The organism is Saccharopolyspora spinosa NRRL 18395, from assembly GCF_000194155.1.
GTDB lineage: Bacteria > Actinomycetota > Actinomycetes > Mycobacteriales > Pseudonocardiaceae > Saccharopolyspora > Saccharopolyspora spinosa.
The window spans coordinates 559,587-616,336 of sequence record NZ_GL877879.1 but is presented as its reverse complement, the minus strand read 5'-3'; the positions used below and the strand labels follow the sequence as shown (position 1 = coordinate 616,336).

52 protein-coding genes and 1 pseudogene (1 of these 53 only partly in view) are annotated in these 56,750 nt (G+C 69.3%); 25 read left to right on the top strand and 28 right to left on the bottom strand.

Annotated features, from left to right (window positions below; all coding sequences use genetic code 11):
* Positions 1-64 precede the first annotated feature (64 nt).
* From SSPN_RS0122020 to SSPN_RS0122005, 4 genes are read right to left on the bottom strand one after another with little or no spacing between them, the layout of a single operon-like run.
* Positions 65-694, bottom strand: a complete 630-nt coding sequence (locus SSPN_RS0122020) for a GTP-binding protein (RefSeq protein WP_010308912.1) — start codon at positions 692-694, stop codon at positions 65-67.
* Positions 675-1,262: a DUF742 domain-containing protein gene (locus SSPN_RS0122015; RefSeq protein ID WP_010308909.1), complete on the bottom strand. Its 588-nt coding sequence runs from the start codon at positions 1,260-1,262 to the stop codon at positions 675-677. Before SSPN_RS0122015 ends, SSPN_RS0122020 begins: the two co-directional genes overlap by 20 nt.
* Positions 1,263-1,269: 7 nt before the next feature.
* Positions 1,270-1,710 (bottom strand): roadblock/LC7 domain-containing protein, encoded by a 441-nt coding sequence (locus tag SSPN_RS0122010; RefSeq protein ID WP_029535608.1) that lies wholly within the window; start codon positions 1,708-1,710, stop codon positions 1,270-1,272.
* Positions 1,711-1,764: 54 nt separating this feature from the next.
* Positions 1,765-4,755: a sensor histidine kinase gene (locus SSPN_RS0122005; RefSeq protein WP_010308899.1), complete on the bottom strand. Its 2,991-nt coding sequence runs from the start codon at positions 4,753-4,755 to the stop codon at positions 1,765-1,767.
* A gap of 710 nt (positions 4,756-5,465) precedes the next feature.
* Between SSPN_RS0122005 and SSPN_RS0122000 the strand changes: the two genes are divergently transcribed.
* The 3 genes from SSPN_RS0122000 (at position 5,466) to SSPN_RS0121990 (ending at position 8,231) form a co-directional block, all read left to right on the top strand.
* The gene (locus SSPN_RS0122000) at positions 5,466-5,885 is read left to right on the top strand and encodes a DUF485 domain-containing protein (RefSeq protein ID WP_010308896.1); all 420 of its coding nucleotides are present in this window, start codon (positions 5,466-5,468) and stop codon (positions 5,883-5,885) included.
* Entirely contained in the window at positions 5,882-7,474 is a 1,593-nt protein-coding gene (locus tag SSPN_RS0121995; RefSeq protein WP_010308893.1) for a solute symporter family protein, read from the top strand. Before SSPN_RS0122000 ends, SSPN_RS0121995 begins: the two co-directional genes overlap by 4 nt.
* Positions 7,475-7,868: 394 nt before the next feature.
* Complete coding sequence (locus tag SSPN_RS0121990; protein ID WP_010308892.1) at positions 7,869-8,231, top strand: hypothetical protein; 363 nt, start codon at positions 7,869-7,871, stop codon at positions 8,229-8,231.
* Positions 8,232-8,264: 33 nt separating this feature from the next.
* Here SSPN_RS0121990 and SSPN_RS0121985 read toward each other — a convergent pair whose 3' ends face one another.
* Together SSPN_RS0121985 and SSPN_RS0121980 are read right to left on the bottom strand one after the other, a co-directional pair.
* The gene (locus SSPN_RS0121985) at positions 8,265-8,555 is read right to left on the bottom strand and encodes a YrhK family protein (RefSeq protein ID WP_010308889.1); all 291 of its coding nucleotides are present in this window, start codon (positions 8,553-8,555) and stop codon (positions 8,265-8,267) included.
* Between the two features lie 45 nt (positions 8,556-8,600).
* Positions 8,601-10,256 (bottom strand): FAD-binding dehydrogenase, encoded by a 1,656-nt coding sequence (locus SSPN_RS0121980; protein ID WP_010308886.1) that lies wholly within the window; start codon positions 10,254-10,256, stop codon positions 8,601-8,603.
* Between the two features lie 243 nt (positions 10,257-10,499).
* Between SSPN_RS0121980 and SSPN_RS0121975 the strand changes: the two genes are divergently transcribed.
* Positions 10,500-10,937 (top strand): peptidase inhibitor family I36 protein, encoded by a 438-nt coding sequence (locus SSPN_RS0121975; RefSeq protein WP_010308882.1) that lies wholly within the window; start codon positions 10,500-10,502, stop codon positions 10,935-10,937.
* Positions 10,938-11,097: 160 nt separating this feature from the next.
* On the opposite strand, the gene SSPN_RS0121970 is transcribed toward SSPN_RS0121975, so the two are convergent.
* The 4 genes from SSPN_RS0121970 to SSPN_RS0121945 are packed head-to-tail and all read right to left on the bottom strand — an operon-like array spanning position 11,098 to position 15,541.
* Complete coding sequence (locus SSPN_RS0121970; protein ID WP_029535604.1) at positions 11,098-12,246, bottom strand: glycosyltransferase family 4 protein; 1,149 nt, start codon at positions 12,244-12,246, stop codon at positions 11,098-11,100.
* A 59-nt stretch (positions 12,247-12,305) separates the two neighbouring features.
* On the bottom strand, positions 12,306-13,259 hold the full coding sequence (locus SSPN_RS0121965; protein WP_010308877.1) for an alpha/beta fold hydrolase: 954 nt from the start codon (positions 13,257-13,259) through the stop codon (positions 12,306-12,308).
* A gap of 6 nt (positions 13,260-13,265) precedes the next feature.
* On the bottom strand, positions 13,266-14,498 hold the full coding sequence (locus SSPN_RS44950) for a glycosyltransferase (protein WP_010308874.1): 1,233 nt from the start codon (positions 14,496-14,498) through the stop codon (positions 13,266-13,268).
* Entirely contained in the window at positions 14,495-15,541 is a 1,047-nt protein-coding gene (locus SSPN_RS0121945; RefSeq protein WP_010308871.1) for a DMT family protein, read from the bottom strand. Before SSPN_RS0121945 ends, SSPN_RS44950 begins: the two co-directional genes overlap by 4 nt.
* A 951-nt stretch (positions 15,542-16,492) precedes the next feature.
* Between SSPN_RS0121945 and SSPN_RS0121940 the strand changes: the two genes are divergently transcribed.
* Positions 16,493-17,572 (top strand): copper resistance D family protein, encoded by a 1,080-nt coding sequence (locus SSPN_RS0121940; protein WP_010308868.1) that lies wholly within the window; start codon positions 16,493-16,495, stop codon positions 17,570-17,572.
* Here SSPN_RS0121940 and SSPN_RS44945 read toward each other — a convergent pair.
* Both SSPN_RS44945 and SSPN_RS0121930 read right to left on the bottom strand, forming a co-directional pair.
* Positions 17,527-18,678, bottom strand: coding sequence for a hypothetical protein (locus tag SSPN_RS44945; RefSeq protein WP_143539464.1), 1,152 nt, complete (start codon positions 18,676-18,678; stop codon positions 17,527-17,529). The genes SSPN_RS0121940 and SSPN_RS44945 overlap by 46 nt on opposite strands.
* Positions 18,679-18,867: 189 nt before the next feature.
* Complete coding sequence (locus SSPN_RS0121930) at positions 18,868-19,650, bottom strand: GH25 family lysozyme (RefSeq protein WP_044575291.1); 783 nt, start codon at positions 19,648-19,650, stop codon at positions 18,868-18,870.
* A 373-nt stretch (positions 19,651-20,023) separates the two neighbouring features.
* Here SSPN_RS0121930 and SSPN_RS0121925 point away from each other — a divergent pair, with 373 nt between their 5' ends.
* The 8 genes from SSPN_RS0121925 to SSPN_RS0121890 all read left to right on the top strand — a co-directional run bounded on the left by SSPN_RS0121925 (position 20,024) and on the right by SSPN_RS0121890 (position 27,410).
* Entirely contained in the window at positions 20,024-20,725 is a 702-nt protein-coding gene (locus SSPN_RS0121925; protein ID WP_237710683.1) for a DUF4232 domain-containing protein, read from the top strand.
* A gap of 147 nt (positions 20,726-20,872) precedes the next feature.
* Positions 20,873-21,676 (top strand): alpha/beta hydrolase, encoded by an 804-nt coding sequence (locus SSPN_RS0121920; RefSeq protein WP_010308855.1) that lies wholly within the window; start codon positions 20,873-20,875, stop codon positions 21,674-21,676.
* 209 nt (positions 21,677-21,885) lie between these two features.
* Positions 21,886-22,236: a PRC-barrel domain-containing protein gene (locus SSPN_RS0121915; RefSeq protein WP_010308852.1), complete on the top strand. Its 351-nt coding sequence runs from the start codon at positions 21,886-21,888 to the stop codon at positions 22,234-22,236.
* A gap of 77 nt (positions 22,237-22,313) precedes the next feature.
* Entirely contained in the window at positions 22,314-23,123 is an 810-nt protein-coding gene (locus SSPN_RS0121910; RefSeq protein WP_010308849.1) for a hypothetical protein, read from the top strand.
* Positions 23,124-23,404: 281 nt separating this feature from the next.
* Positions 23,405-23,665 carry a hypothetical protein gene (locus SSPN_RS0121905; protein ID WP_010308847.1) on the top strand — a complete coding sequence of 87 codons (261 nt, stop codon included), beginning with the start codon at positions 23,405-23,407 and terminating at the stop codon, positions 23,663-23,665.
* Between the two features lie 146 nt (positions 23,666-23,811).
* Positions 23,812-24,063 carry a hypothetical protein gene (locus SSPN_RS0121900; protein ID WP_010308844.1) on the top strand — a complete coding sequence of 84 codons (252 nt, stop codon included), beginning with the start codon at positions 23,812-23,814 and terminating at the stop codon, positions 24,061-24,063.
* Positions 24,064-24,199: 136 nt separating this feature from the next.
* Positions 24,200-27,025 (top strand): FtsK/SpoIIIE domain-containing protein, encoded by a 2,826-nt coding sequence (locus SSPN_RS0121895; protein WP_010308842.1) that lies wholly within the window; start codon positions 24,200-24,202, stop codon positions 27,023-27,025.
* The gene (locus SSPN_RS0121890; RefSeq protein WP_010308840.1) at positions 27,018-27,410 is read left to right on the top strand and encodes a hypothetical protein; all 393 of its coding nucleotides are present in this window, start codon (positions 27,018-27,020) and stop codon (positions 27,408-27,410) included. Before SSPN_RS0121895 ends, SSPN_RS0121890 begins: the two co-directional genes overlap by 8 nt.
* A 587-nt stretch (positions 27,411-27,997) precedes the next feature.
* On the opposite strand, the gene SSPN_RS44940 is transcribed toward SSPN_RS0121890, so the two are convergent.
* A complete protein-coding gene (locus tag SSPN_RS44940) occupies positions 27,998-28,228 on the bottom strand; it encodes a RidA family protein (RefSeq protein WP_010308838.1) in 231 nt (76 codons plus the stop codon).
* 207 nt (positions 28,229-28,435) lie between these two features.
* Here SSPN_RS44940 and SSPN_RS0121880 point away from each other — a divergent pair, with 207 nt between their 5' ends.
* Positions 28,436-29,173, top strand: a complete 738-nt coding sequence (locus tag SSPN_RS0121880) for a GNAT family N-acetyltransferase (protein WP_010308836.1) — start codon at positions 28,436-28,438, stop codon at positions 29,171-29,173.
* Here SSPN_RS0121880 and SSPN_RS0121875 read toward each other — a convergent pair.
* On the bottom strand, positions 29,154-30,794 hold the full coding sequence (locus tag SSPN_RS0121875) for an FAD-binding oxidoreductase (RefSeq protein WP_010308834.1): 1,641 nt from the start codon (positions 30,792-30,794) through the stop codon (positions 29,154-29,156). The genes SSPN_RS0121880 and SSPN_RS0121875 overlap by 20 nt on opposite strands.
* A gap of 16 nt (positions 30,795-30,810) precedes the next feature.
* Here SSPN_RS0121875 and SSPN_RS0121870 point away from each other — a divergent pair, with 16 nt between their 5' ends.
* The 4 genes from SSPN_RS0121870 to SSPN_RS0121855 all read left to right on the top strand — a co-directional run bounded on the left by SSPN_RS0121870 (position 30,811) and on the right by SSPN_RS0121855 (position 35,542).
* The gene (locus SSPN_RS0121870; RefSeq protein WP_010308832.1) at positions 30,811-31,464 is read left to right on the top strand and encodes a TetR/AcrR family transcriptional regulator; all 654 of its coding nucleotides are present in this window, start codon (positions 30,811-30,813) and stop codon (positions 31,462-31,464) included.
* A 109-nt stretch (positions 31,465-31,573) separates the two neighbouring features.
* Positions 31,574-33,148: a glycerol-3-phosphate dehydrogenase/oxidase gene (locus SSPN_RS0121865; RefSeq protein WP_010308828.1), complete on the top strand. Its 1,575-nt coding sequence runs from the start codon at positions 31,574-31,576 to the stop codon at positions 33,146-33,148.
* Positions 33,149-33,414: 266 nt separating this feature from the next.
* Entirely contained in the window at positions 33,415-34,326 is a 912-nt protein-coding gene (locus tag SSPN_RS0121860) for an ABC transporter ATP-binding protein (protein WP_010308823.1), read from the top strand.
* Between the two features lie 40 nt (positions 34,327-34,366).
* A complete protein-coding gene (locus SSPN_RS0121855) occupies positions 34,367-35,542 on the top strand; it encodes an ABC transporter permease (RefSeq protein WP_010308820.1) in 1,176 nt (391 codons plus the stop codon).
* Positions 35,543-35,704: 162 nt separating this feature from the next.
* Here SSPN_RS0121855 and SSPN_RS0121850 read toward each other — a convergent pair whose 3' ends face one another.
* The 3 genes from SSPN_RS0121850 to SSPN_RS0121840 form a co-directional block, all read right to left on the bottom strand.
* Complete coding sequence (locus SSPN_RS0121850) at positions 35,705-37,009, bottom strand: citrate synthase (RefSeq protein ID WP_010308817.1); 1,305 nt, start codon at positions 37,007-37,009, stop codon at positions 35,705-35,707.
* 386 nt (positions 37,010-37,395) lie between these two features.
* The gene (locus tag SSPN_RS0121845) at positions 37,396-38,322 is read right to left on the bottom strand and encodes a carbohydrate kinase family protein (protein ID WP_010308814.1); all 927 of its coding nucleotides are present in this window, start codon (positions 38,320-38,322) and stop codon (positions 37,396-37,398) included.
* 17 nt (positions 38,323-38,339) lie between these two features.
* Entirely contained in the window at positions 38,340-38,939 is a 600-nt protein-coding gene (locus SSPN_RS0121840; protein ID WP_010308811.1) for a TetR/AcrR family transcriptional regulator, read from the bottom strand.
* Positions 38,940-39,078: 139 nt separating this feature from the next.
* Between SSPN_RS0121840 and SSPN_RS0121835 the strand changes: the two genes are divergently transcribed.
* A complete protein-coding gene (locus SSPN_RS0121835; RefSeq protein ID WP_010308807.1) occupies positions 39,079-40,224 on the top strand; it encodes an acyl-CoA dehydrogenase family protein in 1,146 nt (381 codons plus the stop codon).
* Between the two features lie 181 nt (positions 40,225-40,405).
* On the opposite strand, the gene SSPN_RS0121830 is transcribed toward SSPN_RS0121835, so the two are convergent.
* The 6 genes and pseudogenes from SSPN_RS0121830 to SSPN_RS0121810 all read right to left on the bottom strand — a co-directional run bounded on the left by SSPN_RS0121830 (position 40,406) and on the right by SSPN_RS0121810 (position 46,261).
* Positions 40,406-41,326 carry an aldose 1-epimerase family protein gene (locus SSPN_RS0121830; RefSeq protein ID WP_029535598.1) on the bottom strand — a complete coding sequence of 307 codons (921 nt, stop codon included), beginning with the start codon at positions 41,324-41,326 and terminating at the stop codon, positions 40,406-40,408.
* Positions 41,327-41,386: 60 nt separating this feature from the next.
* Positions 41,387-42,781: an APC family permease gene (locus SSPN_RS0121825; protein ID WP_010308798.1), complete on the bottom strand. Its 1,395-nt coding sequence runs from the start codon at positions 42,779-42,781 to the stop codon at positions 41,387-41,389.
* A gap of 105 nt (positions 42,782-42,886) precedes the next feature.
* The gene (locus SSPN_RS0121820) at positions 42,887-44,185 is read right to left on the bottom strand and encodes an MFS transporter (RefSeq protein ID WP_010308793.1); all 1,299 of its coding nucleotides are present in this window, start codon (positions 44,183-44,185) and stop codon (positions 42,887-42,889) included.
* 305 nt (positions 44,186-44,490) lie between these two features.
* Positions 44,491-45,144 (bottom strand): pyridoxamine 5'-phosphate oxidase, encoded by a 654-nt coding sequence (gene pdxH / locus SSPN_RS0121815; protein ID WP_010308789.1) that lies wholly within the window; start codon positions 45,142-45,144, stop codon positions 44,491-44,493.
* A gap of 580 nt (positions 45,145-45,724) precedes the next feature.
* A pseudogene (locus SSPN_RS60100) lies at positions 45,725-45,904 on the bottom strand (urease subunit beta); the annotation flags it as partial.
* A 54-nt stretch (positions 45,905-45,958) separates the two neighbouring features.
* Complete coding sequence (locus SSPN_RS0121810; RefSeq protein WP_029535597.1) at positions 45,959-46,261, bottom strand: urease subunit gamma; 303 nt, start codon at positions 46,259-46,261, stop codon at positions 45,959-45,961.
* Between the two features lie 267 nt (positions 46,262-46,528).
* Between SSPN_RS0121810 and SSPN_RS0121805 the strand changes: the two genes are divergently transcribed.
* Positions 46,529-47,656 (top strand): citrate synthase 2, encoded by a 1,128-nt coding sequence (locus tag SSPN_RS0121805; RefSeq protein WP_010308782.1) that lies wholly within the window; start codon positions 46,529-46,531, stop codon positions 47,654-47,656.
* Positions 47,657-47,951: 295 nt separating this feature from the next.
* On the opposite strand, the gene SSPN_RS0121800 is transcribed toward SSPN_RS0121805, so the two are convergent.
* Positions 47,952-48,227, bottom strand: a complete 276-nt coding sequence (locus SSPN_RS0121800; RefSeq protein ID WP_010308779.1) for a hypothetical protein — start codon at positions 48,225-48,227, stop codon at positions 47,952-47,954.
* Positions 48,228-48,232: 5 nt separating this feature from the next.
* On the opposite strand from SSPN_RS0121800, the gene SSPN_RS49140 reads away from it, so the two are divergent.
* From SSPN_RS49140 to sepH, 3 genes are all read left to right on the top strand, one after another.
* A complete protein-coding gene (locus SSPN_RS49140) occupies positions 48,233-48,931 on the top strand; it encodes an SEC-C domain-containing protein (RefSeq protein ID WP_010308776.1) in 699 nt (232 codons plus the stop codon).
* Between the two features lie 253 nt (positions 48,932-49,184).
* Positions 49,185-50,327 (top strand): phosphoserine transaminase, encoded by a 1,143-nt coding sequence (serC, locus tag SSPN_RS0121790; protein ID WP_010308774.1) that lies wholly within the window; start codon positions 49,185-49,187, stop codon positions 50,325-50,327.
* A gap of 267 nt (positions 50,328-50,594) precedes the next feature.
* The gene (gene sepH, locus SSPN_RS0121785; RefSeq protein WP_010308770.1) at positions 50,595-51,497 is read left to right on the top strand and encodes a septation protein SepH; all 903 of its coding nucleotides are present in this window, start codon (positions 50,595-50,597) and stop codon (positions 51,495-51,497) included.
* 456 nt (positions 51,498-51,953) lie between these two features.
* Here the strand turns inward: sepH and SSPN_RS0121780 are convergent, their stop codons facing one another.
* Positions 51,954-52,574: a DUF2537 domain-containing protein gene (locus tag SSPN_RS0121780; RefSeq protein ID WP_010308765.1), complete on the bottom strand. Its 621-nt coding sequence runs from the start codon at positions 52,572-52,574 to the stop codon at positions 51,954-51,956.
* Positions 52,574-53,377, bottom strand: coding sequence for a TrmH family RNA methyltransferase (locus SSPN_RS0121775; RefSeq protein WP_010308762.1), 804 nt, complete (start codon positions 53,375-53,377; stop codon positions 52,574-52,576). Before SSPN_RS0121775 ends, SSPN_RS0121780 begins: the two co-directional genes overlap by 1 nt.
* Before the next feature lie 227 nt (positions 53,378-53,604).
* Between SSPN_RS0121775 and SSPN_RS0121770 the strand changes: the two genes are divergently transcribed.
* Both SSPN_RS0121770 and SSPN_RS0121765 read left to right on the top strand, forming a co-directional pair.
* Positions 53,605-54,543, top strand: coding sequence for an aldo/keto reductase (locus tag SSPN_RS0121770; RefSeq protein WP_010308757.1), 939 nt, complete (start codon positions 53,605-53,607; stop codon positions 54,541-54,543).
* A 119-nt stretch (positions 54,544-54,662) separates the two neighbouring features.
* Positions 54,663-56,159, top strand: a complete 1,497-nt coding sequence (locus SSPN_RS0121765; protein ID WP_029535596.1) for a glutamate-cysteine ligase family protein — start codon at positions 54,663-54,665, stop codon at positions 56,157-56,159.
* A gap of 136 nt (positions 56,160-56,295) precedes the next feature.
* Here SSPN_RS0121765 and SSPN_RS61735 read toward each other — a convergent pair whose 3' ends face one another.
* On the bottom strand, positions 56,296-56,574 hold the full coding sequence (locus SSPN_RS61735; protein ID WP_272941775.1) for an ATP-binding cassette domain-containing protein: 279 nt from the start codon (positions 56,572-56,574) through the stop codon (positions 56,296-56,298).
* Positions 56,575-56,639: 65 nt separating this feature from the next.
* Positions 56,640-56,750, bottom strand: the 3' portion of a protein-coding gene (locus SSPN_RS61730; RefSeq protein WP_010308749.1) for an ATP-binding cassette domain-containing protein. The gene runs 6 nt beyond the window's last position; only the last 111 of its 117 coding nucleotides appear in the window; its start codon lies beyond the right edge, outside the window; its stop codon occupies positions 56,640-56,642.

Here is a 56,750-nt window from a genome sequence, read left to right as displayed (position 1 = left end):
GCCTTCTGGGCAGTCCTAGCAGCCCAGCGACTCACGGCCCTCGTACGACCTGACCCCTCCGGGATCAGCCCGGCTGGCGGGTCGTCCAATGACGCATCGCGTGCTCGACCAGCGCGATCAGGGTGCGCTTGGTGGATTCCCGGTCCCGGGCGTCGCACGGCCCGATCGGCACGTTGGGGCCGATCGCCATCGCCTCGCGGACCTGTTCGATCGAGTGCAGCATCTGGCCGTCGAAGCAGTTCACCCCGACCAGGTAGGGCAGCCCGCGGTCCTCGAAGAAGTCGATCGCCGAGAACGAGTCGGCCAGCCGCCGGGTGTCCACCAGCACGACCGCGCCGATGGCACCGCGCACCAGGTCGTCCCACATGAACCAGAACCGCTGCTGGCCCGGTGTGCCGAACAGGTACAGGATCAGGTCGGAGGCCAGCGAGATCCGGCCGAAGTCCATCGCGACCGTGGTCGTGGTCTTGTTCGGCGTCGCGCCGAGATCGTCGACGCCCCGGCTGGCCTCCGTCATCACCGCCTCGGTGGTCAACGGCACGATCTCCGACACCGAGCCGACGAAGGTCGTCTTACCGACACCGAAACCGCCCGCGACCACGATCTTCGCCGAGGTCGACGCGATGCCGCCCCGGTTGGCGGCCTGCGGCGGCGCGGAGCCGAGTCGGGGCGCGCTATAGCCGACGGAGTCCACTCAAAACCCTTTCCATCAACACCATGTGTGGTGCGCTACCGCTTTCGCTCACCGTCTGGTGCACGGTGATCAACCCCAGTTCGGCCATGTCGGCAAGCAGCACGCGGGCCACCCCGATCGGCACCGACAACAGCGCCCCCACCTCCACCACCGATCTGGGGTGTTGGCACAGCTCGGCGATCGACTGGTGCTCCAGCCGAACCGCCGCGCCCGGCTGGTACATCTCGCCGGTGGAGACCAGGGTTTCCAGCTCCAGCTGGTGGTTCGACCTGGTGCGCCCGCCGGTCCAGGTGTAGGACCGGATGCTGGACGCGGCCGGTGCCTCCGGCTCGACCGGATCATCCTGGGAGGACTCCTCGTGCCGATCGTCGTAATCGTCGTACTGGTCGTCGTACTGGTCGTCGTACTGGTCGTACTGCTCGGCATACTGCTCCTGCGGCTCGTCCCGCCCGCGCTTGCGCTTGCGACCGCTGCCGAAGGTAAACCCGTTTACGACGTGGGCGAAGCTGTCGTCCCCCGAACTGTCCCGTCTTCGGCCCTGCCGTGGGTATTCCGAGCGTCTACTCATCGCATCCTCACACCAGTTGGCCGGTGAACGCGTTCGCCGTTCCCCGCAGCTTCGACCGGATCTCCGGCGTGAGCATCTGACCGACGCGCTCCACGAGCATGGTCATCTCGTAGGCGACCAGCCCCATGTCGCACTGCGGGGCGGCGAGCACGGTCAGGCAGGAGCCGTCGCTGATGCCCATCTGCAGCAGAGTGCCGTGTTGCATCTCAACAATGGTCTGCACCACTCGCCCGGCCTCGAAGCACTTCGCCGAGCCCTGGGTGAGGCTCAACAACCCGGAGGCGACCGCGGCCAGCTGATCGGCCCGGTCCCCGGGCAGTGTCGCCGAGGCGGTCAGCACCAGGCCGTCGGCGGACACCACGATAGCGTGCGCCACACCGGCCACGCGCTCGGTGAAGTCGGTGATCAGCCAGCCGAACCTGCGGGAAATCATCTCCTGAGCAGTCATGCAACCTCCTGTTCGTCGCCGAGGTGATCACGCCTTAGCGCTGCGGACTTCATGTCATCCCTCGTCGGTCGCTCGATGCCGACCACGACTGACACCGCTTTGGAAGTCGGCCAGCCGCCCGCGGAGTTGATCCGCATCGCGCTGGAACGGCGCGGCTTCCTGCGGCTTGGAATCCGCCACGCTGCCAGGCACCAGGTGCGCCTTCGGGGTCCGGCGCGGCAGGCCTGCCTGGGTGAACGAAGCCGGCTGCGGGTTCGCCGCGGCCTCCGCCGCCTCGCGCGCCGTATCGGCGGCGAAGCTCCAGGTGTCTCCGGAAGCCTCCGGGACCCACTGCAGGGGCTCGGCGGGCACCGAGCCCCGGTCGTCCGATCCCGCCGGTTCCGACGCCCACAAATCCTGCCCGATGGGCTCCCGCATCCACGAGGCCGCCCCGGAGGTCTCCGCCGGCGTCTCCGCCAGCACGTCCGCCGGGTGCCCGAACTGGACGCTGTTGTGAGCAAGCTTCCGGCTGATGCCCTCCGGGCTGCGGGCGGGCTTGTCCGCTGCCGGTTCCGCCGCCGGTTCGGGTTCCGCCGCCTGCTGGCCGCGCGGCACGCGGCGCGGCAACCCGGACGAGGTGAACGAAGGCTCCTGCGCCTGCCGGTCGCCCGCCAGGAAGTCCGAGCTCTGCGGGAAACCCGCGCCCGCAGCCGGTTCGTTGTCCGCGCCGGGCCAGCTGACCTCGCCGGATTCGTCCCGCGACTTCAGGTACGAGTTCTCGCTGGCCGGCTGGAACCACTGGGTGGAGACCTCGGTGATGACCGGCGACCCCGCCGACGGCCGCCCCCCAGGCGGCTCGGCCTCCGGCCAGTCCACAACCAGGTCCGACGGCACCGCGCGCGGCTGCTGCGAGATGTCGATCGGCGCGTCGAACAGGTGCGCCGTCGGCGAGTCCTCGCCATCGGGGAAGCCGGACTCGACGTGCCTCGCCGAGGCGGGCTCCTGCCAGGGCGGACTGTCCTGCGCGGCCGCGGGCTGCTCGCCAGGGCGCGGCAGCACGCCGGAGGTCGGCAGGTCGGTGTGCGCGTGCCCGTTGTGCTGGCCCGGCGCCGCCGGGGGCGCCGGGGCAGGCCCGGACTCGACCGAGACCATGTGCTCGGCCGGGATCATCACCGTCGCCCGGACGCCCTCGACGTCCGGCCCGCCGTGCAGCTCGACGCCGACACCGTGGCGAACTGCCAAGCGCCCGGCGACGAACAGCCCCATCCGGCGCGAGGTGGCGAGGTCGTCCTCGTCCACGTGGGCCAGCCGTTCGTTGGCCCGGGCGAGCTCCTGGTGGCCCATGCCGATGCCCTGGTCCAGCACGTCGAGCACCACCGCGCCGTCACCGGCCTGGTAGCTGGACACCGTGACGGTCGTGTCCGGAGCGGAGAAGTTCGCCGCGTTGTCCAGCAGCTCGGCGACCAGCCGCACCACGTCGCTGGCGGTGTGCCCGCGCAGCTTGACCGACGGTGGCGGCTGCACCACGACGCGCGGGTACTGCTCGATCTCGGAAACCGCGGCGCGCAGCACGTCCGCCAGGTCGGTCGGCTGGGTGAAGCGGCGCGCCAGGTCGCTGCCGGAGAGGACCATCAGGTTCTCGTTGTTGCGCCGCATCCGGGTGGCCAGGTGGTCCAGCTGGAACAACCGCGCGAGCTGGTCCGGGTCCTCCTCGTCCTGCTCCAGCTGCTCGAACAGCCGCAGCTGGCGTTCCAGGAGGCTCTGGCTTCGCCGGGAGATGCTGACGAAAACCTCGCCGTAGCCCCGGCGCAGGTCCGCCTGCTCCACGGCGAGCCGCAGCGCCTGCTGGTTCACCTCGTCGAAGGCGCGGGCCAGCTGCCCGACCTCGTCGGTGGTGTCGACCGGGAACGGCTCGACGACCGCGTCCGCGACCTTGCCCTCTCGGATGCTGGCCACCGCCGCCGGCAGCTCGTACTCCGCGGCGTCCAGCGCGCTGCTGCGCAGGACGTGCAGCGAACCGAGCAGCTGTCGCGCGATCACCATGATGATCGCGGCGGCTGCGATCAGCGCGGACAGCAGCAGCACCGAATCCCAACCGGCGGCGCTGCTGGCCTCGTCCTCCAGCCGCGAAGCGGTGGTGCGGACGTCGGCCGCCAGATCGCCGCGCGCCTGGTCGATCAGCGCGACCGAGATTTCGGTGCTGGAGTTCCACGCGTCGCGCTTCACCGAGAACCCACCGGAGAAGACGTTGTCGGTGCTCTCGGTCATGATCGCGCGGAGCATGTTGTTCCGGTCCACGATCGCCGGAGCCGTGATTGTCTGGTCCAACCGCTGCTGCCAGTTCGCGGCAACGGTGGCACGAGCATCGGTGATCTTGCTCTGCAACCGGGCCTGCGAGCCGTTCAGGCTCTCCAGCGCGACCGGCTTTAGCTCGCCCTCGGTCAGCCCGGTCAGCACCCAGACCTGCTGCAACCGCACTTCCTCGGTCAGGCCCATCATGTCCTGCAGCGCGGTCGCCGTGCTGGACAGGCTGCGGTCGGCGACGCTGCTGCTCAGCGCGCGGTCGAGGGCCAGCACCGAGCTGATCACGCGGGTGTACTCGTCGATCGCCCTGGCCTCGCCGATCCGGTGGTCGCGGACCTGCTGGCGGAGCTGGGCGAGCCCGTCCAGCAGCGGCCGGAGTTCGCGGTAGCGGTCGGCGACGACCCCCGTGGCGACGCCGGACGAGGAGAGGTGCTTCCCGAGGCCGGCGGCGACCCGGTCCACCGCGGCCGCCTGCTCCTCGATCGGGCCGAACTTGCCGTCACCGACCAGGAACTCCACCGCGCGGGTTCGTTCTTGCTGGATGCTGACGACCAGCGGGTCGACCCGGCCGACCGTGTTCAGCACCTGCTCGACGAGGTCGTACTCGGCCGCCTTGTCGACCTGCCAACGGATCTGTCCGATACCGAGCGTGATCGCGAAGATGACCGGCACCAGCACGACCGCGGCCAACTTCGTCGGCAGCGACCAGTTGCGCCACTGCACCACGGTGTCGCGGGTGCGCCCGAACCGGCCCGCCGTCACGACCGCGCTCCCGGCTGCGAGCCAGGGCCTTCGTGCAGGTCAGTCACGGTCTGGACCTCGGGCGAACAATGCGTTGGAGAACGGCGCATGCGTGCGGTCCCGCAATCGTCGTCTGGGCTGTCTGGGGTGAAATCCAGCCGTGGTCGAGCACCACCCGGCAACCGGAAACGGCTTACGATACTGCATCGTACCAATGCGGATTCGGATGCACTCTGCGTAACCACGATCGCCCCCGGTTGGCGCATTACGAACACTGGTACCGAACCGTGACCTTTCGGATCGCGCGACTGCCATTCAGTGCCTCAGCACTATAAGCCCCGTAACCCGTGATAGCACCGGGGGCTTTTTCTCATTCCGCTACGACAAACAGGCGATGTCACGCCGAGTGGTCAAACCCGACTTCGCCCGCTGCGCCTTTTTCACTCGTTTAGCCTAAAGGGGGTATTCAATCTCGGCCACGGGCCCCCCATAAAGCCTGGTCAGGAAGAGCGCTGCCGCAACACCGGACCGCTGACCTGGCAATACCGGACAGTACCCAAGCACGGGGACGTCGCCTCTCCGCCGCCTGCGAACCGCCGACCGGTAGTCTTCGGAATCCGATACCAGGTGGCGATCACCACACTGTTGATCACCTGTGTGAAGTGGTTAGAATTCCCCGCCGCCGCCAGGCCTCGGCCCAGCGGCCAACCGCGAAGTTCCAGGAAGGATGCATGAGCAACGCAACGCAATCCGCGCTGCGCGGCAGTCAGCGCGACCAGCCCGGAAATCCGCACGCGGCCTTCGGCGGAATCGACAAGAGCTCCGTTCGCGCGACTAACGAACCCCCCGATTTCATCGCTATCCAGGAGAGCGCGGAATTCCGCGCCCTGCGCCGCCGGCTGAAATGGTTCGTTTTTCCGGCTACGGCGTTTTTCCTGATCTGGTACATCGGGTACGTGGCGATCGCCGCCTACGCCCGCGAATTCATGGCCCGACCGCTGATTGGCGAGATCAACGTCGGACTGGTCATGGGCATCGGACAGTTCATCACCACGGTGGGCCTGACCGCGCTTTACGTCCGGTTCGCCCGCCGCCGAATAGACCCCGAGGTCGACCGGATCCGACTGGACGCGGGAGAGTTCGACCAGTGAATGAGCCGCAGCTGATCCCGGCCGGCAGCGCGATCATCAACACCAGCGTCTTCGCGGTGTTCGTGCTGATCACACTGTTCATCGTGTACCGGGTGAGCAACCGGGGCACCTCCAGCGACTACTTCGTCGCGGGCAGCTCGTTCAGCGGTGCGCAGAACGGCATCGCGCTCTCCGGCGACTACCTGTCCGCCGCGTCGTTCCTGGGCATCGCCGGGGCGATCGCGACCTACGGCTACGACGGCTTCCTGTACTCCATCGGCTTCCTGGTCGCCTGGCTGATCAACCTGCTGCTGATCGCCGAGCGCACCCGCAACACCGGCCGCTTCACGATGGGCGACGTGCTCAGCTTCCGGATGCGCCAGCGCCCGGTGCGGGCCGCGGCGGCCGCCTCGACGCTGGCCATCACGATCATCTACATGATCGCCCAGATCGCCGGTGCGGGCGGTCTGGTCGCCCTGCTGCTCAACGTGCACGGCAAGTTCGGCCAAGCATTGGTGATCGCCGCGGTCGGCGCGATCATGATCACCTACGTGCTGGTGGGCGGCATGAAGGGCACCACCTGGGTACAGATCATCAAGGCGGCCTTGCTGCTGTTGTCCGTCGCGATGATCACGATCTTCCTGCTCGGCAAGTTCGGCTACAGCTTCACGAACCTGCTGCAGCACGCCGCCGACAACAACCCGCACGGCCGCGACATCTTCGCCCCCGGCGTGCAGTACGGGAAGTCCGAGCTGACCAAGCTGGACTTCGTTTCGCTGTCGCTGGCCCTGGTGCTCGGCATCGGCGGCCTGCCGCACGTGCTGATGCGGTTCTACACCGTGCCCAACGCCCGCGAGGCCCGCCGCTCGGTGGTCTGGGCGACCTGGGTGGTGGCGGTGTTCTACATCTGCACCCTGGTCATCGGCTACGGCGCCGCCGCGCTGGTGGGCACCGACGCGATCCTGGACGCACCGGGCGCGGAGAACTCCGCGGCCCCGCTGCTGGCCTACCGCATCGGGGGCACGGTGCTGCTGGGCATCATCGCCGCGGTCGCCTTCGCCACGATCCTGGCGGTGGTGGCCGGGTTGACGCTGACCGCATCGGCGTCGTTCGCGCACGACGTCTACGCCAACGTGATCCGGCGCGGCGACATCGACTCGGACTCCGTGGTGAAGGTAGCCCGGTTGACCGCGCTGGTGATCGGCATCGCCTCGATCCTCGGCGGCATCCTCGTTATCGGGCAGAACATCGCGTTCCTGGTCGGCCTGGCGTTCGCGTTCGCCGCCTCGGCGAACCTGTCCACGCTGCTGTACTCGCTGTTCTGGAAGCGGTTCAACACGACGGGCACGCTGTGCAGCATCTACAGCGGGCTCGGCTCCTGCCTGCTGCTGGTGATCTTCTCCCCGGTGGTGTCCGGCTCGCCGGACTCGATCCTCCCGAGCGTGGACTTCGCCTTCTTCCCGTTGAAGAACCCCGGCATCGTGTCCATCCCGGTATCGTTCATCTGCGGAATCATCGGAACCTTCGTGGGCCGCGACTCGGTCGACGAGGAGCGCCAGGCGGAGATGGAGGTCCGTGCCCTGACCGGCATCGGCTCCCGCGCCGGCTGAGCCCAGCATTTCCAGGCTCGTTCTGCGGATGCAAGTTGCGTGCGTGGGCTGAACACCTTGTGGCGTTTGTGACAGCTTCGGCCGGTCAAGCTGAGCTTCGCGGCGACGGTTGGGGCTGCGAGTGGAAGCGGCTGCGGCACTTCGCAGACGAACGTTGAGACGTTCTCGTCGGCACGCACCGCATCGGTGCCGCTGCTCCGCTAACCCACAGGTGGGGTTCGTCGTTCACCCCGATCGCCGCGAGTCACCGGCCGCTCACAATTGCGCTCTACCCAATCGGATACTGCCGGTCGACCGCAATTCTCCATAAACTGGAGTTGCCCGCCAAAAGGACGCTTCAGCAATAGCAGGGGGCAATGGGGAGCGACCTGGCGGGCGTATCGGGGGGTATTCCATGCGAACGGTTCGAAATGCACTGCTCGCTGCGGTCACCGCCGCCGTCCTGCCCATGTCCGGGCTGGGCGTCCACGCCGCCACCATCGCGGCCGAAATCAAGAACGGCCTGGTCGCAATGGTCGACAAGGCATCACACGGCCGGACCGGCTACTTCCGTGGGCCCGGCGTCCGGATCCGCTCGGCACCCAATACCGCCGCCTCCGCGCGCGGCGTGGGAAATCCCGGGGACAACGCCACCATCCGCGAGGCGGTCGGCGGGGAATCCGTCCGCTGCCCGGACGGATCGGCGAATTCGGAATGGTTCGACATCACGAATCGCCGCACCCACATCAGCGGATTCGTCAGCGGTTGCTACCTCTGATGGAACCGCATTCGGACGCCGGGAACCGCCGGGTCAGAAATCCTGGTCCGATCCCTGGCGGCCGATCAGCCGCAACCGCCGCAGGCGCACATGCCGGGCGTGCCTGATCACCGGCCGGACCGCGAGCTCGCAGCTGCCCAGCAGAAACAGCCGGGTGCCCGCGTTCGCCGTGTCCTCGTGGAAGAACAGCAGGCTGCCGGCGCTGAACCAGATCGCGATCAGGAAGTCGTTGACAATGCTGACAAACTCGTACCGCTTCCGGATCACCAGCACTTCGTGCCCGATCCGCAGCACCCACGGGCTCGACTCGGCCGGATCTCGCATGATCCGATTGTCCGAACATCCGCAGGATTCCGCAGGTCACAAGGGCTATCCCAGCGCGGCGGCGGCCGCTCGCCCGGCCTGCCGACCGGAGAACAGGCAGCCGCCGAGGAAGGTTCCCTCCAAGGCCCGGTAACCGTGCACGCCACCACCGCCGAATCCCGCGACCTCGCCGGCCGCGTAGAGGCCGGGCAGCTGCTCGCCCGAATCCCGCAGCACCCGTCCGGACAGGTCGGTTTCCAGCCCGCCCAGCGTCTTGCGGGTCAGGATGGACAGCCGCACCGCGATCAGCGGCCCGGCGGCCGGGTCCAGCAGCCGGTGCGGCTCGGCGACCCGGATCATCCGGTCGACCACGTAGCGGCGGGCCGCGCGGATGGCGATGACCTGCTCGTCCTTGCCCAGCCCCGACGCCACCTGGCGGTCGCGGGCCACGATCTCGCGCTCCAGCGCGGCGGCGTCGATCAGCTGGTCGCCGACCAGGTCGTTCATCCCGCACGCCAGCTCCGCAACAGTGCGCCGGACGACGAAGTCGGGGCCGCGGCGGACGAATTCGGCGACCGGGCCCGGGGTGCCACCGCCGCCTCGCTGCAGCAGCTTGCGGAGGCTGCGCTCGGTCAGGTCCGGGTTCTGCTCGGAGCCGGACAGCGCGAACTCGCGGCTGATGATGCGCCGGTTGAGCACGAACCACGTGTACTCGTGGCCCGACTTCGCGATGTGCTCCATCGTGCCGAGGGTGTCGAAGCCCGGGAACAGCGGCGCGGGCAGCCGCCGCCCCTCCGCGTCCAGCCACAGCGACGACGGGCCGGGCAGGATCCGGATGCCGTGCTTGCTCCAGATCGGCGCGTAGTTGCGGATTCCCTCGGTGTAATGCCACATCCGGTCCGGGTTGATGATGTGCCCGCCGCTGCCGGACACCACTTCGAGCATCCGCCCGTCCACGTGGTCGGGTACCCCGGCGATCATCTCCTTCGGCGGTTGGCCGTAGCGCTCGGGCCAATTCCGCCGCACCAGGTCGAGGTTCCCGCCGATGCCGCCCGATGCGACGACGACGGCCTGGGCGTGCAGCTCGAAATCTCCTGCCACGGCACGAGAACTCGGCTGTCCGCGTTCCGCCAAGCTCGGCGCGAGTACCTCGCCGCGCACCCCCGTCACCGCGCCGCCGCTGGTGATCAGCTCGCTGACGCGGTGCCGGAACCGGAACGACACCAGTCCTCGTTCGGCCGCCTGCCGCACCCTGCGGATGAACGGCGCGAGCACCCCGGGGCCGGTGCCCCAGGTGATGTGGAACCTCGGCACGGAATTGCCGTGCCCGGTGGCCAGGTAGCCGCCGCGCTCGGCCCACTGCACCAGCGGGAAGAACCGCACGCCCTGCGCGGTCAGCCAAGCCCGCTTCTCCCCGGCGGCGAAGTCCACGTAGGCCTCCGCCCACTGGCGCGGCCAGTGGTCCTCGGGCCGGTCGAAACCGGCGGAGCCGAGCCAGTCCTGGAGCGCCAGTTCGCGGGAGTCCCGGACGCCCAACCGGCGCTGTTCCGGGGAATCGACCAGGAAGAGACCGCCGAACGACCAGTGCGCCTGGCCACCCAGGGATGCCTCGGGTTCCTGGTCCACCAGCACCACCCGGAGGCCCGCGTCGGCCAGTTCTGCGGTGGCGACCAGGCCGGCCAGGCCGGCACCCACCACGATGACTGCAGCGTCCAACGTCATTGCCGACCTCCGCACTACCGAGTGGTAACGGGATGTCTGTATACCGCAGCCTCAGCCACTTCGACAGCCCACCGGGCCGTTCCGCTGCGGCACCGCAACATTTTCCTACGCGCGGAAATCCACCCGGTCGGGGTGTATCCAGCAAATTCGCTGGCATTCCGATCCGGGCTTCAGGAATCCTGTTTCCAGTGCGGCGATTCCGGCCGCTGGTTATTCATTATCCGCTCACGAAGGGATTTTCGCATGTCCAAGTTCGCTTCCGTCGCGCCGTTCCGCGTCGGCACCCGGTCGTCCTCCTGGCGTCGGACCGGGCGAACCGATGTCTGGCGCATAGTCGTCCCCGCGCTGTTCGCCCTCGCCGCGATCGCCGTCGGTTCCGGAGTCGCGTACGCTGCTCCGCCGGAAAAGCCTTGTGCAGCAGGAGCTTTCTGCAGCTACCCGGAGGAGGAGTTCGCCGGGCAGGTGCACGAGCTCGGCCTCCAGACGACCACGTTGGAGCAGTGCGTCCAGCTCCGGCAAGACGTGGAGGTGCGGTCCTTCGTGAACAACACCGGTCATCCGGTGACGGTCTACCAGGACCCCTACTGCGACACCGGTGCGGAATTCGCCACGTACCCAACGGGTTCCCAATCACCGCGGACGACATACGTCGCCCGGGCGATCAAGATCTGGTCGCACTGACCGCCGAGAAACCGTCCTGAACCGAATCGCGCGCGCCTCCGACGGAATCCCAGCCCCGCCCCGCCCGGAATCCCCGACTCAGGTGTCCGACCTACCGGGACGACACCTGAGAACCCCGAGCAAAGCCAGGCCCGTCGGACGCAACCGCCAGGACAGGAACTCAGCGGACCAGGTCCCGCATCAGCTCAAGCAGGCGCTCGGCGGAGTTGGCCCAGGTGAACTTCGCCGCCTGACCACGAGCCGCGGCGACCAGATCCGCACGCGTACGGGAATCCTCCACGGCACGCACCGCGGTGGCGAAGTCCTTCGACGACCCCGGATCGAAGAACCTAGCGTTTCCCCCGGTCACCTCGTGGAAGATCTCCAGATCGCTGCAGACCACCGGCGTCCCCGCGTTCATCGCCTCGATGATCGGCAGCCCGAAACCCTCGTCCCGAGAAGCGGTGACCAGCGCGCTCGCCCTCCCCAGCAGCGCCTGGTAATCGCTTTCACTGATTCCCCGCCAGAAAACGACATCGACATCAGGAGGTAGCTGTCCCCGCAATTCCGCTTCGCGCGCAGGCGCGACTCGACTGACCAGGTGCAGGCGATACCCAGGAAGGAAAGCCATGCCCGCGATCAACGTTTCCACATTCTTGTACGGCATGAACGAACCCATGTACACGAGCTCCCGGGGCCCACCCGGTTGTTCCTGAGCCGCACCGGATTCGACCCCGTCGAGCACGTCGACCCCGTCGAGCAAGTCGACTCCGTCGAGCAGGTCGAGCGCGTCGTCCTCCGGCGGCGGGGACGGTGCATTGTGGACGACCGTCACCGGGCGCCGGGTGAGCCGGTGCTCCGCGATCAGCTTCTTGGTCGTCTCGCTGACCGTGACCACCGCGTCCGCGCGGTTGAGCATCACCCGCTGCGGCCAGAACGCCTTGTGGTAGAGCCGCCAGGCGGCGCGCACCGGCAGCGGGAGGAACCCCGGCGGCTGCGGATGCCGGTAGTAGATCAGGTCGTGCAGGGTGAGGACGAGCCGGTAGTCGCGCCGGAACCCGCCGATCACCTGCAGCGGGCTGAACACAACGTCCGCACCGAGCCGGTTCAGGGTGCGCGACAGCCACAGCTCGCGCGGCGAGAACGGGCTGTTGACCTTCACGTGCGGGACACCGGACGGCAGCAGCCGCAGCTGCCGCTCGTCATGGATCAACATCGTCACCGGAAGGAGGTGGTGCAATGCCTCGATCAAGCTCGCGCCGTAGCGGCTGATCCCGTCGTGCTGATCGGTCCGCGTCCAGCGCGCATCGACGACGACGTTCGTCGTCACCGACCCTGCCGCACCCGAACGCGGGTCCGCGGTCCCGCCGCTTTCCTTCCCCGGGCCGTTCATGGCGCTCCGAGGAAGCGTCGGATCGCTTCGGACGCCTGCCCCGGCGTCTCGTAGTGCACCAGGTGGCCGACGTTCGGGATCACCACGAGTTCGGCGTCGGGGAGCCGAGCCGCGAGCGCGCGCTGGCCCTCCAGGGGCGCGATCTCGTCCGACTCCCCCGCGATCAGCAGCGTCGGCATCCGGAGCGCGTCGGTGTGGTCGGCCACGGTGTGCGTCACCGAAGCCTCGAAGGTCTCGCTGAGCAGGGCGGGGCTGTGGAAGCGGCTGAAGTACCGCAGGTGGTTGGCGTCGATGAACCCGCGAAGCTGCTTGTCCTTCGTCCGCGTCATCGCCCGGCTCGCCGCCAGCACCACCCACCTGTTGCTCAGCAGCGAATGCCCTGCCCACAACGGCAACCGCTTGCCCAGCGTGTAGTAGGCGGACGTGAGCCCGGACAGCACCACGCGCGGTCCGCGCAGCGCCGGAGTCGCGATCGGGTTGATCAGCACCAGGCGTCGCACGAGTTCGGGCGATGTGGCGGCGACGCGGGCGGCCACGATCGAGCCGAAGGAGTGTCCGAGCAGCGCGATCGGCCGGGTCCGGCCGCCGAGCAGCGCGATGAGCTCGGTGATGACCTGCGCGTAGCCGGCAACGTCGTGCCGCCGCCCGCTCATCGGCCCGGAGTCCCCGAATCCGGGCAGGTCCGGGATCACGACGCGCTGGTCCGGCAGGCCCGCCGCGACGAGCTCCAGACCGTGGTGGGTGCCGCGCAGGCCGTGCACCATCAGCACCGTGTCGGCAGGTTCGACCGGGTCGATCGGGACGACCGAACCGACCTGGGTGACTGCGGGGCCCGCCGCGGTGACCAGGTTGCTGGTCTCGGTGAGGTGCTCGCGGTAGACCCAGTAGTGCAGCTCGGCGCCGCCGACGTGCTCCACCCGCTCCGCGGGGTGGAGTTCCGGGGTGGTCATGCCGGATCAGCTCGCCAGCTCGGTGCGGATTTCGTCGAGCTCGACGGCGCCGTCCGGGTCGATCGCGTGGTGGTAGATCGCTTCGAACCGGCCCAGGATCTCGTCGATGTCGTGCCGGGACACGAGCCGCTCGCTGGCCGCGCCCATCCGGTCGATCGTCATGCGGTCGCTGATCACGTCGTCGATCGCGCTGGCCAGGGCGTGCACGTCTCGCGGCGGGTACAGCCAGCCGTTCTGGCCCGGTTGCACGAGGTGCGGCAGGGCCATAGCGTTGGCCAGCACCACCGGGGTGCCCGCCGACATGGCTTCCATTGTCGCCAGGCTCTGCAGCTCGGCGATGCTGGGCATGCAGAACAGGTCGGCGCGGGCGTAGGCGTCGAGCAGCTCGCTGTCGCTGAGGAACCCGTGGAAGTGCACCCGGTCGGCGATGCCGAGTTGCGCCGCGAGCTGCTCGAAGGCGGCGCGTCGGCTGCCGTTGCCGACGATCTCCAGCCGCGTCGGCGTCTTGGTGCGCAGCAGCGCCATAGCCCGAAGCAGGTCGTCGATGTGCTTCTCCTCGTCGAGCCGTCCGACGAACAGCACGGTACGGGTGCCCGGATCCGGATGCTGCTTGCGGTAGCTCCGGGCCCGACGCCGATACCGCTCGACGTCGATGCCGCAGGAGACAGGCAGCGCCAGCTCGGCGAACCCGTTCTCCTGCAACAGCTGGACGGCTCGCGGCGTCGGCGCGGTGACCAGCTGCGCCTTGCGGTAGTGCTTGACCAGGTTGTGCCACAGCAGGCGGCCCGCCGCGTGCTGGAGGAACTGCGGGACCTTGAAGTAGCCGAAGATGTTCTCCGGCATGAAGTGGTTGGTGGCCACCAGCCCGATGTCCCGTCGGCGCGCCGAGTTGATCAGGCCGCGGCAGATGAAGAAGTGCGACTGCACGTGGACGACGTCGGGCTGGATCTCGGCGATCAGCCGGTCCGCCTGGGCGGCCTGCCACGGCAGGAGACCCCGGATCGACGGGTGGAACGGCGAGCCGTATGAGGCGACGCGGTGCACCGTCACGCCGTCCTCGACGTCGATGCGCGACTCCCGGTCCGTCGAGTGGCAGACGACGTGCACGTCGTGGCCGCGACCGGACAGCCCAGTCGCCAGGCGGTGGCCGAAGTTGGCCGCCCCGTTTACGTCGGGGGGATATGTTGTCGCGCCGATCACGATCCGCAGCGGGCGCCTGCTGAACGGTTGCGAAGTCAAGTGGAACTCCCGTCAGGACGATCTGTCGAACTCGGTCCGGCAAGATCACTGCTGCCGGTCCCAGTGGTCGTGGAGGTCGCGGTGTTCGTCGGGGGCACAGCGGTCGAAGACACGGTGGTCGCAGAAGGCAGAACAGCAGAGGACACAGTGGTGGCGGCAGCGGCGGCGGGAACGCGGTGCCCCTGGGTGTCGGGGTGGTAGCGGGCCAGCGCGAAGACGCCGGCGCAGGCCACCACGGCGCAAAGGGCTTCGCCGACGGCCGTCCACGTGCTGACGTGGTCGGCTTCGCCGAGCAGTCCGATACCCAGGCCCACGGCCACCAGCGGGTCGATCACGGTCAGGCAGGCCACTACGAGGTCCGGCGGGCCGCTGGCGTACCCGTGTTGCAGCAGCCAACCGCCCACCACCATCGCGACGACGATGCCGAGCAGCGGCAGCGGGTTGATGTCCAGCAGTTCGGTCGTGCCCAGCTGCTGCGCCACAGCCCGCATCAGCACCGAGACGTACCCGTACGCCACCGCGCAGCCAGCGGCGAAGAGCACGCAACGCGCCTTCGACCGGGTCAGCAGGGCCAGCACGCCGAGCAGCAGGATCGCGCCGGCCACCAGCTGGGTGGCCAGCAGCTGCTCGCCGCCCGCGATCGGAGTGGCGGTGGCGCTGCCAGCAGCGAGGAACACGAAGGCGCCGACGCCGCCGGTGGCCGCGACCACCGAGAGCGCGACGCTGGGTTTGAGGTCGCGCGCGTGGATGCCCTGCTGCCGGAGGTTCAGCATCAGCAGCACGGTGATCGGCAGCGCCAGCACGCCGACCGGCTGCACCACGCTCAGCGGTGCCAGGCCGAGCGCGCAGGCGTGCAGCACGGTGCCGCTGCCGAGTGCCGCCAAGCCCCCCAGCCAGCGGGGGTTGCGGAGGAGCTGGGCCTGGCTGCGGAGGCCGAGCCCCCCGCCGTCCATCGTGTCGTGCACCGCGGCGTGCTGCAGTCGTGCTCCCACGGCGTACCCGCAGGCCCCGAGCGCGGCAAGCAACACCGCGAGTGCAGTCATCGCGGACCACTCCCCGCGGGTGTGGTCGGATGGTGGTGCACGACCGCGTCAGTCCTCTTCACCAGGCTGCGGGAACGTTCGACTGCCGAACACCCTAGTGCGCGATCCATGCCACGTCCCGCTGTCGAGCCCCGCGGCGTCCGCCGCGTCGGCCTACTGCCAGTGCCAGGTTCCGAACCTGCCGATTCCTGCCCTCGCTGTCCGTCCACACCGCTCAATCTCGCGTCTCGCGAGTCCGACTCACATCCGGGGCCGGACCCCCAATTTCCCTGAGACGTGTCAGGTTCGCACCCTGGGGCGCCCGCCGGACCGCTGGGTCGCGACGCCCCCGGATCGACCCCGAAACCCCTCCGGGCCTGCGGAAACGTGGTTCGGCACCGCCCCGGTCAAACCTCCGGGAAACCCGCATGCCGACCTCGGTCCGCTCACCGGGCATTACAGCAGAGCACGTAATTGCGGCGGCTCGTGAAACGCCAGACGAATATGTGCGAACCGATACGGTGAACGAAAGTCGACTGTTAGACGAAAGGTGCGGAAAGAACCCAGCAGGTTTCGGAATCGTTGCACCCGGGCGCGACCGAGGCGCGCCGGACGCACCACCCGCATGCGCTTCTGCACTGTCCGCCGGATACACATGCACGACTGTAGAACAACGTTGCTGAGGACTTTGTCAGCAACACTTCCCACCAGGGCGGACCGGAACGGCACTGCCCGGTGGACAAACCGGCGGATTATCGGTACCCGGGTGAAGACCCCCCGCCAGCAGGGAAATCACATTGGTCGAAGATCAACTATTCGGGGCGGAAACGGTGACGAATGCGACACCACGACAACATCACGCCGCGAAACTGTTCGCGCACCGGAACAATTCGGTCACGACCAGTGATCAAATCCGGCGCTTGCTCCGGCCCGAACGGCAATGCTCGCTCATCTTGGTGAGACGATGCACTCGTGGCTGTTGACTCCGACGCCTCCCAGCACGGCCGGTCCGCGAAGCCGGTGCACACCGCCGACTCGGACGAGCGCAATGCGGTCGGCGCCAAGGCCGCCGTGGTGGCGGCACTCCTGGGCGGTGTGCTGCTGACCGCGCTGGCCGCGACCGCCTACACGGCCGTCGGCACCATCCCGGGCCTCCCCGACCTGCCGCCGCTCGTGCACTTCGGGTTGCCGGCCGCGCGAGCCCTGCTCGACGTCGCGGCGCTGGCGACCGTCGGCCTGAGCCTGCTGCCGAAGCTGCTGGGCTTCGACCGCCCCAAGCACACCGAGCCGGTCATGGCGCTTGCCAGGCAGTTCACGGTGGTCACCGCGCTGGTCTGGATGCTAAGCGCCCTGCTGTCACTGGTGCTGCACACCGCGGAGCTCAGCCCGGACCGCCCCCTGACGACCGGGCTGCTGATCGACTACGTGGCGAACGTCCCGGCAGGTCCCGGCCTGCTCGTCAGCGCCGGCGCCGGGCTGCTGTGCGCGGCGCTGGGCCTGGTCGCGGTCCGGTTCGGCGAGAAGGTCCCGGCGGAACTGCGCACCATCATCGCGTTGCTCGGCCTGCTCCCGATGCCGCTGACCGGTCACGCCACGGACTGGCAGTACCACGACTTCAGCATGATCTCGATGGAGCTGCACGTGATCGGCGCGGCGATGTGGACGGGCGGCCTGGCCGCCGTCGCGCTGTTCGTGGCGCCGCGCCGCGGGCTGCTCGCCGAGGCCCTGCCGCGCTTCTCGAAGCTCGCCACCATCGCGATCTTCGTCGTCGGGATCTCCGGGCTGTTCAACGGCCTGATGGAGCTGATCATCACGCCGGCAGTCGGCCTGCCCGGCCTGATCAGCACCGGCTACGGCCAGATCATCCTGGCCAAGGCCGGGTGCCTGGTGGTGCTGGGTGCGGTGGCGTCGCAGATGCGCTTCCGCCTGCTGCCCCGCATCGCGCGCCACCAGCGCACCGCGCTGATCGGCTGGGCCGCTGCCGAGGTCGGCGTGATGGGCATCGCTTACGGCTTGGGGGTCGTGCTCTCCCGCGCCCCGGTCATCGTCTGACCGCGCGACACCACCCGCTGCCAGCTCCGGCGACCGCTCTCGGTGTCGAGCAGGTACGAGATGAGCCACCACACCGCGGCGAACAAGACCACTGCGTACAGCACCGACCAGTAGTCGACCGGCGGCGAAGCGATGTAGGTCTGCTGCATCCACAACGCCAGGTAGGTCACCGCCGTCACGACTGCCGCCCCGGCGAACGGCCGGATCGCCGGCGCCAGCCGGAACGAGAGGTCGATCGCCACGGCCCCGGCGAGCAGGAAGAACGGCACGGCCGAGATCGGGAAGCCCGCCGCCCCGAGCAATGCCCAAGCCACGCAACGGAAAACGAGGTAGCCCGCGGCGATGGTGGTCGCCGTCCATTGGCGCCCGGCCAGCCGCCGGGCGAGCACTAGCGTGCCGAGCCCGGTGACCGTCGCCCACGTCGGGTAAACCCAGTCCGGCACCGGCAGCGTGAACGACTTCACCGCGATCCAGTCCAGCGGCCGCCCGAGGTCGTCGGCGGCGAACTGCAGCAGGGTGTCCTCGGCGTACGGAGTACCGCGCTCCCAGGCCGCCAACCCGAGCACGCCGTACTCCTGGTGCTGGTTGAGGAACAGGAAGTTGTCGAGCACCGTGAACCACAGGAAGCAGGTGACCGGGTAGAAGTAGCGGTCCCCGCCGCCGTAGCGGGCCCACCCGCGGAGCAGGCCGACGCTTATCAGCCCGGTGCCGAGGTAGAGCAACGCGTGCGATGGGCTCCACGCGGTGATGTCCAGCCCGTTGATCCGGTGGTTGATCACGTCCAGCGGCGCGGCGACCAGGAAGATCCCGAGCCCCCACTGCATCCAGCGCAGCGTGGCGCGGTCGACGCCGATCCCGGTGTAGGTGTGAAAGACCACCAGGCCGATCACGATCACGGTGCCGACCGTGTTGATCAGGTGCGGTGGCGCCAAATCGTCGCGCAGCCACCGGAAGTGCCAGCAGATGTCCCAGGTGGCACCAGCGATCTTGAGCACCATCGCGGCCACCCACCAGCGGTAGAGCGCGACCACGAGTTCCCGGGGAGCCTCTCGACCCGGTTCACCACGCGTCCAGTGGCAACGGAGCAGCTCCGCTGTACTCGCCATCGCGTTCACCTCCGCACTTCGCGATGCTCACCCGAAAAACGGTAGTCGGTACCGATCGCGAACGGGGCGCAACGACATTCTCGGCGGCAATTTTTTGACGGTGCGCCTGGTCCGCGCACGACGGGCCGGAGCAGCCGGAATCCCGTTCGCTCCGGAACGAACGGGATTCTGCGACGAACGAAAGCTCGGTCAGCGGGGGATCTTCAACACCTGGCCGACGTAGATCAGTTCCGGGGCGGTGATGCCGTTGACCCGGGCGATCTCCCGCCAATCGACGCCCAATCGCTGCCCGATCGCAGAGAGCGTGTCGCCGGGCTGCACGACGTAGGTCTCCGGCGGTGGCGGCGGAGGCGGCGCGCCGGCCCCGGTTAGCACCTCCAACGGAACCATCGACACGTTCAGGTCGGTGTTGCCGCCGATCCCGGGAACCTGCCCGTCCGAGGCGTGCTGGTGCATCGCCACCCGGTCCGTGAGGTAACCGGGTTCGCCCGGCGGGCGGCCGTAGTGCGCGACCCACAGGAACACCCCTGGGTCGACCCAGGTCTCCGGCGCGAGCTTGCCCTGGAACCAGGACGCCGAGGCGTAGACCACGACCTCGTGCCGGCCCGTGTGCCCGCGTATCGCGTCGACGAACCCCTTGATCCAGGCGCCCAGGTTCGGCGCATCCGTTTCGATGTCCAGGCACGGCGGCAGGTTGCCCGCCGCGCTGGAGTTCAACCGCCCGAGCTGAGCGGCGAAATCGGCCGCGTCCTGCTGGGGCGAATTCGTGTCCGGGCGGGCGAAGTGGTACAGCCCGGTGCCCAGCCCGGCACCGCGCGCACCGGCCAGCTGGGAGTCCAGCGTCGGACTCACGTATCCGACGCCTTCGGTCGCTTTGATGTAGGTGAACGCGTATCCAGCTCCCCGAACCGCTCCCCAGTCGGGTTGCCCCTGATATCGCGATACGTCAATACCGGGAATTCGCTCGGCCATGATCAACCCCCTGACTACGGCCTCCTGCCGGTGCCAAACTATCGAAGTCCAGCATTCGGGCAGTCCCGCCGTTCAGGTCAAGATCGCCGCCCGATTGGTCGATATCCGAGCGAGAGTTGCGGAATCACGGGGCGGGAATTACTCAGATCGGGTTTGTTCTTGGCCTCAATACGACCTTTTCGGTGCAGTGGACCGTCACTCGATCCGCCGGTCGCGGGCGCCCATTGCGTCACGTGGAGCGCGCGGATCGAACGGTTGCGGGCGGCGGGAAAATCGGTGGCGGAGGCAACCACACCGACACCCGGACGTCTTCAGAGCAGCAGAGCAATTACCGACGACCCCGCCGCGAGGACGGGGACGGGAGGTGGTCATCGTGACCCCGCACCGATTTCGGAGTTTCGGCCCGCGGGCGCTCCAGGCGTCCGGAGCACTGCTGATCGCCGGGCTGATGGCGGGCTGCGGCGCGACGAGCGCCCAGCACGGCCAAGCCGTCACGACACCGGCGGAGAACGTCCGACCGGCAAGATCGGCCGCCAGTCCGGCAGAACAGCCGGCGCCCCAACCCGGGACCGACGGCAACACCAACACCGGCAACGCCGACAGCACCGGCAGCCGGGCGACGCCCACGACGGCCCAGGTGCGTCACCAACCGAGCAAGGTGCAGCGCTGCCACACCTCGATGCTCACGGGCTCGCTGCAGAACTCCGAGGCAGGGGCGGGCCAGCGCTACGCGCAGCTGGTGCTGCAGAACACCAGCAAGGAGACCTGCACCCTCTACGGCTACGGCGGGATGCAGCTGGTCGACGGATCCAGCAAGCCGCTGCCGACCACGATGGAGCGGACGCCGAACCCCGGCCCGGGCCTGATCACGCTCGCGCCCGGCCAGTCGGCCAACGCCACGCTGCACTGGACTGCGGTCCCGCACGAGGGCGAGCCGACGGACGGCCCGTGCCAGCCGACTCCGGTCAGCGCGCAGGTCATCCCGCCGGACGAGACCGATGCCCTCGCCGTCACCTGGAACTTCGGCCCGGTGTGCGGCTTCGGCGCCATCAACAACAGCGCGTACCACCAGTGACGCCGGTCAGGCCGGTTTCCCGCGAAAGCGGCCGCCACCCCGGTCGCTCCACTGCTGAGCTGCGACGACACCGGCGCGGCGGAAGATCGAACGGCGAAAAACCCAGGGGGGCTAGCCCGATCAGACGAGGTGTGCTGGGGTGGCGACATGATCGAGCCAACGGATCGAGTGGTCAGCGGACGGCACTGCGAGCTGGCGGTGCGCGAGTGGTCGGGGACCAACCCGGGCTGGATCGCGCTGATCTCGCACGGCTACGGGGAGCACTCCGGCCGGTACCAGTGGGTGGCCGAGCAGCTGGTGGGCGCCCGCGCGCTGGTCTACGCCCCAGACCACGTGGGGCACGGCCGCTCGCCCGGTGATCGGGTCTACTTCGAGGACGCCGAGACGGTCGTGGCCGATCTGGAAACCCTGCGCCGGGAGGTCGCCGCCGAGCACCCGGAACTGCCCGTCGTCCTCATCGGACACTCGATGGGCGGGATGCTCGCCGCCCGCTACGCCCAGGAACACCAGGAGCACCTAGCAGCGGTCGTGCTGTCCGCGCCGGTGCTGGGCACCTGGCACGTGCTGGACCTGCTGGAGCACGACGTGATCCCGGACACCCCGATCGACCCGGCGACGTTGTCCCGCGACCCCGAGGTCGGTGCGGCCTACGTCGCCGACCCGCTGGTCTGGCACGGCCCGATCAAGCGCGCCACGCTGCAGGCCGTCGACGACTGCCTACTGGCCATCAATGACGGGCCGATGCTGGACAAGCCGACCTTGTGGGTACACGGCGAGGACGACGAGCTGGTGCCGGAGGCCGACACCCGCACCGGCATCGACCGCATCCGCGGCAGCGAGTTCCACGAGCACATCTACCCGGGCGGCCGCCACGAGCTGCTCAACGAGACCAACAAGGCCGAGGTGATGAACGACATCCTCACCTTCATCGGCCGCGAGCTGAACTCGTAGGACCCCGCTTCCCGGCTCGTTTTGCGTGGCGGTTGGGATAGCTTCTGCCGAAAACCGAAGATTGTTAATAGCAGGCGGAAATAATCACGATCACTACCTGTTCGGGTGAGGCGTGTCGCTTGCGCGGTTGCAGCTCAGGTCCAGCGCATGCAGCTTGAGGAGGCCGACGGGGGTCGGCCTCCAGGTGGGGCGGAGCGAGCGAGGTGGCCATGAACGTCGAGCGCGCACAGGACCTGATCGGCACTCCGGTGTTCGACAGCGAAGGCGACCGGGTCGGCCGGGTCGGCAACGTCTACGTCGACGACGTCACGCACCAACCGGAGTGGGTCACCGTCCGGATCGGCATCTTCGGCGTCAAGGAGACCTTCGTGCCGCTCAACGGCGCGACCACCGAGGAGAACCGCCTGGAGCTGGGCGTCTCCAAGGACCGGGTGAAGAACGCCCCGCGCGTCGAGGCCGAGCACGGCCACCTCTCCGACCAGGAGGGCCGCGACCTCTACCACTACTACTACGGCCTCGGCCAGGGCGAGCCCACCGGGCCTGACGAGGGCGAAGCCTGAGCACCGCGCCGGTTCGCGCGACTTCACCTGATCATCCGTTCGACGCTCCGGGCCCGTGCGGGAGAATGCGTCTCGCGATGGCTGAGAACACCGAGCTCGAACTGCTGATCACCGTCGTCGTCGCGGCCGACGACGAGCCGTCTGCACGCGCCGCGTGCCGCGCCCTGGTGCAGCGAATCGGCGGCCGGATCGTGGCCTCCGGGGACTGCTCCGACGAGGAGCCCGGCTGCTGGTCGGTGACGATCAGCAGGGGCAGCGCGGAAACCGGGCAGCACGTGGCCGGACTGTCCCGCGCGGTGCGCAACTTCCTCCGCGAACTCGGCCCCGACTACGCCCGGCACCGGGTGTCCTGCGAACCGCCGACGGCCTGGACCGTGGTGGACCACCCGGAACTGGTGGGCGACCTGGTCGGCGGCGGGGAGCGAATGCTGGTCGAGGCGTGGTCCGGCGGGTCGATCTTGTTCGGCAGGTCCGATCTCGCAGATCCGGACGAGCCGCCCGCGCAGGTCCCGCAAGGCATCGGCGACGTGGACGAGCACGGGAACCTGAGGCCGCGGCTGCGGCTGCTGGTGGAAGTTGTCACCGAGCGGCGAGCGGGCGCGGAATGGCCCGCCCGGGCGGTGGCCAGCCGCCTGTCCCGGACGGCCACGATCACCGAGTACGCGGTCGATCCGCCGCTGGTGCGGGTCGCGTTGGACCTCGGGCCGACGCTCGGCGACCTGCCGGAGATCGTGCTCGGCGCCATGTCGACGCTCGGCGGCACCGGCTGGTCCCGGCTGCGCGTCGACGAGCACCGCGCCACCGCCCGGTGGGCGGCCTCCCCGACACCGCCGTCGGGGGTGGCGTCGATCGAGATCTCGGCGATCGATCCGGAAACGGACGAATAGAAATCCACAGTGGACGCCGCTGACTACGGCTGACGCCGTCGACCGCAATTTCGATGGACATCGGACCTCTGATTTTCATCGAAATTGCGCCCCGGGGGCTGGCGCACCGGACGATGCCCTCTCCACCCGGGCGCAGCCGGTCGGGTGATCAATTCCGCCGATCGTCACGCACCGCGATCACCTCGTGATCATCTGCACCCACCTGCTTGCGCCGTCGGCGACGCCGGACGCTAACTTGTGGACCGAGACAGCGTTGCGCACCACGGAGGTCCTGAGTCCAGATGGCGGGCGTCGAAGAAGTTCGCGCGGGCATTGCCTTGGCAAACCAGAAGATGCAGGAGGCCATCGCCGCCCTGCAACAGGGCAACCTCGCACTGGAAGAGGCGCAAGCCGCACTGGTGTCCGCGACCCAGGGCAGCACCCAGGAGGAGATGCAGCACGCGCACGGCATGCTCGCCGAGGTGATGCAGACGATCAACGGCGTGCAGGGCACGCTCAGCGCCACGATCAACTCCACCGAGGGCTACGCGGGCCGCTTGTAGGCTCCCGGCCGTTCTTCGGGGCGGCGATTTCACGCGAAATCGCCGCCCCCCACCACCACGCGTGCCTAGTGGCGATTTCGCGTGAAATCGCCCTACTGCCCCACGACAGAAGATCGACCCGACTCGAAGACAGGCTCGGTGGCCCCGTGTCGACTCTCGACGAACTGATCCAGACCCTCCGCACCGCGGAGGAACGCCTGGAGGACGCGGGTGCCCACCTCGCCACCTGCCGCACCGCGCTGGCCCAGGCGCAGCAGGCGCTGGCGAAACTCGACCCGGAGCACCCCGCATCCGCGATCCCTCCGGGCCTTCCCCGCGCAGATGACCAGATCGAGGGAACGCAGGCGGCAATCCAGCGCATCCTCGATACGGTCCGCGACTTCGCCACCCGTCTGTAGTACACGGCGGCTTTTCCGTATTCGGCGCTCAACTGCGCCGTATTCGGCCTAGTGCATGGGCACCCCAGGGGCCTGCCCGGTTCCTCGTCGAGTGGTATTTTGATCACAGTCTGTAACACGGGTTCCGAGGTGGGGTGTGGGTAAACGCAACGAGCGGCGGAGTCGGATCGAAGCAGCCTTCGAACGCCTGCGCACCAGCATCGCCTCGGCGCTCGGCGCTGCCGAGCAGGAACACGACCGCGTCCTCGGAGAATGCGCGCAGCAGGAGTTCGCGCTGCGCATCGCGCAGGTCGGGGTGGCCGCTGCGGAACGCCAACCGGCGGAGATCGCCGATCCCGCAAACCCGGTGTTCCAGGCCGCGATGCGGGAAGCGCAGCGGATGCGGGCGGAGATCTACGTGGAGTGGACCGAGCGGGGGCCGGAGCAGCTCGGCAGGCTCGCGGCGGAGGCCGCTCCCGGGTCCGCCGGGCTCCCGTGGCCCGAGTGGCTCGGCGAGATCGGCACCCGGGACGCGGCCGCGCCGCCGCCCGAACTGTGGCGGATCGGCACCGCGACCGTGCCGGATTCGCCCGCCCCGCAACCGTTCCCGGCCGCCGTCCCACTGCTGGACGAGTCGCACCTGCGGATCATCACCGACGACAACCCCGACTCCGCCGAAGCGCTGGTGCAGAACCTGCTGCTGCGGCTGCTCAGCCACTTCCAGCCCGGCCTGGTGCGCATCCACGTCTGGGACGTCGCGCAGCTGACCGGGACCTTGCCGGGGCTGTACCCGCTGGCCCGCGCGGGCCTGCTCACCGCGCACGATCCGACCCGGCTGGAGGAGATGCTCGAAGCGCTCTCCGACCACATCCGGCGGATCCACACCGATTCGCTGGTCGGCGGCCACACCTCGCTGCGCTCGCTGGCCGCGGATACCGGGCACCGCTCGGAGCCGTGGCGCATCGCGGTGCTCTTCGGCAACGGCGAGCCGCTGCGCGAGGAGCAGCAGCAACAGTTGCAGCGGATCGCCCGCAACGGCCTGGCCTGTGGCATCCAGCTGATCGTCGTGGACCTCCCGCTGACCGTGAACAGCGCGATCGAGTCCATCACGCTGCTCCGCAGCAACCGGGCTCGCACCAGCATGACCGGCCCGGAAGCCGTTGTGCAGCTGGACGAGTCCCCGTCGCGCAACGAGGCCACCAAGGCGTGCTCGGCGATCGCGGAGGCGTTCCTCGCCCGGCGGGCCCGGGTGCGGACCTTCGACGACCTGGTGCCCGAGCAGCTCTGGACGCAGCGTTCGACGGCCGGGCTGCACGCGCCGGTCGGCTTCGACGAGGGCGAACCGGTGTGGATCACCCTCGGCGACGGCAGCCCGCACACCCTGATCGGTGGCCCCAGCGGTTCAGGCAAGACGAACTTCCTCTACGGCATGCTCGGCGGGCTCACCGCCCGCTATTCGCCGGACGAGCTGGAGCTGTACCTGCTGGACTTCAAGGAGGGCGTGTCGTTCGCCCAGTTCACCCCCGGCCGCCGGGATCCAAGCTGGCTGCCGCACGCCAAGCTGGTCGGGGTGAACGTCAACACCGACCGCGAATTCGGGCTGGCGCTGCTGCGCTTCCTGGCCGACGAGATGCGACGGCGCGCGGAGTCCGCCAAGCAACACGAGGTCACCAAGCTGGAGGAGCTGCGCGCCGAGGACCCGACCGGCCGGTGGCCGCGGATCGTCGCCGTGATCGACGAGTTCCAGTACCTCTTCGCCGAGCGCGACCCGGTGACCGCGCAGGCCGCCGCACTGCTGGAGGACGTCGCGCGGCGCGGCCGATCGCAGGGCATCCACCTGGTGCTGGCCAGCCAGGACGTGTCGGGGATCGAGGCGTTCTGGGGCAAGCCGGCGATCTTCGAGCAGTTCATCCTGCGGATCGCGCTGCCCAAGGCCCGGCGGGTGCTGGCCGACCAGAACAACGCGGCGATGGAGCTGCCCCGGTGGCACGCGATCGTCAACCACGAGTCGGGCGTCAAGCACGGCAACAAGATCGCGCGCATCCCAGACGCGACCGCGAAGAACACCTTCGACGCGCTGCAGCAGGCACTCTGCAAGAAGCTCGACGACGACGCCCGGCAGCCGAGGTTGTTCGACGGCTCGAACCTGCCGGAACTGTCCACACTGGATGATTACACGAAGCTGCGCGCACCGGTGGCGGTGCCGAAGGTGCTGCTCGGGCAGATCATCGACGTCGACGGCACGGCCGCCGCGGTGCGGCTCGCGCGATCGCCGGGGCGCAACGTCGCGGTGATCGGCTCGGTGCTCGCGGACGCGATCAGCGTTCTCGGCACGGCGACGCTTTCCCTTGCCCGGCAATATGATCCGGGCAACATCAAGTTCACCATCGCCGCCCTGCTGGACGACGTTGAAGACGATGCCCGCGGCGTCGCCGAAGCTCTTGGCAACGACGACCACGACGTGAAACTGGTCGGTTTGGACGGCATCGAGTCCGTACTGGCCGCCGCGGCTGAGAAGATCGACCACCGCGCCGGCACCGCCGTGCCGCACTGCCTAGTGCTCTACGCCGCCGACGCGGCGCACACCACGCTGGAGCGCAAGGACCCGACCACCAGGGTCAGCGGGCTGGACCACCTGCGGAAGATCCTCAAGCAGGGCCCGGAACTGCGGGTGCACGTGATCGGCTGGTGGCGCAGCGCGCAGCGGGTGAAGAACACCCTCGGCATGGGGCCGGTCGACGACATCGGCGCGTGGGTCGCCTTCGACGTGCACGGCCAGGAGCTGGCCGCGTTCGCGGCCGGGCAGATGGTCAACTGGTCGCCGCGGGCGCGGCGCGGCCTGTTCTTCGACCGCGCGGTGCACTCCCGGCCCGAGGTGATCCTGCCCTTCGACCTCGGCGACCAGGCCAAACCAGTTCCCGCAGTGCCCGCGCAGCGGGCGGCGGACGAGCCGTGCGAGATCCGGGAGGAAGCCGGTGACTGAGCAGGTTCCGGCCGCGGAGCGGTACAAGGAGATCACCGCCCTGGCCACCACCTCCGCGCAGCAGCTGCGCCGGCACGAGCGGGAGCGTGCCGGCGAGCTCGGCGAGGCGGTCGCCGCGGGGCGGCAGCGCCGGGAGGCGGCTGACGAGCAGCGCGAGCAGGTCGTCGAAGACGTGCGCAAGCGGTGGAACGCCGCGATGGAGGCGCTGTGGGACGAGCGGTGGATGCAGGTCAAGGGCATGCCTGACCCCGACGCTGCGGCGCGGGCGTCCACTCCGGACGATTCCCGCCGCGAAGTCCAGGCGGCCTACATGGCGCTTTACAGCGCCCTCGAAAAGCCCCGCTTCGCCGCGAGCCTCCGCCCCCGCCGCAAGAAGGACTCCTGACCCACTGCACCAGGTCACGCCTGAAGGTTTCGCCTGGCCAGGGCCCTGAATGGTTGTGGGTGCGGTAGGCGAGGACAGCCCCGATGCCGCGTATTGGTCATAGTCGAGTCGGGATCCCGGAGTCCGGGCGGCGACCGAGGGGCCGCTGCCCGCACCGCCACGAAAAATGGGGCTGGAAACAACCTGCGGAAACGATCGGTCAGGTGAGGCGAACAGTCCGTTCACCTCACCAGCTGCGGCAACTCAAGGCAGGCGTGGAGCGGATGGAGCGAACGGACCGTTCACTTCACCTACCGCAACAACCAGTCCGTTCACCCCACACCCAACACCCCACACCAAAGCTCAATGATTGAAGCGAACGGACCGTTCACTTCACCTACCGCAACAAGCGGTCCGTTCACCTCACACCCAGCCAGCGAGGACGCACCACTGCGCAAACGCACCTGGAAACAGCCGCTACAAGCGCTGCGCCGTTGGCTCCGGGCGTTGAAGTTCGTGATCAGTGTGCCCGCCGCCGGGGCCGCAGGTCGATGTGCGGGTAGGTGAGCCCGCGCGGCTCGATGGCGGCGACCAGGGCCTGGTGGCGGTCAGCGGGCGAGGGCGAGGGCGAAGGCGTGGGCGAGGGCGATCGCGTCGATTTCGATCTGCCATTCCGGCTGGGCCAGCAAGGACACTTCGAGCAGCGTGTCGGCGGGGTACGGCTCGGTGAGGAATTCGCCGCGCAGTTCGATGACCTTCGGCAGGTTCGCGGCCATGTCGCGAACCAGAATGGTCACCTTGACGACGTCCGCGAGGGCGGCCCCGGCCGCGGCGAGCACCCGCTCGATGCGGCGAAGGCCTGCCTGCCCTGGGCCGCGAAGTCGTCGCTGACGGTGCGCCCGTGCTCGTCGATGCCCGCCGGCCGGCCAAGGCCCGTGAGCGGTTTCGGTTGCCATAGCACCCAACACGCTCAGGGGCGCTGATCTGCGGAAATGTTCCTGGGGTGTGGTATCGGGCGCCGGGGAGCAGCTAGGGAGGATCGGGGTATGCAGGAACTTCTCACCGCCGAAGAGGTCGCCGGAGCCACCGATGGGCTGCTGGTGCGTTGGGGCGCGCAGGCGCTGACGCCGGAGTACCCGCACGAGGCCGGGGCCGCCTGGCTGCATGGCAGTGCTGTCGCCGTCTACGCGCCGAAGCTGTGCCGGTACGACCGCCTGCTGTTCAGCGGCCCGGTCGACGACGCGGCGGAACTGCTCGCGCGGGTCATTCCGATGCTGCGCAGCGACCGGTTCCGGCCGCTGGCGACCGCCGGGCTCGCCGAAGACGTCGCGGCCCGCATCGGGCTGCAGGTGCGCGCGAGCTTCGGCTGGATGCACCTCGCCGCCGAGCCGCCGACCGCCCCGACCCCGGACGTCGAGTGGCTGACCGCCGCAGACGAGGACGCGATAGCCAGCCTGCTCCGCAAGGCGAACCCGGGGTCGTACCTGTTCCCGGACGACCCCGGCGCTCGCCGCTGGGCCGGGATCCGCGCCGCCGACGGCGCGTTGCTCGCCGTCGGCGGCGACTCCTGGCCTGCTCCGGGGCTCCGGCTGATCTCCGGCGTCGCAACCCACCCCGACCACCGCGGCGGCGGGCTGTCCACGATGCTCTGCACATTCCTGACCAGGGAACTCGCCCCCGAAGGCGCGGTGGCGCTGATGGCCGACGCGGACAACGAGCCCGCGCGCAGGGTTTACCGCGGGCTCGGCTACCGCTATCGCTCGGTCACCGCGCTGGCCGGATGAGCTTGCCGGGGTTGAGGATTCCCGTCGGGTCGACGGCCTTCTTCGCCGCCGCGAGCACCTTGCCTCCGATGTCGCCGATCTCCGCACCGAGCCACGGCAAGTGGTCGGCACCGACCGCGTGGTGGTGGGTGATCGTGCCGCGTCCGGCGATGGCGTCCGAGGCTGCCTCCTTGGCCCGCTGCCACTGGCCGATCGGGTCGGCGTTCCGGGGCGCCAGCACCGTGAAGTACAGCGAGGCACCGGTCTCGTAGGCGTGCGAGATGTGGCACATCACAATCGGCGACTTGCCGCCGACCTTCAGGCTCCGCACCAGCGCCGTTCGCACGGCGGAGCGCAGTTCGCTCAGCCCGGTCCAGTGCGTCGCGGTCTCCAGCGTCTCCACGCAGACGCCGCGATCCAGCAGCGCGTCGCGCTGCCGCGGCCCCGAGAACCGGTGGGATCGCCACGCCTCGCCGACCGGCCGACCGAGCCGCACCGAACGGATTCCCCGCAATGCGTTCAAAGTCGCCGATCGGCGCAGCTTGAGCTCGGCGCGCGACGCCGCATCCCAGCCGAGCACCAGCAGGCAAGGCTGCCGGATTCCCTTGCCGCGCAAGTAAGTCTTCAAAGCTCCGGCCTTGAGCGCACCAGAGAGTTCGAGCTGCACCTCGGTTTCGTCCACATCGGACAACCTGGTGACGTCCGCCAGCACGCGCCCCTGCGCGAGCGCTCGCACCGCATCGACCCCGGACTGCCAGCCGTCCACCACCAGGGCCTCGTACCGGCTACGGACCGGCGCGGGCCGGACGCGCACCGCCACCTCGGTGATCACGCCGAGCGTCCCCTCGCTTCCGACCGCGAGCTGCCGCAGGTCGGGACCGGCCGCCGAGGCGGGCGCGACTCCGAGCCGCCACTCGCCGACCGGAGTCGCGAGCCGCACGCTCTCAACCATGTCTTCGAAGCGCCCGTAACCGGCAGCGGCCTGCCCCGCCGACCGGGTCGCCGCGAAGCCGCCGATGGTGGCGCGCTCGAAGGACTGCGGGAAGTGGCCGAGCGTGAAACCGTGCGCGGCCAGCAGGGATTCGGCTTCCGCCGCGCGCATCCCGGCCTGCAGCACGGCGATCCGCGAGCCGGGGTCGAGGGAGACCAGCCGATCGAGCTGGGCCAGGTCCAGCGCGACGACCGCGACCTTGTCGCCGCGCAGCGCGTCGACTCCGCCGACCACCGAGGTACCGCCGCCGAACGGGACGACGGCGATGTCGTGCCGGACGCAGATCTCCAGGATTCCTTGCACCAGCTCAGGATCCGTGGGCAGCAGCACCGCGTCGGGCACCGCGAACTCGGTGCCGCCGCGGCGGCGCATCAGGTCGGAGTACGAAAGGCCACCGGCCCGGCCGAGGCGCGATGCGGGTTCGGTCAGCACCTGCTGCTCGCCGATCAGCGCGGCGAGCTCGGCGCGCGCCGCTTCCGGCAGGGCGCTCCCGGCGACCTCCAGCAGCGAAGCAGGGACCGCGGGCGTCGTCATCTCGGCCAGCCCGGTTCGCTGCCGCAACCAGCGCAACGAGCGTGGCGACAGTGGTGCGGCCGACGCACCCGATGAGGTCCAGCTGCCGCGGAGGGTGTGTTCGATCAGGCCGTTCACCAGTACAGTGTTACATATGACGCCACAATGTCACAGCGCTGGAGCGGGGCCGGCCCCGGCAGCGGACCGACCGACCCGCCCGGCGGCGAACCGGGTCGGCGACGCCGAACTGCTCCGGGCCGCCCGGGAATGCGTGCTCGCCAACGGCGTCCGGCGCACCACCCTGACCGGGATCGCGCGCCGCGCCGGGGTCAGCCGGATGACGCTGTACCGGCGCTTCCCCGACGTGAACAGCCTCGTCACCGCGCTGATGGCGGTGGAGTTCGGCGAAATCATGCAGCTGGCCAGCACCGGGGACGCGACCGGAAGCGGCCGGCAGCACCTGGTCGCCGCGACGGTCCACGGAGTTCGCCTGCTGCAATCGGCGCCGCTGCTGCAGCGGGTCCTGGAGACCGATGCCGAGCTCCTGCTGCCCTACCTGGTCGAACGGCTCGGCAGCACGCAGCTCGCCGCCGAGGGATTCATCCGCGAATACCTCGCGCGCGGCCACGAGGACGGGTCGATCCGACGTGCCGACCCGGCCGTGCAGGCCCGTGCGCTGCTGTTGCTGGTGCAGTCGTTCGTGCTCTCCGCCGGCCCTGCCACCAGCGGCATCGACCCGACTGCCCTGACCGACGAGCTCACGCACCTCCTCGACGGTGCCCTGGGCCCGCAGCCCGCCGATCCCTGACCGACCGGTTTTCGACAGTCTCAATTGAAACTGTCGAAAACCGTTGACCGTGCGCAGTTTCAATTGAAACCGCGCACCCCGGTACCCCGCCGATCCGCACGGAGGTCCGATGATCACCACCCCGCTGCCCGCCGGTTCGCTGCGCGCCACCTCGCTGAACGCCGCGCGCCGCACCGCCGATCTGTCCGCAGTGGCCGAAGACCAGGTGGACCTGCTGGTGGTCGGCGGCGGCGTCACCGGCGCCGGGGCCGCCCTGGACGCGGCCGCCCGCGGGCTCTCCGTCGCGCTGGTGGAAGCCGAGGACCTCGCCTGGGGAACGTCCCGCTGGTCCAGCAAGCTCGTGCAAGGCGGCCTCCGCTACCTCGCCCACGGCGACGTCGCCTTGGCCCGCGAAAGCGCCGTCGAACGCAACGTGCTGATGACGCGCACCGCTCCGCACCTGGTGCGCACGCTGCCGCAGCTCATCCCGCTGCACGGCAGCGTGTCGCGCCGCTCCGAGCTGGTGCTCGCCGCCGGGCTCCACGCGGGCGACGCGCTGCGCCGCACGGCTCGCACCCCGTCGAGCGTGCTCCCGCCTCCCCGGCGGATTCCCGCCGCGGAGGCGCTCGCCCTCGTGCCGGGTGTGCGCGCCGCCGACCTGCGCGGTGGCCTGCTCGGCTTCGACGGTCAGCTCGTCGACGACGCGCGCCTGGTCGTCGCGCTGGCGCGCACTGCGGCCGGTTTCGGCGCGCGCATCCTCACCCACGTTCGCGCGCGCCGGATCGACGGCGGCGGGGCCGACGTGGTGGACCAGAACACCGGCGAGTCGCTGCGGATCAGGGCCCGCTCGGTGGTCAACGCGGCCGGGGTGTGGGCTGGGGAGCTCTCGCCGGACGTCCAGCTGCGGGCGTCGCGCGGGTCGCACCTGCTGGTCGATGCGGATGCCGCCGGGATCGCCGGGACTTCGCTGGTCGTCCCGATGCCGGGCGAGTCAGGCCGGTTCGTCCTGCTGCTGCCGCAGCCCGACGGCCGCGCCCTGCTCGGGCTGACCGACAAGCCGGTACCAGGGCCGATCCCGTCCGTGCCCGAGGCGCCAGAGTCCGATGTGGACTTCCTGCTTGCGGCGGTGCGCGATGCGCTGGAGCAGCCGTTGGAGCGCAAGCACGTGCTCGGTTCGTTCGCGGGGCTTCGTCCGTTGCTGGAGCAGCGGGGCCGCAAGGAGTCAGCCGACCTGTCGCGCAAGCATGCGGTGCTGACCTCGCCGGAGGGCGTGGTGACCGTGGTGGGCGGGAAGCTCACCACCTACCGGAAGATGGGCGCCGACGCCGTCGACGCGGCGGTCCACGCCGGCGGGCTGTCCGCCGGGCCGTCGCGCACCGCGGCTGTGGCGCTGGTCGGTGCCGCGCCACGCCGCCACCTGACGAACGTCGAAGCGGCCGCACCGCTGGTCGCGAAGTACGGCACCGAGGCGGCGCGCGTCGCGGCGCTGGCCGAGTTCGACCCGGACCTCGCGGAACCGGTCTCGCCGGGCTTGCGGCTCACGGCCGCCGAGGTGCTATGGGCGGTCCGCCACGAAGGAGCACTCGACGCGGCGGATGTCCTCGACCGGCGCAGCCGGATCGGCCTGAACCCCGTGGAACGCGCATCGGCCCTCCCCGTGGTCGAAGAACTCGTCGAACGCGCGCTGCCCGGAGCTTCCGACTGAGCGAACGCAGGCCGTGAGCCTTTTGGTCTATAGAGGCTGTTTGGGCAGTGGCCGTCCGGGAGGTGGCAGGGCGGGCTTCTGTCTTTGAAGCGGGCCGCTTGGCCCATGCAGGCAGCTTGCACCGCCGCGGGTTCTCAGATGTTGAGCCCGGGCTCCGGTGTTTCAGCTGCCGGACCGCCGCGCGTCGCCCCGGTAAACGCAAATATCCCACGGATTCGGCCGTGACCAGGCACAATCGACTTTCGGGACCAACCGAGGGAGACGGGATGCCTGATCGCGAATTGGAGATCGACCGGATCTCCAAGCGCTACGGGAACGTCACCGCGCTGCGGGAGATGACCTTCACCGTGCGCGCGGGTGAGATGTTCGGATTCGTCGGCAGCAACGGCGCCGGCAAGACCACAACCATGCGCATCGCGCTCGGCGTGCTGTCCGCCGATTCCGGCGAGGTGCGCTGGAACGGCGCGCCGCTGGACCTGCAAGCCCGCCGCCGGATCGGCTACATGCCGGAAGAACGCGGCCTCTATCCCAAGATGAAGGTCGCCGATCAGCTCGCCTACCTCGCCGAACTGCACGGGATGTCCGCGAAGGACGCTGCGGTGGCGGCCGAGCAGTGGACCGAGCGGCTCGGGTTGGGCGCCCGCCGCGACGAAGAGGTGCAGAAGCTCAGCCTGGGCAACCAGCAGCGGGTGCAGCTGGCCGCCGCGCTTGTGCACGACCCCGAGGTGCTGATCCTCGACGAGCCGTTCTCCGGCCTCGACCCGGTCGCCGTGGACGTGATGAGCGCCGTGCTGCGGGAGAAGTGCGATTCCGGGGTGCCGGTGGTGTTCTCCAGCCACCAGCTCGACCTGGTGCAGCGACTGTGCGACCGGATCGGGATCGTCCGCAGTGGACAGATGGTGGCCTGCGGCAGCGTCGCCGAGCTGCGCGACCAGGGGCCGACCACGCTGGTCGTCGACGCCCCCGACGCCCAGCCCGGCTGGGCCGACGGCGTGCCCGGCGCCGAGGTCGTCGAGGTCGCGGGCACCCGGACCACGCTGCGGCTCGCCGACGACGCTGACGACCAGGCGGTGCTCAAGGCGGCGCTGGCCACCGGACCGGTCCGCGAGTTCACCAGGAACCGGCCCACCCTCACCGAACTGTTCCGCAACGTCGTAACCGAGGAGCCCGCCGCATGAGTGACCCATCAAAGATCACCGACACGAGGATGGTGCACCAGTGAGCCCCGTTTGGTTGGTCGCCCGCCGGGAGATCCGCACCCGGGTGCGGACCCGCGGATTCATCATCGGCACCCTCTCCATCATCGTGATCATGGGCGCCTACGCGGGCCTGATGACGTTCATCGGGAACCAGGCCAGCACCACGAAGATCGGCGTCACCGCAGAGGCCACGGCCATCGGCGAGCCGCTGAAAGCGGCGGGCCCGAACTTCGGCAAGTCCTTCGAGATCAGCACGGTTCCGGCCCCGGTCGGCGAGCAGCAGGTGCGCGACGGCGACCTGGAAGCTCTGATCACGGGCACGCCCGAGGAACCGCGACTGGTCGTCAAGCGCACCCCGGACGACGCGATCCAGGCCGCGCTGAACGCGATCGTGCAGCAGCGGACGCTCGACGCCGAGCTCGCACGCTTCGGGCTAGACCCGGCTGCGGTCCGCGCCACGGCCGAGAGCGCCCACGTCGCCGTGACCAGTCTGGAGACCGAGGACCCGCACCGCGTCGAGCGGCTGGTCCTGGCCATCGCGGCCGGGGTCGTGCTCTACATGTTCATGATCATCGCTGGTCAGATGGTCGCTCAGGGCGTCGTGGAGGAGAAGGCCAGCCGGGTCGTCGAGCTGCTGCTGTCCACGATCAAGCCCACCCAGCTGCTCGCCGGGAAGGTCGTCGGCATCGGCCTGACGAACCTGCTGCAACTGCTGATCATCGCCGGTGCCGGGCTGCTGGCGGCCGGGGTCGGCGGCATGTTGACGCTGCCGTCCGCGGCGCTGGCGAGCACGCTCGCCTGGGCGCTGGTCTGGTTCGTGCTCGGGTTCTTCACCTATGCGACGGTCCTCGCCGCGGCCTCCTCGCTGGTGTCCCGCCACGAGGAACTGCAGAACGTGATCAGCCCGGTGATCATGGTGCTGGTCGTGCCGTTCGTCATCGGCGTCTCGATACTGCCGAGCTCGCCGGACAGCACGTTCGCGGCGGTGCTCTCCCTGGTCCCGGGCTTCTCGCCGACGCTGATGCCGATGCGCATCGCGCTCGGCGTCGCCGCCCCGTGGGAGATCGCGGTGGCCACCGTCCTGAGCATCGCGGCCATCGCCGTCCTGCTCCGCCTCGGCGGCCGGATCTACTCCAACGCGGTGCTGCGCACCGGCTCCCGAGTGAAGATCCGCGACGCCCTCCGCGCGTCCTGAACCGCAATTTCGAACCGCTGACTTCCATTGAGATCGCACTGGGACCGGCAGGGCGAGCCGTTGTTCAGACACGGATCGGCCCCGGGGACCGGCCGAGAGGCCGGTGTCCGGGGCCGCAGGTGGGTCGGTCGCGTCGGCTACCGACTGGATTCAGGTTTCGATTCAGCGCTGGTTGATCGGCTGGTAGGCGCGTTCCGGCGAACCGGTGTACACCTGCCGCGGACGGCTGATCTTGCGGGCCGGGTCCTCCAGCATCTCGCGCCAGTGCGCGATCCAGCCGGGCAGCCGGCCGAGCGCGAACAGCACGGTGAAGTACTTCGTCGGGAAGCCCATCGCCTTGTAGATCAGGCCGGTGTAGAAGTCGACGTTCGGGTAGAGCTTGCGCTCGATGAAGTAGTCGTCGGCGAGCGCCTTCTCCTCGAGCTTCAGGGCGATGTCCAGCAGCGGGTCGTTGGCCCCGAGTTTGCCGAGCACCTCGTCGGCAGTCTTCTTGATGATCGCCGCGCGCGGGTCGTAGTTCTTGTAGACCCGGTGCCCGAAGCCCATCAGCCGGACGCCGGGCTCCTTGTTCTTCACCCGGTTGACGAACGAGTCGACGTCGCCACCGTTGGCCTGGATGCCCTCCAGCATCTCCAGTACCGCGCTGTTCGCGCCGCCGTGCAGCGGGCCGAACAGGGCGTTGATGCCGGCCGAGATGCTGGCGAACAGGTTCGTCTCGGCGGAGCCGACCATCCGGACCGTCGACGTGGAGCAGTTCTGCTCGTGGTCGGCGTGCAGGATGAACAGCAGGTCGAGGGCGCGGGCCAGCACCGGGTCGACCTCGTAGGGCTCGGCGGGGAAGCCGAAGGTCATCCGGAGGAAGTTCTCCACCAGGCCCAGCGAGTTGTCCGGGTAAAGGAACGGCTGGCCGACCGACTTCTTGTAGGCGTAGGCCGCGATGGTGGGCAGCTTGGCCAGCAGGCGGACGGTGGACAGCTCCACCTGGTCCTTGTCGAACGGGTTGAGGCTGTCCTGGTAGAAGGTGGACAGCGCGGACACCGCGGAGGACAGCACCGGCATCGGGTGCGCGTCCCGCGGGAAGCCGTCGAAGAACTGTTTGAGGTCTTCGTGCAGCAGGGTGTGTCGCCGGATCCGCTCGGCGAAGTCGTCGTACTGCTGCTGGGTCGGCAACTCACCGTAGATCAGCAGGTAGCTGACCTCGATAAAGTTCGACTTGGCCGCGAGCTCCTCGATCGGGTAGCCGCGGTAGCGCAGGATGCCAGCGTCACCGTCGATGTAGGTGATGTCGGAGAGGCAGGCCGCCGTATTGACGAAGCCCGGATCCAACGTCACCAAACCGGTCTGAGCCAGCAACTTGCCGAGGTCAACCCCGGGGGCGCCCTCGGTGGGCTGCTTCACCTGCATTTCGTGCTCGCCGGCGTCATAGCGCAGCGCGACGGTACGTTTGGCGGTCACGTCGTCGGGCATTCGGGAACCTCTCGCGCTCGTCGGGGTGCGCTATCAAGACGACCAGCGCTGCCCGGCCAAGCGGCAGGGCTGCGTCGTCGCCTGCGCGCCGGTCGGGGTGTCCGAACCGCCGCAGCACCACCCCGTTGGGGTCCTGTCATTAGTCACGCTAGACCGCAGTGGGGCCCCTGCGCAGCTATCGCGTTTCGGCTTTTTGGCAGGTGGGACCACGATCACATCACATCGGGCCGATCGCAGCGGATGAATTTCGGCGCTCCGGAGCCGAGCGGTCCGTTCATTATGACCAACAAGCCCATCCGATCGGGCTACCCATCTTTGGGCCATTCGGTCTTGCGCGGTTTACCTCACAAGGTGGCTTGGCGCACTTCGTAGCCGGTTTCGGTCCCTCATGACAGCTCGGCGGCCCACGGCGGTTCGGCACCCGGCCGGGACACGGTGACCGCAGCCGCGGCCGCGGCGAACCGCAGCGCCCGTTCCCACTGCGCCCCATCAAGCGCCCGTACGGCGTCCGCCGACAGCGCGTCGTTGCGGTGCAGCCAGGCCAGCAGGGCGGCCTGCACGGTGTCGCCCGCGCCGATGGTGTCGACCACCTCGGCGCGCACGCTCGGCACCGTCACCTCACCGTCGCTGGTCACCGCCGTCAGCCCGTCGGCTCCCCTGGTCAGCACCACGGCGGCCGGGCCTTGCTGCTGCCACTCGCGGGCCGCCGCGAGCACGTCCTGGTCGCCCGCCAGCCATTCGGCGTCGTCGTCCGCGACCTTCAGCAGCCCCACCGACGGCAGCCAGGAGGCGAACCGCGCGCGGTAGGCGTCGGGGTCGGCGATCAGGTCGGCACGGATGTTCGGGTCCAGCGCGATGAACCGGCCCCGCTCGGCCTCCCGGAACAGCACCTCCTCGTACACCGAGGCGCCGGGTTCGAGCACCATCCCGAGGGTGCCCAGGCAGACCGCGGTGGTCCGCTCCGGCAGCGGCCGGGCGGCGACGAAGCGGGCGGCGGTGCCTTCGGTGTGGAAGCTGTAGCGGGCCGACCCGTTCTCGGCCAGCCCGACCACGGCCAGCGTCGTCGGCTCCGGGCCGCGCTCCACCAGCTCGACGTTCACATTGGAGAGATGCAGCCGCTCTAACAGCTTGTCCCCGAACTGGTCGGTGGACAGCCGGGCGAAGAACCCGGCCGGAATCCCCAGCCGCCCCAACGCGATCGCGACGTTGTACGGACCCCCGCCGAGCCGGGGGTGTAGCGGACCGAGTTCGCCGTCCGCCGTGGACGGATCCGGGACGAGGTCGACGAGCGCCTCACCGCCGATGACGATCACATTTCCTCCACTGTGTACTAGACCTCCGGCCCGGCGGTCAGCCCGCCGAGCAGGAATTGCGACAGCGCGGCGAAGGCCGCCGCGTCCGACAGGCCGGTGCGCTCGCCGATCTCCCCACGCTGGATGCCGACAATGGTGCGGCCGACCATCTCGCCGACGAACCCCGCGTGCACCTCCCGGAACACGCCCTGGCGCACGCCCTCGCGGATGAGGCCGCGGATCCGGTCGGCGGCCGCGTGCGCGTTGGCCTCGTAGGTCGCGCGGGTCGCGATGTTGGCGGCCATGTCGTCGATGAACTCGCGGGACGCCGGCCGCAGCGCCTCGGCCGCCGCCTCCAGGTAAAGCCGCACCTCCTCCCGCACGTCGTCGGTGGCCGCGACCCGCTGCTCGACCTGCCGCGTGGCGCCCTTGAAGTAGTGCGCGACGACGCGGACCGCGAGCTGCTCCTTGCTGCCCGCCAGGGTGTACAGCGTCGACTTGGAGCAGTGCAGCCGACCGGCGAGGTCGTCCAGCGTGAAGTGCGCGAACCCCTCCGCGAGGAAAAGGTCGCGCAGCCGATCCAGCAGCTCGGCCCGCCGCGCGTTCACCGGCCGACGACGGCCTTCGGAGGTGGTCATCGGTGGAAGCCTGCCACAGCCCCGCGAACAGTTGCCCAAAGTTTCCGCCCTGAACTTCCACGGTACTGATGAACGCTCTACAGTACTGAAAGCAGTACTATCGGCAGCTGTCACAATGGTCTCAGGAGCGCGAACCGCCATGCCCGTTGAACGCCTGCTTCCCACTTCCGAAGCCACCGACCTGCTAGCGCTGACTCGCGAAATCGCCCGCGACCAGCTCGCCCCGCAGGCCGCCGTCGACGAAGCCGCGGAGAAGTTCCCGCGCGACGCCTTCCGCCTGCTCGGCGAGTCCGGCTTCCTCGGCCTGCCGTACTCCGAGGAACACGGCGGCGGCGCCCAGCCGTACGAGGTGTACCTGCAGGTCCTCGAGGAGCTCAGCAGCGCTTGGATGACCGTCGGCGTCGGGCTCTCGGTGCACACCATGAGCTGCTACCCGCTGGCGTACTTCGGCAGCGCGGAGCAGCAGTCCCGGTGGCTGCCGGGGATGATCGGCGGCGAACTGCTCGGCGCGTACGCGCTGTCCGAGCCGCACGCCGGCTCCGACGCGGCGGCGCTGAGCACCCGGGCCGTGCGCCAGGACGACTCGTACGCCGTCAACGGCGCCAAGGCCTGGATCACCCACGGCGGGATCGCGGACTTCTACACGCTCATGGCCCGGACCTCGGACGACGGGCCGCTCGGCATCAGCTGCCTGCTCGTCGACGCCGCCACACCGGGGCTTTCCGCGGGCCCGCCCGAGCACAAGATGGGGCTCACCGGCTCACCGACCACGCCGCTGTACTTCGAGGACGCGCGGGTGCCCGCCGAGCGGCTCGTCGGATCCGAAGGCCAGGGGCTGAAGATCGCGCTGTCGGCGCTGGACTCCGGCCGTCTCGGCATCGCAGCTTGCGCGGTCGGGTTGGCGCAGGCGGCGCTGGACCTCGCGGTGGACTACGCCAAGCAGCGGCAGCAGTTCGGGCGGCCGATCATCGAATTCCAGGGGTTGGAGTTCCTGCTCGCGGACATGGCCGCGGCCGTGCACTCGGCGCGAGCGACGTACCTCGACGGCGCGCGGCGCCGGGACGCCGGGCTGCCGTTCGGGCAGCAGGCATCGGTGGCGAAGCTCGTCGCGACGGACGCGGCGATGAAGGTGACCACCGACGCGGTCCAGGTGCTCGGCGGCGCGGGCTACACCCGGGATTTCCCGGCGGAGCGATACATGCGCGAAGCGAAGGTCCTGCAGATCTTCGAAGGCACCAACCAGATCCAACGCATGCTGATCGCCCGCCACCTCGAGAAGTCCTGACTCCGTCCGCAATTTCAATGGAAAATGCGGCAGGTATCCACAACCTCCGGGGTGCCGCGCACCCGGCACCCCGGAGGTCCGCGACGGCCACCCGCACCGCAACACAACAAGAGGTTGGAAAACACTCATCGGAATTGCGGACAGGGGAACCAGGGTTCCGCGCTGCGGAAGGGATTTGGTGTCAGAACGGGTTGAGGCCCCAGTGGCCGATCCAGTTCTCGCCGGGTTGCAGGACCAGGAGATCTTCGCCGGAGTTCAACGCGTTCGGCGGGCAGGTCATCGGCTCGATCGCGATCGCCCTGCCCCGGCCCGGGAAGTCGTCCGCCGTGTAGACCTGCACCCACTTGAACACCGGGTCGGCCCAGAGTTGGACGCCGTGCCCGCTCCGATCGGTGAGCGTGTGCCGCACGAACTCGTCGCCCAGCGCCGGGGTCGCGCCGCCGAAAGCCGTGTCGAGCAGCACACCGGCCAGCCTGCGCCCGGTGCGGAAGTCCATCTCGTCGCCCTGCAGGGCACGCGGCGGGCGCGCCGGGAGCAGCCGCTCCGCGTCCACCGGCAGCACCGTGGACGCCGCCAGCCGGAGTGTGCAGTCGTCGCTTTCGGCGTGGCCGGCGCGCGGGTAGGGATGCACGCCGACCCCGAACGGAACCGCCCGCGACCCCAGGTTCTCCACGGTGTGCGTCACCGTCAGGCCGTCCGCGTCCAGGGCGTACCCGATGGACGTCAGCAGCGGCACCGGCCATCCCGGCTGCGCGGGCACCATCGCGTGCAGGACCACCGTGGACTCGGCGTGCTCGACGAGGGTCCACGCGGTGTGCCGTAACAGGCCGTGGATCGCGTTGTGCCGCGCGGGCTCGGTCAGCGCCAACTGCTGCGGTTCGCCGTCGAACCGCCAGCGCCCGTCGGCGACCCGGTTCGGCCACGGCACCAGAACTCCGCCGGCACCGGCCGGCGGCAGCTGGTCCGCATCATAGGTCTCCGCGTACGGCACGCCGTCGACCTCGAAGACCCGAAGCGCCGCACCGACTTCTGTGATCACGGCGCGCGAGGCTCCGGACGTGATCTCGAACTGCCGTCCGGTAATAGGAACAGGATCATGCACCTGCCAACTGTACGGCCGGTGCGGCGATCGGGTCACCGCGAACGGTGACCCGATCGGGACTCACTTGTTCAACGCCTCGGCATCAAACTTGGTCTGGCCCTTGATGAAGTAGTTGATCAGCCAGAAGATCACGCCGATTCCCAGCAGCGCCCCGGCGATGTAGTACTCGGTCGCCGGACGGCCCGAGAGCGGACTGGCGAAGAACGCGCAGAGGATCGCGCCCAGCACCGGGACCCAGGTGGGCGCCTTGAAGTGCTCGTGCTGCACCTTGTCCTTGCGCAGCACCAGAACCGCCACGTTGACCACCGCGAACACCGCCAGCAACAGCAGTGACGTGGTGCTGCCCAGCGAACCGATGTCCAGGAGGCTCACCAGGATCAACGCGATGATGCTGGTGAACAGGATCGACACCCACGGGGTCCGCCGGGCCCGGTGCACCTTGCCGAACACCGCCGGGACGATGCCCTCGTTCGCCATTCCGTAGACCAGGCGGCTGGCCATCAGCATGTTGATCAGCGCACTGTTCGTCACCGCGAACAGCGCGATGATCGAGAAGACGACCGGCGGGAACCACGGCGCCGCGGCCTGCACCACGAGCAGCAGCGGCCCGCTCGACCCGGCCAACTCGTCGGTGGGCACCAGCGTGGAGGTGATCAGCGCGATCACCAGATAGATCGACGCCGTGATGGTCAGACCGACGAGCAGGGCGCGCGGGAAGTTCTTGGTGGGGTCGCGGGTCTCCTCGGCCATGTTCACCGAGTCCTCGAAGCCCACCATCGCGAAGAACGCCAGCGCGGTCGCCGACGTGATCGCCAGCAGCGGCGTGGTCTCGGTGTTGAGCTGGCCCAACCGGCTCGGGTCCGGAACCAGGTCCGCGTTGCTGTTGCCGACGAAGATCGCCCACAGGCCGCACGCGATCACGATCAGCAGGCCGGTGAGCTCGATGCAGGTCAGCACCACGTTCATCTTCACCGACTCGCCGACGCCGCGGAAGTTGACCGCCGCCAGCAGCAGCACGAAGCCCAACGCCACCAGCAAGGACGGCACGCCCTCGCCGAAGATCGCGTCCAGGTAGTCACCGCTGAACGCTTGTGCGGCCGACGAGGCGGACGTGATGCCCGAGCACATCACCGCGAACGCGATGAGGAACGTCAGGAAATGGATGCCGAACGCCTTGTGGACGTAGAGCGGCGCGCCGCCCGCCTTCGGGTACTTTCCGACCAGTTCCAGGTAGCTGAACGCGGTCAGGAAGGCGACCACGAACGAGACCAGGAACGGGATCCACAGCGCCCCGCCGACCAAGCCGGCGACCTTACCGGTCAGCGAGTAGATCGTGGTGCCGAGGATGTCTCCGACCACGAAAAAGAGCAGCAGTTTCGGGCCCATCACCTTTTTGAGGCCAGGCTCCTGCGCACCGCCGGGCGCAGCGTCGTTCACGGTCTGTTCGTTGGCCATAGCAGAGAAGTGTGCAGGTTGGTTCGTCCAGTTGTCTGCCCACCCCTGGTCGAACCGCACTCCGGCGGCCGGATCAAACGGGGCAAGGTGCCCATTCCGGCGCCGTCATGCCTGCTCGGCGGCCGGGGATCGGTAGCGCCAGAACGCGGGCAGCAGGACCGCCGCGACCACCGCGCCGACGACGACCAGGGCCCCGCCCGCGACGATGGTGGTCGAGGTGCCGACCGCCGCGCCCGCCAAGCCGTGCAGCGTGTCGGCCAGCCGCGGCCCACCGGCGACGACGACGGTGAACGCGCCCTGGATGCGGCCGCGCATCTCGTCCGTGGCCGCGGCCTGCATGATCGAACCCCGGTAGACCACGCTCACCAGGTCCGCCCCGCCGCCCAGGGCCAGGAACAGCACCGCCAGCCACAGCGAATCGGCCAAACCGAACCCGATCACCGCGATGCCCCACGCGACTACCCCGGCGGTGACGCCGACGCCGTGCCGCGTGATCCGGTGCAGCCAGCCGGAGAACACGCCGAACGCGAACGCGCCCAGCGGGATCGCCGCGAACAGCCAGCCCAGCGCCGCGCCGCCGCCCGGCGGATCGCCGAAGGTGCGCTCCGCCATCTCCGGGAACAGCGCGCGCGGCATGCCGAACACCATCGCGATGATGTCCATCAGGAACGACGCCAGCAGCACGGAATGCATTGCCAGGTAGCGGAATCCGTCCAGCACCGCGCGCAGCCCGGCGCGCTTCGGGGCGCCTTCCTGCGGCGGCAGCGGCGGCAACCGGAACACCGCCCACAGCGCCGCGCACAACGCCACCGCGTCGACCAGGTACAGCACCGAAAGTCCCAGCATCGGCAGCAGCACACCGGCCAGCAACGGCCCGATGATCGAACCGAGCTGGAAAACGGTGGACCCGAGCGCCTGCGCCGACGGCAGCAGGTGCACCGGGATCAGCCGGGCGATCGCGGCGCCGCGAGTCGGCATGTTCACGGCGAAGAACGTCTGCTGCGCGGCGAAGAGCACCAGCACGAGCCAAACCGACCTGACGTCCGCCGCGGCCACCAACCACAGCAGCACAGAGCTGCCCGCCAGGCCGCCGTTGGTGATCAGCAGCAGCTTGCGGCGGTCGACGGTGTCCGCGATCGCGCCGCCCCACAGCCCGAACACCAGCAGCGGCACCAGGCCGAAGATCCCGGCGAGGCCGACGTAGGCGGAGGAGCCGGTGATGTCGTAGAGCTGCTTGGGCACCGCGACCGCGGAGAACTGCGCGCCGACGGCGGTGACGATGTTGGACAACCACAGGCGGCGGTACGCCGGGTACTTCAGCGGCCTGGTGTCGAGGAGGGCCTTGCTCAGCAGGGATCTGATGGATCGACGGGACTTGGTCCGGGCTCCGCTGCTGGGTTGCACGGATGCAAAACCCTAGCGATTAGACAGGCTAACGGCATGTTATTTCCGGGCCCATGTGACCGAAGTCTAACGGGTTTCCGCCGAACCGGACAAAACCCACCCCAAAATTGGTTAGGACCAACACGGCTTCGACCACCTGCGGAAACGCCGGCCTGGCCGATGCAGGACGCGATTTCTCGAAAAATCGCGCCAACCCCTCGCCCGACCTCCACCCCCTGTGAGGTGGCGCTTCGGCGCCGCTGCCATTCAGACCCGGGTGGTGCGCATTTCCTCGCAAGAACTGCGCACCGCCCGGGTGATGCAGCTCAGGGTGCGAGGCGCTCGACGGTCCAGAGGTCGTTGGAGCGACGGAAGCGCAAACGGTCGTGCAGGCGGTCCGGGCGGCCCTGCCAGAACTCCACGTAATCCGGGCGGATCCGCCAACCGCCCCAGTGCGGCGGCACCGGCACCTTCTCGGCGTCGGCGAAGCGTCGCTGGATGCCGCTCAGCGACGACTTCAGCGCCTCGCGGCCGGCGACCACCTGCGACTGCGGCGACGCCCAGGCACCCAGCTGGGAGCCACGCGGGCGCTCCGCCCAGTACTCGGCGGTCTCGGCGGACGACACCTTCTCCACCGTGCCGCGCACGTTGACCTGGCGCTGCAGGCCCAGCCACGGGAAGGTCGCGGCGGCCACCTGGGTGGCCTTGAGGTCGTGGCTCTTCGCCGAGGTGTAGTTGGTGAAGAACACCACGCCGCGCTCGTCGAAGCCCTTGCAGAGCACGGTGCGAGAGGACGGGATGCCGTTGGTGTCGGCCGTGGCCAGCACCATCGCGTTCGGCTCGATGAGGTCGGCCCGCACCGCTTCGTCGAACCACAGCTGGAGCTGCTCGTACCAGGTGGCGGCGAGCGACGACTCGTTCAGCGCCCCGGCCTCGTAGGACACCCGCATGGACGGCAACGCGACGTTGGTCTCCGACATGCTTTTTCCTCCATGACTCGCCCGGCAGCGGCACGACTCGACTTCTCCGGCTGTTCGCCGGACGGTACGGGTTGGACGGCCGGCGTGACACGATTGGTGGCGCCAACCACGCGTACGACGGTAAACGGGATCCGAACGGACGCCGAATCGATGGTGCTACACGATCGATTCCGCAACCGATGCAGTGATCGTTCCCACACCCGTTCGGACGCCCGCGCGACCATCAACGACCGCCGGAACCGCACATCCCGCGCCTCACGAGAAAACGCACCCTGCCGGCCAGAACGGACTAACGGACTAATTGCGCGGATTCCGCGAGCGCCGCACCCGACCACGACCGCGAGCACTTTCGGGGTGTCGCGGAGGCCGTGGAAGCCAGCCCCTTCCTTGTCCTTGAAGCTGCGCCAACCGGCGCCATCGACGTGAAAGCACTGATCAAGCGGCCGTTTACGGCCGCCAGGGTGGCTCGTAGGACCCGGCCTCGATGAGGGTGCGGCGTGCAGCGCGACCTGGACGCCGATTCCTGAGCCCCCGCAGCGCGCTGTCCAGCATCGCCGGGGTGGCGCCCGAGTCCTCGTCCCAGGCGGTAGCACCAGGCCTTGGCCAGGTCGAACTCCAGGCCAGAGTTCACCGCGTCGAAGCGGCAGTGGGAGCCGACCTGCACGGCGCGGTCGGCGCGGTTGACGACGGGGATCCGGATGCGTTCCCGGCCCGGATTCGGCGGAATGGGGCCGTAGCCGGTGATCTCCTTGGGAAGCACGGCAACTCGTCGCGAATGTCGATTCGAGATCAGTGGCCGGCCGGGGCCGCCGCTTCAGGTGATCGGGTCGTGCACCGTGACCAGCTTCGTGCCGTTCGGGAAGGTCGCGTCGACCGGCACGTCGTGGATCATCTCGGGCACTCCGTCGAGCCCCTGGTCGGCACGCAGCGCCTGGCGGCCGCTCTGCATAAGCCCCGAGACGGTCCGGCCGTCCCGAGCACCCTCCGCGACGTGGTCGGCGATCATGGCCACCGCTTCGGGGTCGTTCAGCTTCAGTCCACGGCCCAGCCGCTCGCGCGCTAGGCGGGCCGCAACGTAGACGAGCAACTTGTCGCGCTCATGAGGAACAAGGTGCAGGAAATCTATTCAACACACACGGACCGGCAACACCCGGCGCTTACTGCAGTTTTATGCGGAGAATTGAACCATTACAACCTTTTCTCCAGAATTTTGCGCCGCTAACTTAATTATTTGCGGATCGTGTGATCTAGCTCATTCCGGCGATTTCTCCCGGTGAATCCGATTGCTTTCACCTCGCGGGCGGGTGCACTGTGTTCACGACGCCCCGCCACGTCCCCCGAGCCGCACACGCGCGGCCCCGAACACCGAGGAGACGAGGCAGCCATGAGCAACGCGGGCCAGTCCGAATTCCGCCCTGGTCTGGAGGGCGTGGTCGCCTTCCAGACCGAGATCGCCGAACCCGACCGCGACGGCGGAGCGCTGCGCTACCGCGGCGTCGACATCGAGGACCTGGTTGGCACGGTGTCCTTCGGCGACGTCTGGGCGCTGCTGGTGGATGGTCGCTTCGGCGACGGCCTGCCGGCTGCCGACGACGCAGTCCTGCCGGTCAGCACCGGCGACGTGCGGACAGACGTCCAAGCCGCACTGGCGATGATCGCGCCGACCGCCGGTTTTCCGCCGCTGCTGGACATCGACGAGCAGCAGGCCCGCGCGCAGCTGGCGCGTTCCAGCGCGCTCGGGTTGTCGTTCGTGGCGCAGTCCGCGCGCGGCGACCAGCCGCCGGTTCCGCACGCCCGGATCGCAGAAGCCGCGACGGCCACCGAGCAGTTCCTGATCCGGTGGCGCGGCGAACCGGACCCCAAACACGTGCAAGCGCTCGACGCGTACTGGGTATCGGCGGCCGAGCACGGGCTGAACGCCTCCACGTTCACCGCCCGGGTCATCGCCTCCACCGGCGCCGACGTCGCCGCCTGCCTATCCGGGGCGGTCGGCGCGATGTCCGGCCCGCTGCACGGCGGCGCCCCGGCCCGGGTGCTGCCGATGATCGAGGAGGCCGAGCGCACCGGCGACGCGCGCGGAGTGGTGACGTCGATCCTGGACCGCGGCGGGCGGCTGATGGGCTTCGGCCACCGCGTCTACCGCGCCGAGGACCCGCGGGCCCGGGTGCTGCGCAACACCTGCGACCAGCTCCGCGCGCCGCGCTTCGAGGTGGCCCGGGAGCTGGAGCAGGCCGCGCTGACGGTCCTGCGGGAGCGCCGACCGGACCGGCAGATCGAGACCAACGTGGAGTTCTGGGCCGCGGTGGTGCTCGACTTCGCCCAGGTCCCGACGGCGATGATGCCGGCGATGTTCACCTGCGCCCGGCTCGCGGGCTGGTCGGCGCACATCCTGGAGCAGCAGCGCACCGGCCGCCTAGTGCGTCCGTCGGCGCAGTACGTCGGCCCGAACCCACGCTCCCCGCAGGACGTCGCGGGCTGGGACTCCATCAACCAGCTGATCGCACCGGTGTGATCGCGGCGTGCTCCGTCTCCGGTGGCGGAGGTGAAGCGAACGGACCACTCACGTCGTCTACTGACACAAACGGTCCGTTCGCCCCAAACCGCGACACCCATCACAACCCCCATCGCGACACCAGAAACCCGAAGCACTGACCGCCTCACACACCAACGCCACCACCAGCACCGCCCCGGGAAGAAACTCGCGAAGTGAACGGACCGCTCACCACCTCTACCGGCACGGACAGTCCGTTCGCGCCAAGCACCGCCCCGGAAAGAAACTCGTGAAGTGAACGGACCGCTCACGTCGTCTACCGGCGCGAACAGTCCGTTCGCTCCGAACCGCGCCCCGAAGCACCTCCCAGCGGCGGTAGCGTGGTGTAGTGACGGTCACATCCACCGATGCTCAGCGGCGGTTGCACGTCGAGTACGCCGAAGCGCTGGAGGCCGACGCGGAGACCAGCGGCGAGCAGTGCAACGACCTCGTCGAGGCGGCGGATTACTGGCATTTCGCGGGCGAGCACGAGCGCGAGGAACGGGCCCTGCGCGCCGCGGCCGAGGTCGACGACGACAACAACGTGCTCCACGGGAGATGGAGAAGGGCGATGCCGGTTCCGAGCTCGAGGAACGCTTCGCGCAGCTGCTCCGCGAGGGCTCGAACTGCGAGTGGGCCTACGTGACGGCGTCGATCGCTTACCAGCTCGTTGACGCACCCCAGGAGGCTCTGCGCTGGCTCAACGTCGGCGTCAACCGGTTCGTCCCGAGCCTGGACGTCGAGCTGGAGAAGGGCGATGCCGGTTCCGAGCTGCTGCGCCAGCGCAGCCTCCTGCGCCGCGAGCTGGGCCTGCCGAACGACGGATTCGACGACCTCCTCGACCGCCTGACCGACCACGGCCGCCAGATCGGCGAGCAGATCCGCGAGATCCGGCGGCACGACGAGACCGAACGGCTCGCGGTCCTCTACTGGCCACCGGCGGAATTCGCCGAGCTCCAACGAGGACGCCCGAGCTGGTACCCGGGCACCACGCACCTGGAGCACCGCCGGGAGGTCCAGCGGGCCCTGCGGCAGCACCTGGCACCTGCCGTGGTCACCGGCTCGATCGGGGCGCTGGTGGACTTCGCCGCGTCCCGCGGAATACCCCCTGGGGAGCGGTCCGCCCGCGAGGAGTTCGCCGCCGAAGCCGCCCGCCGCGGGCTGGCGACCGCCTGGCCGCCGGGCCGCAACGACGCCTGCTGGTGCGGCTCCGACCGCAAGTACAAGAAGTGCTGCGGAGCCTCCGGCTTCGTCTGAGTCGCGCCGCAGGGCCGTGCGCCCCTGCGGGCCGACCAAGATCAGGTGATGTCGCCCGGCGGATGTTGGCCAACTGCGATGGTCCGCAGTAAGTTGCGGTGCGGCTGTTCGCAGCACCGGGGTCACCCCCCGGAAACGCTGCTGCAACACTTGAGCCGAGCCGGCAAAGGCGCCGGTCATCAGGCCACTGGCGCGCGGGAGGCACTGCCCCGCCACCTGCACAGTCACCACAACAACGCCCGGAGGCGCCGGCATGACGCAGGCCGAGACCATCGATCCGACGACCCTGAAGCTGCCCGACGAACTCAAGCCCGCCGACGGCCGGTTCGGCTGCGGTCCGTCCAAGGTGCGCGACGAGCAGCTCGCCCGCCTGGCCGACGCTGGCGCCGCGCTGATGGGCACCTCGCACCGGCAGAAGCCGGTGAAGTCCCTGGTCGGGCGGGTCCGGGAAGGACTGCAGGAGCTGTTCTCGCTGCCCGACGGCTACGAGGTCGTGCTGGGCGTCGGCGGCACCACCGCGTTCTGGGACGCCGCGACGTTCGGCCTGGTCCGCGAGCGGTCGCTGCACCTCACCTATGGCGAGTTCTCCTCGAAGTTCGCCAAGGCCGCCAAGACCGCGCCGTTCCTGGCCGACCCGGTGGTGGTCGCCGCCGAGCCGGGCGACGCGCCGGAGCCGGTGTCGGACCCGTCCGTCGACCTGATCGGCTGGGCGCACAACGAGACCTCCACCGGCGTGATGCTCGCGCCGAGTCGCCCGGAGGGGTCGGAGAACGCGCTGATCGCGATCGACGCCACCTCGGGCGCGGGCGGGCTGCCCTTCGACGCGGCCGACGTTGATGTCTACTACTTCGCGCCGCAGAAGTGCTTCGCCGCCGACGGCGGGCTGTGGCTGGCCGCGATGAGCCCGGCCGCGATCGAGCGGATCGGCGAGATCGGCGCGTCTGACCGCTGGGTGCCGGAGTTCCTGTCGCTGCCCACCGCGCTGGACAACTCCCGCAAGGACCAGACCTACAACACCCCGGCGGTCGCCACGCTGTTCCTGCTCGCCGACCAGATCGAGTGGATGAACGGCCAGGGCGGGCTGGACTGGTGCGTGCAGCGCACCCGCGAGTCGTCGCAGCGGCTGTACTCCTGGGCCCAGGCGTCGGAGTTCGCCACCCCGTTCGTCGCCGACCCGGCGAAGCGCTCCCAGGTGGTCGGCACCGTCGACTTCGCCGACTCCGTCGACGCCGCGGCGGTCGCGAAGGCGTTGCGCGCCAACGGGATCGTGGACACCGAGCCATACCGCAAGCTGGGCCGCAACCAGCTGCGGGTCGGTATGTTCCCGGCGATCGATCCGGATGACGTCACCGCACTGACGAAGTCCATCGACTGGGTGGTTTCGCAGCTCTCCTGACACACAGAGCCGCCGGGATCGAGGCCGATCCCGGCGGCTTTTTACCCAACAGCCACTCCTCTAAGTGAACAGTCGGCTACTACTGGTGATATTGACGGAAAATGAGTGGTTTTACCCGTTCGCTCAAGCACCACCTTTCCGGCAAGATCGAAGCCGGAGAGAGCGACCAACGAGGATACGACGTGCCCGGCGTGCCTCCCGCGTCAAGGCGGCGCGCCGGGTTACTGTCACAGCTTGGTGACATGTAGGTCGGCGGGAGGCTGGCGTATGCGAGCGCTGCGAGTGGTCGGGCTCGACGAGGACGGTGAATCCGTCATCTGCGAGGACCCGGAGAACGGTGAGCGCTTCACCGTGCCCGCCGACGAACGACTGCGTGCCGCAGCCCGCGGTGACCTCACCAGGCTCGGCCAGGTCCAGATCGAGATGGAAGCCCAGATGCGGCCCCGGGAAATCCAGGCCCGCATCCGCTCTGGCGCGTCCGTAGCGCAGATCGCGGAAGCGTCCGGCATCCCGGAGCACCGGGTCGAGCGCTACGCCTACCCCGTGCTGCTCGAACGCGCCCAGATCGCCGAGATGGCACAACGCGCGCACCCGGTCCGCGAAGACGGCCCGGACGTCCAGACGCTCGGCGAGGTCGTCGCGCACACCTTCGGCATGCGCGGCCACGAGTACTCCGAAGCCAACTGGGGCTCCTGGCGCGGCGAAGACGGCAAGTGGGTCGTGCAGCTGACCTGGCAGGCCGGGCGCTCGGAGAACCGCGCGCACTGGGTCTTCCACCCGGGCGCGCACGGCGGCACAGTCGCGGCGCTCGACGACCACGCCGCCGACCTGCTCGACCCGTCCCCGAACCGCCCGCTGCGGACGGTTCGGCCGGTCACCGAGCTGGCGCGCGAAGCGCTGCAGCTCGACCAGCAGGCGCAGCCGGTGCAGGAGCGGGTGGAGGAGCCGGCGGCCGCGGCGCGGCCGGAGGCTCCGAGCCCCGACCCGGACACCGGCCCACCGGCGGAGCCGGTGGAGGAACCGGCGGCGGAGGAAAGCGCCGAAGGCGCGACCGCCGAGGCGGCGGAGGACGACGCGCAGCGCAAGGCGGAGCCGCGGCGCGGGCGCAAGAGTCATCCGATCGTGCCGTCATGGGAGGACGTCCTGCTCGGCGTCCGGTCTCACCGCTGACGACAGAAACCCAACGGGGCCGGGGCGAGCACCAAGCTCACCCGGCCCCGTTGGCATGTCCACGGTCACTTCGATTTCAATGGAAATTGCACTCCGCCGGCCTGTCGGACCACAACGCGTCGACGGATGTGGACGACTCCCCAAATTTCAAATGGAAATCAGAGTTCCGATTTCCATTGGGCCGTTTCATCCTGGCCGATCCGCAGCCGCGACGCTGGAAGTCGGTGCTGCCGCAAGCGGCGTAGCCGCCTTGGCCCATCCTCGCAACCGGCACCGCCGCAGGTTCTAAGCGGTCTTCTTGCGAGGACAGCTCCGACGCCGCGTGTTGGTCGGTCATACACAAGTCCCGGGATCCCGGAGTCGAGAAGACCGCTGAGGTTCCGCTACCCGCACCGCAGCGCAAGAACAGGCTGGAAAACGCTCCTTGAAATTGCGTGGTCGGCCGGGGTGCGGTCGTCAGCTGAGGAGGCGGAGGAGGCTGAGGGTCAGCGTTATCCAGGCGGCGACTATGCCCGCCGCCGTTCCGTAGGCCGCCCAGCGCCAGACCGGGACGTTCCGGCCCAGCCAGATCGACGGCGTGAACCCGGCCGCGACCGCGAGATTGACCACCGCCGCGAGGATTCCGCTCACGTCCGCCAGCCCCTGCGTCACCACCACCAGGGTCACCGCCACGATCGCCCCGATGATCGCGCTGACCACCAGGCCCGGCCCCCACGGCGTTGGCGACACCGGGGCGAGCGTTCCGCCACGTCGTCCAGGTATCGCGTGCGCCGAGCGCGGCCGGCCGATACGGTCCAGTTCGCCGTTGAGCGGGTCGACGTAGCCGATCTGCCCGCCGGTCTCCGCCGCGAGCCGCATCGCCAACTGGCGACCGCGCTGCGACACCAGCTCCGCGTCGTTGTCCGCGGTTTCCTCGGCCTTCACGGCCTCCACCACGTGCGCCCACTCGTGCAGCGCAGCGACCAGCGCACCCGGCAGCCTCAGCCGGGCCGGGTCGACCTCGCGACCGACGCCGCGCACCAGGACCGCGCGACCGGATCGTGCGTGCAGCTCCCAGCCGGATTCCCGGGCGTCCATCACGCTCCGATCATCGCGTGGAAGGTGATCGCGCCGGCGGTGGCGACGTTGAGCGAATCCACCCCGCTGACCATCGGGATCCGGACCGCGACCTCCGCGGCCTCGATGGCCTCGTCGGTGAGCCCGGGGCCTTCCGAGCCGAGCAGCACCGCCACCGAACCCCGGTCCAGCTCCGCGTCGCGAAGGGATTTCGAATCCGCTCGGGGGGTGAGCGCGGCGATCCGGAAGCCGTTGTCGCGCAACAGCTTGAGGTCTTCCGGCCAGGAGGTGAGGTGGGCGAACGGGACCCGGAGCACGTGCCCCATCGACACCCGGACGCTGCGCCGGTACAGCGGATCCGAACATCCCGCGCCGAGCAGCACGCCGTCGATGCCGAGCGCGGCGGCGTTGCGGAACAGCGCGCCGAGGTTCTCGTGGTCGCCGATGCCTTCCAGCACCGCCAGGCGGCGGGACCGGCCGATGAGCTCCGCCGGCTCGATGACCGGGGCTCGGTCGGCGACCGCCAGCACGCCGCGATTCAGGTGGAAGCCGACCACGCTCGCCATCACGCCGGCATCGGCGACGTAGGCGGGGACGTCGAGGGCCGCGGTGGCCTCGGCCAGTTCCTCGATCCGGCGGCGCACCCCGAACAGCGCCCGCACCGGGTACGGCGAGGCGAGCAGCCGCTCGACCACCACGACGCCTTCGGCGATCACCAGCCCGCGCCCGCCCGGGCGATCCGGGCGGCGGTCCGCGCGGGACAGATCGCGGAAGTCGTCGACCCTCGGGTCGTCGGCATCGCTGATCTCGACAATGTGCGCCACGCCCGCATTCTCGCACCCGCCGCGAATCGGGCTGGCCGCCCCGGCTGGCGCGTTGCGGGTGAACCGCGTTGTCGTTCTCGGCCAGTGGGATCGGCGGTGCCGGAGATGCAGCTGCGCCCCTTGACCTGCTCCGGATTCGCCTGGGATTCCGGGCAAAACGCGCGAAGATCGACGACTGTGCCGTCCGCCACCAGATCGGGCGACTCCACGAGGAGTAGGTTCGCGGCATGGCTCGACTCGGAAACACTGAACTCAACGTCTTCCCCATTTGCCTCGGTGGCAACGTGTTCGGCTGGACGGCCGACCGCGACGAGACCTTCGACGTTCTGGACCGCTACTCCGCCGCGGGCGGCAACTTCATCGACACCGCCGACAGTTATTCCTTTTTCGCTCCGGGCAACTCGGGCGGTGAGTCGGAAACGCTGATCGGCGAGTGGCTGCGCGCCCGGGGCAATCGCGACGACATCGTGATCGCCACAAAGGTCGGCAGGTGGCAGGATCGGCGACCCGGCCTGTCGGCGGCGAACATCAAGGCCGCCGCCGAAGATTCGTTGCGGCGCCTAGGAGTCGATCACATCGACTTGTACTATGCGCACAGCGACGACGAGGCCACGCCGCTGGCCGAGACGCTGGGCGCGTTCGACGAACTGGTGCGGGAGGGCAAGGTCCGCTACGTCGCGGCGTCGAACTACACCGCACCACGCCTGGCCGAGGCGCTGGAGATCTCGCGCCGTGAGGGCCTTGCCCGCTTCGACGCCTTGCAGCCGCACTACAACCTGGTGGAGCGCGGCCACTTCGAGGGCGAGCTCGCCGAACTCTGCGTTCGCGAGAACCTGGCAGTGCTGCCGTACTACGCGCTGGCCAAGGGATTCCTGACGGGCAAGTACCGGCCGGGCGGCGACAGCTCGGAGAGTCCGCGGGCCGAGGGTGCCCGCACCTATCTGGACGAACGCGGCGTGAAAGTACTCGCTGGACTGGACGAAATCGCGACACTCCGTAACGTGCCTATCCCTTCGGTTGCACTGGCGTGGCTGTTGGGGCAACGGAGTGTTACTGCGCCAATCGCCAGCGCCCGCAACACCGAACAGCTAGCGGATCTGCTCCCGGCGGCCCAACTAACGCTCACTTCCGCCGAGCTGGAGCGGCTTGCGGACGCCTCCCGTTGATCATTCTGAGCACCTTCCGGTGACACCGTTTTGGCCGCTGGCCCCCCGGGTACCGATGTGTCACGGTGGTTTCCCCAGCGCTGCGCGCTGACGTGCTGCCGATCAAGCGGGGAGACGGCATGAGACGGCACGTGGACGATCAACCCTTCAAACCAGTGGACCGGCAACGGTATCGGAGCAAGATGCAGCGCGGCCTTGACGCCCTGGCCCGGATGCTCGCCGAAGGCAATTTCTCCTTCCCCCACCAGCAGATGGGGCTGGAGATGGAGCTGTGCTTGGTGGACGACCAGATGGAACCGTCCATGTCCAACGCGGTGGTGCTGGAGAAGATCAGCGAGCCGGTGTTCACCACCGAGCTCGGCCAGCAGAACATCGAGCTCAACGTCGAGCCGCAAGTGTTGGCCGGGGACAGCGCCTTGGAGCTGGAGGCCCGGATGCGGGCAGCGCTGCTGCGCGCGGACGGCGGGGCGCACGACGCCGGGGCGAAGATCGTCATGATCGGCACGCTGCCGACGCTGCGCAGCGCGCACTTCGACCCGAACTGGCTGTCGCGCAACCCGCGGTATTCGCTGCTCAACGAGCAGATCTTCCTGGCGCGCGGCGAAGAAATGCTGCTGGACATGGAGGGCGTGCCACTCGACGACGCGCAGCCCGAGAAGCTGCGTTCCTACGCGGACTCGATCTTGCCGGAGTCGGCGTGCACGTCCGTCCAGCTGCACCTGCAGGTGGCGCCGGAGGACTTCGCGGCGCATTGGAACGCCGCGCAGTGCCTGGCCGGGGTGCAGGTGGCCATCGGCGCGAATTCCCCGTTCCTGCTGGGCAAGGCGTTGTGGCACGAGACGCGGATCCCGCTGTTCCTGCAGGCCACCGACACGCGGCCGGTGGAGCTGAAGAACCAGGGCGTGCGACCCCGGGTGTGGTTCGGGGAGCGTTGGATCACGTCGATCTTCGACCTGTTCGAGGAGAATGTCCGCTACTTCCCGGCGTTGCTGCCGGAGCCGGAGGAAGAGGACCCGGTGGCCGCGCTGGAAGCCGGCCGGGCGCCGACGCTGACCGAGCTGCGGTTGCACAACGGCACTATCTGGCGCTGGAACCGGCCGGTTTACGACCTGGTGGGCGGAATTCCGCACCTGCGGGTGGAGAACCGCGTGCTGCCGTCGGGGCCATCGGTGGTGGACATCGTCGCCAATGCCGCGTTCTTCTACGGTGCCCAGCGGGCGCTCACCGAACAAGATCGTCCATTGTGGACGCAGATGTCGTTCGCGGCGGCGGAGGAGAACTTCTACTCCGGGGCGCGGCACGGCTTCGACGCGCACCTCTACTGGCCGAGCATCGGCTGGGTGAAGCCGGATGAGCTGGTGTTGCGACGCCTGCTGCCGATGGCGCACGACGGCCTGCGGGCGTGCGGGGTGTCGGACGCCGCGTGCGAGCGCTACCTGGGCGTGATCGAGAAGCGCTGCCTGGCGAAGCGCAACGGTTCGACCTGGCAGCGGGAAACCGTTGCGCTGCTGGAAGACCGAGGCGCGGACCGGCACGGCGCCCTGACCGGCATGCTGCGCCGCTACATCGACCTCGCCGACAACGGAGACCCGGTCCACACCTGGCCGGTGGGGTGATTTGCCCGGAATCGGGCGATGCCCCCAACGGCGAGATCGCAGCTCCCACGTCAGAGGGCTCCGTCGACGTCGAGGACCGCGAGGCGGTCGCAGAACTCCGCCGCGTTGCGCAGGTCGTGCAGCGTCAGGAGCACTGTCAGGCTCGATCGCGCCAGGTCGCGGAGGAGGTCAGGACACTGTACTGGTGCCGCAGGTCGAGGTGGTTCGTCGGCTCGTCGAGGACGAGCACCCGCGGTTGCTGCGCAAGCGCATGCGCGATCGCCGCTCGCTGCCGCTCGCCGCCGGACAGCGTGCGAACGTCTCGCTCCGCAGCATCCAGAAGTCCTTTGCATCGCAGGGATTCTTCGACGATGTGCTGGTCCGCCGACTGCATCCGCTCCAGCAGGCCCAAGTGCGGCAGCCTGCCCTGCGTCACCACTTCCCGAACCGTCCGCGCTGCGCGGCTCTCGGCTTCCTGCGTGGTGGCGGCCAGAATCCGGGCTAGCCGACGCCCCCACCACCGGCCCTACCCGCGACCTCGACGAACCCGGCCACCGGTGCCACCGCCCGGTGCAGCGTGCGCAGCAGCGTCGTCTTGCCACTGCCGTTCGG

What these genes read in the sequence shown, in the direction of transcription:
- SSPN_RS0122015 (WP_010308909.1), bottom strand. Translation starts at nt 1,262, where the DNA reads ATGAGTAGACGCTCGGAATACCCACGGCAGGGCCGAAGACGGGACAGT.
- SSPN_RS0122010 (WP_029535608.1), bottom strand. Translation starts at nt 1,710, where the DNA reads ATGACTGCTCAGGAGATGATTTCCCGCAGGTTCGGCTGGCTGATCACC.
- SSPN_RS0122000 (WP_010308896.1), top strand. Translation starts at nt 5,466, where the DNA reads ATGAGCAACGCAACGCAATCCGCGCTGCGCGGCAGTCAGCGCGACCAG.
- SSPN_RS0121990 (WP_010308892.1), top strand. Translation starts at nt 7,869, where the DNA reads ATGCGAACGGTTCGAAATGCACTGCTCGCTGCGGTCACCGCCGCCGTC.
- SSPN_RS0121985 (WP_010308889.1), bottom strand. Translation starts at nt 8,555, where the DNA reads ATGCGAGATCCGGCCGAGTCGAGCCCGTGGGTGCTGCGGATCGGGCAC.
- SSPN_RS0121980 (WP_010308886.1), bottom strand. Translation starts at nt 10,256, where the DNA reads ATGACGTTGGACGCTGCAGTCATCGTGGTGGGTGCCGGCCTGGCCGGC.
- SSPN_RS0121975 (WP_010308882.1), top strand. Translation starts at nt 10,500, where the DNA reads ATGTCCAAGTTCGCTTCCGTCGCGCCGTTCCGCGTCGGCACCCGGTCG.
- SSPN_RS0121965 (WP_010308877.1), bottom strand. Translation starts at nt 13,259, where the DNA reads ATGACCACCCCGGAACTCCACCCCGCGGAGCGGGTGGAGCACGTCGGC.
- SSPN_RS0121945 (WP_010308871.1), bottom strand. Translation starts at nt 15,541, where the DNA reads ATGACTGCACTCGCGGTGTTGCTTGCCGCGCTCGGGGCCTGCGGGTAC.
- SSPN_RS44945 (WP_143539464.1), bottom strand. Translation starts at nt 18,678, where the DNA reads ATGGCGAGTACAGCGGAGCTGCTCCGTTGCCACTGGACGCGTGGTGAA.
- SSPN_RS0121930 (WP_044575291.1), bottom strand. Translation starts at nt 19,650, where the DNA reads ATGGCCGAGCGAATTCCCGGTATTGACGTATCGCGATATCAGGGGCAA.
- SSPN_RS0121920 (WP_010308855.1), top strand. Translation starts at nt 20,873, where the DNA reads ATGATCGAGCCAACGGATCGAGTGGTCAGCGGACGGCACTGCGAGCTG.
- SSPN_RS0121915 (WP_010308852.1), top strand. Translation starts at nt 21,886, where the DNA reads ATGAACGTCGAGCGCGCACAGGACCTGATCGGCACTCCGGTGTTCGAC.
- SSPN_RS0121910 (WP_010308849.1), top strand. Translation starts at nt 22,314, where the DNA reads ATGGCTGAGAACACCGAGCTCGAACTGCTGATCACCGTCGTCGTCGCG.
- SSPN_RS0121905 (WP_010308847.1), top strand. Translation starts at nt 23,405, where the DNA reads ATGGCGGGCGTCGAAGAAGTTCGCGCGGGCATTGCCTTGGCAAACCAG.
- SSPN_RS0121880 (WP_010308836.1), top strand. Translation starts at nt 28,436, where the DNA reads ATGCAGGAACTTCTCACCGCCGAAGAGGTCGCCGGAGCCACCGATGGG.
- SSPN_RS0121870 (WP_010308832.1), top strand. Translation starts at nt 30,811, where the DNA reads ATGACGCCACAATGTCACAGCGCTGGAGCGGGGCCGGCCCCGGCAGCG.
- SSPN_RS0121865 (WP_010308828.1), top strand. Translation starts at nt 31,574, where the DNA reads ATGATCACCACCCCGCTGCCCGCCGGTTCGCTGCGCGCCACCTCGCTG.
- SSPN_RS0121860 (WP_010308823.1), top strand. Translation starts at nt 33,415, where the DNA reads ATGCCTGATCGCGAATTGGAGATCGACCGGATCTCCAAGCGCTACGGG.
- SSPN_RS0121850 (WP_010308817.1), bottom strand. Translation starts at nt 37,009, where the DNA reads ATGCCCGACGACGTGACCGCCAAACGTACCGTCGCGCTGCGCTATGAC.
- SSPN_RS0121840 (WP_010308811.1), bottom strand. Translation starts at nt 38,939, where the DNA reads ATGACCACCTCCGAAGGCCGTCGTCGGCCGGTGAACGCGCGGCGGGCC.
- SSPN_RS0121835 (WP_010308807.1), top strand. Translation starts at nt 39,079, where the DNA reads ATGCCCGTTGAACGCCTGCTTCCCACTTCCGAAGCCACCGACCTGCTA.
- SSPN_RS0121825 (WP_010308798.1), bottom strand. Translation starts at nt 42,781, where the DNA reads ATGGCCAACGAACAGACCGTGAACGACGCTGCGCCCGGCGGTGCGCAG.
- pdxH (WP_010308789.1), bottom strand. Translation starts at nt 45,144, where the DNA reads ATGTCGGAGACCAACGTCGCGTTGCCGTCCATGCGGGTGTCCTACGAG.
- SSPN_RS0121805 (WP_010308782.1), top strand. Translation starts at nt 46,529, where the DNA reads ATGAGCAACGCGGGCCAGTCCGAATTCCGCCCTGGTCTGGAGGGCGTG.
- SSPN_RS49140 (WP_010308776.1), top strand. Translation starts at nt 48,233, where the DNA reads ATGGAGAAGGGCGATGCCGGTTCCGAGCTCGAGGAACGCTTCGCGCAG.
- serC (WP_010308774.1), top strand. Translation starts at nt 49,185, where the DNA reads ATGACGCAGGCCGAGACCATCGATCCGACGACCCTGAAGCTGCCCGAC.
- sepH (WP_010308770.1), top strand. Translation starts at nt 50,595, where the DNA reads ATGCGAGCGCTGCGAGTGGTCGGGCTCGACGAGGACGGTGAATCCGTC.
- SSPN_RS0121780 (WP_010308765.1), bottom strand. Translation starts at nt 52,574, where the DNA reads ATGGACGCCCGGGAATCCGGCTGGGAGCTGCACGCACGATCCGGTCGC.
- SSPN_RS0121770 (WP_010308757.1), top strand. Translation starts at nt 53,605, where the DNA reads ATGGCTCGACTCGGAAACACTGAACTCAACGTCTTCCCCATTTGCCTC.
- SSPN_RS0121765 (WP_029535596.1), top strand. Translation starts at nt 54,663, where the DNA reads ATGAGACGGCACGTGGACGATCAACCCTTCAAACCAGTGGACCGGCAA.